Origin of the sequence: Streptomyces sp. NPDC020898 (assembly GCF_044333925.1) — a bacterium.
Classification (GTDB): Bacteria; Actinomycetota; Actinomycetes; order Streptomycetales; family Streptomycetaceae; genus Streptomyces.
The window spans coordinates 55,832-111,430 of sequence record NZ_JBIRRV010000008.1 but is presented as its reverse complement, the minus strand read 5'-3'; the positions used below and the strand labels follow the sequence as shown (position 1 = coordinate 111,430).

Annotated in this window: 55 protein-coding genes, 4 tRNA genes and 1 riboswitch (2 of these 60 only partly in view); of the genes, 20 read left to right on the top strand and 39 right to left on the bottom strand. The window is 69.6% G+C overall.

Annotated elements, in window-relative coordinates:
- The 7 genes from ACH4TV_RS25395 to ACH4TV_RS25365 all read right to left on the bottom strand — a co-directional run.
- A protein-coding gene (locus ACH4TV_RS25395) for a DUF1396 domain-containing protein (RefSeq protein ID WP_398401847.1) crosses the window boundary here: on the bottom strand, positions 1–559 show its 5' portion. Its footprint begins 278 nt before the window's first position; only the first 559 of its 837 coding nucleotides appear in the window; its start codon is at positions 557–559; the stop codon falls past the left edge of the window.
- Between the two features lie 65 nt (positions 560–624).
- Positions 625–1,515: a hypothetical protein gene (locus ACH4TV_RS25390; protein WP_398401845.1), complete on the bottom strand. Its 891-nt coding sequence runs from the start codon at positions 1,513–1,515 to the stop codon at positions 625–627.
- A 135-nt stretch (positions 1,516–1,650) separates the two neighbouring features.
- On the bottom strand, positions 1,651–2,376 hold the full coding sequence (gene rplA, locus ACH4TV_RS25385) for a 50S ribosomal protein L1 (RefSeq protein WP_398401843.1): 726 nt from the start codon (positions 2,374–2,376) through the stop codon (positions 1,651–1,653).
- A gap of 83 nt (positions 2,377–2,459) precedes the next feature.
- Positions 2,460–2,894 (bottom strand): 50S ribosomal protein L11, encoded by a 435-nt coding sequence (gene rplK / locus ACH4TV_RS25380; RefSeq protein ID WP_019072313.1) that lies wholly within the window; start codon positions 2,892–2,894, stop codon positions 2,460–2,462.
- Between the two features lie 159 nt (positions 2,895–3,053).
- On the bottom strand, positions 3,054–3,953 hold the full coding sequence (gene nusG, locus ACH4TV_RS25375; RefSeq protein WP_398401841.1) for a transcription termination/antitermination protein NusG: 900 nt from the start codon (positions 3,951–3,953) through the stop codon (positions 3,054–3,056).
- A 77-nt stretch (positions 3,954–4,030) separates the two neighbouring features.
- Positions 4,031–4,318, bottom strand: a complete 288-nt coding sequence (gene secE / locus ACH4TV_RS25370; RefSeq protein WP_398401839.1) for a preprotein translocase subunit SecE — start codon at positions 4,316–4,318, stop codon at positions 4,031–4,033.
- A gap of 109 nt (positions 4,319–4,427) precedes the next feature.
- A tRNA-Trp gene (locus ACH4TV_RS25365) sits at positions 4,428–4,500 on the bottom strand.
- Between the two features lie 307 nt (positions 4,501–4,807).
- On the opposite strand from ACH4TV_RS25365, the gene ACH4TV_RS25360 reads away from it, so the two are divergent.
- Positions 4,808–6,034: a pyridoxal phosphate-dependent aminotransferase gene (locus ACH4TV_RS25360; protein WP_398401837.1), complete on the top strand. Its 1,227-nt coding sequence runs from the start codon at positions 4,808–4,810 to the stop codon at positions 6,032–6,034.
- Between the two features lie 145 nt (positions 6,035–6,179).
- Positions 6,180–7,211 (top strand): adenosine deaminase, encoded by a 1,032-nt coding sequence (locus tag ACH4TV_RS25355; protein ID WP_398401835.1) that lies wholly within the window; start codon positions 6,180–6,182, stop codon positions 7,209–7,211.
- An 18-nt stretch (positions 7,212–7,229) separates the two neighbouring features.
- Here the strand turns inward: ACH4TV_RS25355 and ACH4TV_RS25350 are convergent, their stop codons facing one another.
- The 8 genes from ACH4TV_RS25350 to ACH4TV_RS25315 all read right to left on the bottom strand — a co-directional run bounded on the left by ACH4TV_RS25350 (position 7,230) and on the right by ACH4TV_RS25315 (position 12,139).
- The gene (locus ACH4TV_RS25350; RefSeq protein WP_398401833.1) at positions 7,230–8,285 is read right to left on the bottom strand and encodes a UDP-N-acetylmuramate dehydrogenase; all 1,056 of its coding nucleotides are present in this window, start codon (positions 8,283–8,285) and stop codon (positions 7,230–7,232) included.
- Between the two features lie 135 nt (positions 8,286–8,420).
- Positions 8,421–9,878, bottom strand: a complete 1,458-nt coding sequence (locus ACH4TV_RS25345; protein ID WP_398401831.1) for an MFS transporter — start codon at positions 9,876–9,878, stop codon at positions 8,421–8,423.
- A 113-nt stretch (positions 9,879–9,991) separates the two neighbouring features.
- Positions 9,992–10,552: a TetR/AcrR family transcriptional regulator gene (locus ACH4TV_RS25340; protein ID WP_398401829.1), complete on the bottom strand. Its 561-nt coding sequence runs from the start codon at positions 10,550–10,552 to the stop codon at positions 9,992–9,994.
- Positions 10,553–10,673: 121 nt separating this feature from the next.
- On the bottom strand, positions 10,674–11,102 hold the full coding sequence (locus ACH4TV_RS25335) for a MaoC family dehydratase (RefSeq protein WP_398401827.1): 429 nt from the start codon (positions 11,100–11,102) through the stop codon (positions 10,674–10,676).
- A 4-nt stretch (positions 11,103–11,106) separates the two neighbouring features.
- Entirely contained in the window at positions 11,107–11,559 is a 453-nt protein-coding gene (locus tag ACH4TV_RS25330) for a MaoC family dehydratase N-terminal domain-containing protein (RefSeq protein WP_398401825.1), read from the bottom strand.
- A gap of 135 nt (positions 11,560–11,694) precedes the next feature.
- Complete coding sequence (gene rpmG / locus ACH4TV_RS25325; RefSeq protein ID WP_018834916.1) at positions 11,695–11,859, bottom strand: 50S ribosomal protein L33; 165 nt, start codon at positions 11,857–11,859, stop codon at positions 11,695–11,697.
- Positions 11,860–11,947: 88 nt separating this feature from the next.
- Positions 11,948–12,020 (bottom strand) — tRNA-Met (locus ACH4TV_RS25320).
- A gap of 46 nt (positions 12,021–12,066) precedes the next feature.
- A tRNA-Thr gene (locus ACH4TV_RS25315) sits at positions 12,067–12,139 on the bottom strand.
- Between the two features lie 299 nt (positions 12,140–12,438).
- Here ACH4TV_RS25315 and ACH4TV_RS25310 point away from each other — a divergent pair.
- Both ACH4TV_RS25310 and ACH4TV_RS25305 read left to right on the top strand, forming a co-directional pair.
- Positions 12,439–13,686 (top strand): amidohydrolase family protein, encoded by a 1,248-nt coding sequence (locus tag ACH4TV_RS25310; protein WP_398401823.1) that lies wholly within the window; start codon positions 12,439–12,441, stop codon positions 13,684–13,686.
- A gap of 98 nt (positions 13,687–13,784) precedes the next feature.
- The gene (locus ACH4TV_RS25305) at positions 13,785–14,441 is read left to right on the top strand and encodes an SDR family oxidoreductase (RefSeq protein ID WP_398401821.1); all 657 of its coding nucleotides are present in this window, start codon (positions 13,785–13,787) and stop codon (positions 14,439–14,441) included.
- 25 nt (positions 14,442–14,466) lie between these two features.
- Here the strand turns inward: ACH4TV_RS25305 and ACH4TV_RS25300 are convergent, their stop codons facing one another.
- Entirely contained in the window at positions 14,467–14,709 is a 243-nt protein-coding gene (locus ACH4TV_RS25300; RefSeq protein ID WP_398401819.1) for a hypothetical protein, read from the bottom strand.
- Between the two features lie 142 nt (positions 14,710–14,851).
- Positions 14,852–14,933 (bottom strand) — tRNA-Tyr (locus tag ACH4TV_RS25295).
- Positions 14,934–15,168: 235 nt separating this feature from the next.
- Between ACH4TV_RS25295 and ACH4TV_RS25290 the strand changes: the two genes are divergently transcribed.
- A complete protein-coding gene (locus ACH4TV_RS25290) occupies positions 15,169–15,657 on the top strand; it encodes a YajQ family cyclic di-GMP-binding protein (RefSeq protein ID WP_398401817.1) in 489 nt (162 codons plus the stop codon).
- Between the two features lie 117 nt (positions 15,658–15,774).
- On the opposite strand, the gene ACH4TV_RS25285 is transcribed toward ACH4TV_RS25290, so the two are convergent.
- Positions 15,775–16,041, bottom strand: a complete 267-nt coding sequence (locus tag ACH4TV_RS25285; RefSeq protein WP_398401815.1) for a GlsB/YeaQ/YmgE family stress response membrane protein — start codon at positions 16,039–16,041, stop codon at positions 15,775–15,777.
- Between the two features lie 210 nt (positions 16,042–16,251).
- Here ACH4TV_RS25285 and ACH4TV_RS25280 point away from each other — a divergent pair, with 210 nt between their 5' ends.
- Positions 16,252–17,529, top strand: coding sequence for an APC family permease (locus tag ACH4TV_RS25280; protein ID WP_398401813.1), 1,278 nt, complete (start codon positions 16,252–16,254; stop codon positions 17,527–17,529).
- Positions 17,530–17,622: 93 nt separating this feature from the next.
- Here the strand turns inward: ACH4TV_RS25280 and ACH4TV_RS25275 are convergent, their stop codons facing one another.
- From ACH4TV_RS25275 to ACH4TV_RS25215, 13 genes are all read right to left on the bottom strand, one after another.
- On the bottom strand, positions 17,623–18,201 hold the full coding sequence (locus tag ACH4TV_RS25275) for an SMI1/KNR4 family protein (RefSeq protein WP_398401811.1): 579 nt from the start codon (positions 18,199–18,201) through the stop codon (positions 17,623–17,625).
- A 129-nt stretch (positions 18,202–18,330) separates the two neighbouring features.
- Positions 18,331–18,726: a YccF domain-containing protein gene (locus ACH4TV_RS25270; RefSeq protein ID WP_398401809.1), complete on the bottom strand. Its 396-nt coding sequence runs from the start codon at positions 18,724–18,726 to the stop codon at positions 18,331–18,333.
- On the bottom strand, positions 18,723–19,586 hold the full coding sequence (htpX, locus tag ACH4TV_RS25265; protein WP_398401807.1) for a zinc metalloprotease HtpX: 864 nt from the start codon (positions 19,584–19,586) through the stop codon (positions 18,723–18,725). The genes ACH4TV_RS25270 and htpX overlap by 4 nt, the downstream gene beginning before the upstream one ends.
- Positions 19,587–19,809: 223 nt before the next feature.
- Positions 19,810–21,333: an NADH-quinone oxidoreductase subunit N gene (locus ACH4TV_RS25260; protein WP_398401805.1), complete on the bottom strand. Its 1,524-nt coding sequence runs from the start codon at positions 21,331–21,333 to the stop codon at positions 19,810–19,812.
- Complete coding sequence (locus tag ACH4TV_RS25255; protein WP_398401803.1) at positions 21,330–22,907, bottom strand: NADH-quinone oxidoreductase subunit M; 1,578 nt, start codon at positions 22,905–22,907, stop codon at positions 21,330–21,332. Before ACH4TV_RS25255 ends, ACH4TV_RS25260 begins: the two co-directional genes overlap by 4 nt.
- Before the next feature lie 6 nt (positions 22,908–22,913).
- Positions 22,914–24,908: an NADH-quinone oxidoreductase subunit L gene (locus ACH4TV_RS25250; protein ID WP_398401802.1), complete on the bottom strand. Its 1,995-nt coding sequence runs from the start codon at positions 24,906–24,908 to the stop codon at positions 22,914–22,916.
- Complete coding sequence (nuoK, locus tag ACH4TV_RS25245; RefSeq protein WP_398401800.1) at positions 24,905–25,306, bottom strand: NADH-quinone oxidoreductase subunit NuoK; 402 nt, start codon at positions 25,304–25,306, stop codon at positions 24,905–24,907. Before nuoK ends, ACH4TV_RS25250 begins: the two co-directional genes overlap by 4 nt.
- Positions 25,306–25,986: an NADH-quinone oxidoreductase subunit J gene (locus tag ACH4TV_RS25240; RefSeq protein WP_398401798.1), complete on the bottom strand. Its 681-nt coding sequence runs from the start codon at positions 25,984–25,986 to the stop codon at positions 25,306–25,308. The genes nuoK and ACH4TV_RS25240 overlap by 1 nt, the downstream gene beginning before the upstream one ends.
- Entirely contained in the window at positions 25,983–26,669 is a 687-nt protein-coding gene (locus tag ACH4TV_RS25235; RefSeq protein WP_398401796.1) for a NuoI/complex I 23 kDa subunit family protein, read from the bottom strand. Before ACH4TV_RS25235 ends, ACH4TV_RS25240 begins: the two co-directional genes overlap by 4 nt.
- Before the next feature lie 2 nt (positions 26,670–26,671).
- The gene (locus tag ACH4TV_RS25230; RefSeq protein ID WP_398401794.1) at positions 26,672–27,640 is read right to left on the bottom strand and encodes an NADH-quinone oxidoreductase subunit H; all 969 of its coding nucleotides are present in this window, start codon (positions 27,638–27,640) and stop codon (positions 26,672–26,674) included.
- Complete coding sequence (locus ACH4TV_RS25225; RefSeq protein ID WP_398401792.1) at positions 27,637–28,935, bottom strand: NADH-quinone oxidoreductase subunit C; 1,299 nt, start codon at positions 28,933–28,935, stop codon at positions 27,637–27,639. Before ACH4TV_RS25225 ends, ACH4TV_RS25230 begins: the two co-directional genes overlap by 4 nt.
- A complete protein-coding gene (locus ACH4TV_RS25220) occupies positions 28,932–29,528 on the bottom strand; it encodes an NADH-quinone oxidoreductase subunit B (RefSeq protein ID WP_398401790.1) in 597 nt (198 codons plus the stop codon). Before ACH4TV_RS25220 ends, ACH4TV_RS25225 begins: the two co-directional genes overlap by 4 nt.
- Positions 29,519–29,950 carry an NADH-quinone oxidoreductase subunit A gene (locus ACH4TV_RS25215; RefSeq protein WP_398401787.1) on the bottom strand — a complete coding sequence of 144 codons (432 nt, stop codon included), beginning with the start codon at positions 29,948–29,950 and terminating at the stop codon, positions 29,519–29,521. The genes ACH4TV_RS25220 and ACH4TV_RS25215 overlap by 10 nt, the downstream gene beginning before the upstream one ends.
- Before the next feature lie 298 nt (positions 29,951–30,248).
- Between ACH4TV_RS25215 and ACH4TV_RS25210 the strand changes: the two genes are divergently transcribed.
- The 5 genes from ACH4TV_RS25210 (at position 30,249) to ACH4TV_RS25190 (ending at position 37,353) form a co-directional block, all read left to right on the top strand.
- Complete coding sequence (locus ACH4TV_RS25210; protein ID WP_398401785.1) at positions 30,249–31,460, top strand: sensor histidine kinase; 1,212 nt, start codon at positions 30,249–30,251, stop codon at positions 31,458–31,460.
- A gap of 236 nt (positions 31,461–31,696) precedes the next feature.
- Positions 31,697–33,088: a sensor histidine kinase gene (locus ACH4TV_RS25205; RefSeq protein ID WP_398402332.1), complete on the top strand. Its 1,392-nt coding sequence runs from the start codon at positions 31,697–31,699 to the stop codon at positions 33,086–33,088.
- 314 nt (positions 33,089–33,402) lie between these two features.
- Positions 33,403–34,062, top strand: coding sequence for a LuxR C-terminal-related transcriptional regulator (locus tag ACH4TV_RS25200; protein WP_398402330.1), 660 nt, complete (start codon positions 33,403–33,405; stop codon positions 34,060–34,062).
- Between the two features lie 227 nt (positions 34,063–34,289).
- Positions 34,290–36,275, top strand: coding sequence for a 2-oxoacid:acceptor oxidoreductase subunit alpha (locus tag ACH4TV_RS25195; protein WP_398401783.1), 1,986 nt, complete (start codon positions 34,290–34,292; stop codon positions 36,273–36,275).
- A complete protein-coding gene (locus ACH4TV_RS25190; RefSeq protein WP_398401781.1) occupies positions 36,268–37,353 on the top strand; it encodes a 2-oxoacid:ferredoxin oxidoreductase subunit beta in 1,086 nt (361 codons plus the stop codon). Before ACH4TV_RS25195 ends, ACH4TV_RS25190 begins: the two co-directional genes overlap by 8 nt.
- Before the next feature lie 29 nt (positions 37,354–37,382).
- Here ACH4TV_RS25190 and ACH4TV_RS25185 read toward each other — a convergent pair whose 3' ends face one another.
- Positions 37,383–37,736, bottom strand: a complete 354-nt coding sequence (locus tag ACH4TV_RS25185) for a winged helix-turn-helix transcriptional regulator (RefSeq protein ID WP_398402328.1) — start codon at positions 37,734–37,736, stop codon at positions 37,383–37,385.
- 173 nt (positions 37,737–37,909) lie between these two features.
- On the opposite strand from ACH4TV_RS25185, the gene ACH4TV_RS25180 reads away from it, so the two are divergent.
- The 7 genes from ACH4TV_RS25180 to ACH4TV_RS25150 all read left to right on the top strand — a co-directional run bounded on the left by ACH4TV_RS25180 (position 37,910) and on the right by ACH4TV_RS25150 (position 45,141).
- Positions 37,910–38,761: an NAD(P)H-binding protein gene (locus tag ACH4TV_RS25180; RefSeq protein ID WP_398401779.1), complete on the top strand. Its 852-nt coding sequence runs from the start codon at positions 37,910–37,912 to the stop codon at positions 38,759–38,761.
- A 161-nt stretch (positions 38,762–38,922) separates the two neighbouring features.
- Entirely contained in the window at positions 38,923–39,942 is a 1,020-nt protein-coding gene (gene rarD / locus ACH4TV_RS25175; RefSeq protein WP_398402326.1) for an EamA family transporter RarD, read from the top strand.
- A 41-nt stretch (positions 39,943–39,983) separates the two neighbouring features.
- The gene (locus tag ACH4TV_RS25170) at positions 39,984–40,460 is read left to right on the top strand and encodes a VOC family protein (protein ID WP_398401777.1); all 477 of its coding nucleotides are present in this window, start codon (positions 39,984–39,986) and stop codon (positions 40,458–40,460) included.
- 156 nt (positions 40,461–40,616) lie between these two features.
- Positions 40,617–41,600 carry a M28 family metallopeptidase gene (locus tag ACH4TV_RS25165; protein ID WP_398401775.1) on the top strand — a complete coding sequence of 328 codons (984 nt, stop codon included), beginning with the start codon at positions 40,617–40,619 and terminating at the stop codon, positions 41,598–41,600.
- Between the two features lie 124 nt (positions 41,601–41,724).
- Complete coding sequence (locus ACH4TV_RS25160) at positions 41,725–43,119, top strand: hypothetical protein (RefSeq protein WP_398401773.1); 1,395 nt, start codon at positions 41,725–41,727, stop codon at positions 43,117–43,119.
- Positions 43,120–43,127: 8 nt separating this feature from the next.
- Positions 43,128–44,408, top strand: coding sequence for an amidase (locus ACH4TV_RS25155; protein WP_398401771.1), 1,281 nt, complete (start codon positions 43,128–43,130; stop codon positions 44,406–44,408).
- Between the two features lie 148 nt (positions 44,409–44,556).
- The gene (locus ACH4TV_RS25150; RefSeq protein ID WP_398401769.1) at positions 44,557–45,141 is read left to right on the top strand and encodes a flavodoxin family protein; all 585 of its coding nucleotides are present in this window, start codon (positions 44,557–44,559) and stop codon (positions 45,139–45,141) included.
- Positions 45,142–45,159: 18 nt separating this feature from the next.
- Here the strand turns inward: ACH4TV_RS25150 and ACH4TV_RS25145 are convergent, their stop codons facing one another.
- The 4 genes from ACH4TV_RS25145 to ACH4TV_RS25130 form a co-directional block, all read right to left on the bottom strand.
- Positions 45,160–46,092, bottom strand: a complete 933-nt coding sequence (locus tag ACH4TV_RS25145; RefSeq protein ID WP_398401768.1) for an ABC transporter permease — start codon at positions 46,090–46,092, stop codon at positions 45,160–45,162.
- Positions 46,079–47,074: an ABC transporter ATP-binding protein gene (locus tag ACH4TV_RS25140; protein WP_398401766.1), complete on the bottom strand. Its 996-nt coding sequence runs from the start codon at positions 47,072–47,074 to the stop codon at positions 46,079–46,081. The genes ACH4TV_RS25145 and ACH4TV_RS25140 overlap by 14 nt, the downstream gene beginning before the upstream one ends.
- 46 nt (positions 47,075–47,120) lie before the next feature.
- Positions 47,121–48,449: an outer membrane lipoprotein carrier protein LolA gene (locus ACH4TV_RS25135; RefSeq protein WP_398401764.1), complete on the bottom strand. Its 1,329-nt coding sequence runs from the start codon at positions 48,447–48,449 to the stop codon at positions 47,121–47,123.
- A gap of 371 nt (positions 48,450–48,820) precedes the next feature.
- Positions 48,821–49,831 (bottom strand): polyprenyl synthetase family protein, encoded by a 1,011-nt coding sequence (locus ACH4TV_RS25130; RefSeq protein ID WP_398401762.1) that lies wholly within the window; start codon positions 49,829–49,831, stop codon positions 48,821–48,823.
- A gap of 619 nt (positions 49,832–50,450) precedes the next feature.
- A riboswitch (cyclic di-AMP (ydaO/yuaA leader) is annotated at positions 50,451–50,616 on the top strand.
- Positions 50,617–50,620: 4 nt separating this feature from the next.
- Here ACH4TV_RS25130 and ACH4TV_RS25125 point away from each other — a divergent pair.
- A complete protein-coding gene (locus ACH4TV_RS25125; protein WP_398401760.1) occupies positions 50,621–51,139 on the top strand; it encodes a transglycosylase SLT domain-containing protein in 519 nt (172 codons plus the stop codon).
- Positions 51,140–51,229: 90 nt separating this feature from the next.
- On the opposite strand, the gene ACH4TV_RS25120 is transcribed toward ACH4TV_RS25125, so the two are convergent.
- From ACH4TV_RS25120 to ACH4TV_RS25110, 3 genes are all read right to left on the bottom strand, one after another.
- On the bottom strand, positions 51,230–52,048 hold the full coding sequence (locus tag ACH4TV_RS25120) for an HAD family hydrolase (protein ID WP_398401758.1): 819 nt from the start codon (positions 52,046–52,048) through the stop codon (positions 51,230–51,232).
- A 223-nt stretch (positions 52,049–52,271) separates the two neighbouring features.
- A complete protein-coding gene (locus tag ACH4TV_RS25115; protein ID WP_398401756.1) occupies positions 52,272–53,531 on the bottom strand; it encodes an FAD-dependent oxidoreductase in 1,260 nt (419 codons plus the stop codon).
- A 90-nt stretch (positions 53,532–53,621) separates the two neighbouring features.
- A complete protein-coding gene (locus ACH4TV_RS25110) occupies positions 53,622–54,872 on the bottom strand; it encodes an ATP-grasp domain-containing protein (protein ID WP_398401753.1) in 1,251 nt (416 codons plus the stop codon).
- Between the two features lie 308 nt (positions 54,873–55,180).
- Between ACH4TV_RS25110 and fahA the strand changes: the two genes are divergently transcribed.
- Positions 55,181–55,599 carry the beginning of a fumarylacetoacetase gene (gene fahA, locus ACH4TV_RS25105; protein ID WP_398401751.1) on the top strand. 796 nt of this gene lie beyond the right edge of the window, so only the first 419 of its 1,215 coding nucleotides appear in the window; the start codon lies at positions 55,181–55,183; its stop codon lies beyond the right edge, outside the window.

Here is a 55,599-nt window from a genome sequence, read left to right as displayed (position 1 = left end):
GGAGCTCGTCGACGGTGACCGTGCCCTTGTAGTGAGTGGTCTCGACGCCGTCGATCTTCTCGGTGCCGACCTCCTTCACGTCCTTGGAGCCGGTGAGGAAGGTGGACTCCTGGGCGGGGTTCTTGTCGGCCTGCCCGGCAGCACCGAGGCCTCCGGCACCGGCACCTCCCGCGCCGCCCAGGGCGGCCAGGTCGAACTTGATCCAGCTCTTGCCGTCCATCTCCTTGGCCGCCGCCGCGCCCCCGCCTATGAACATGGCCTTGTCGACGAGACGGATCTCGGCGGTGCCGTCCGCGCCCTGGTCGAGGGCCGTCATCTTCATGCTCATGGCCACGTCGGGCTTGAGGCGCATCGTGGCCTCGGCCTTGACGCGGCCCTCCTCCGGCGTCCGGCCGGTCAGCCGGTAGCTGAGGGAGGTGATGTCCTCCACGTTCTTCGCCGCCTTGGCGACAGCCGCCGCCGGCGTCATCTTCGGCGACTCCGACGCCCCCTCGGAACAGCCGACAGCACCGGCGCCGAGAAGCAGCACGGCAAGCCCTACGCGCACAGAAGCACCCACGAGATTCCCCCCAAGGAACACGCACATCAGGAACACACGGTCGATTCACAGAAACGACCGCGAGCCTAACCCGAAGGGACGGACGAGGCTCCTGAATTCCCCATCAGGTCCTTGAAGTCCGCGGTGTCCCCGGCCGCCGGCGCCTCCACCGCCATCTTCACACCGTACGCGCTGTAGTACGCCGTCGACGACATCCGCCCGCTCGACAGCTCACCCTGCTCGACCTTCTTGACCAGAAGGTTCCGGTCGTTGACCCAGATGTCGACCGTCTCGGTGGTGACACCGGCCTGGACGAGCTGCTCCTTGAGGGCGGAGTCGGCAAGGGCCTCCACGTCCACCGTGCCCGAGTAGTGCGTCGTACGCTCCCCGCGCACCGTCTCCGTCCCGGCCCTGCGGGCGTCCCCTGAGGCCAGCAGGAGCTTGACCGGCTGGATCGGGGCGGTGCTGCGCAGCTGGTCCTTCAGATACGTCCCGGAGCCGCCCGGCAGGTCCGCCAGGTCGTCGTAGGCGTACTTGATCCAGTGCTTGCCGTGCATCTGGGCGGCGAACTTGTCGCCGACCTTGGCGTAGTAGGCGTCGGGCAGCAGCCTGGCCTCCATGGAGGAGCTGTTGAGCGCGCGCATGGATTCGGCCAGTTCTCCGCCGGTGTAAGTGAGGCTGAGCCTGCCGACCGGCTCGCCGGCCCAGCCGAGGGTGCCGGTCGTCCGCATGGAGAGCAGGTCGCCCATGACCGAGCTGGAGCTGACCCGGGCGGAACCCGCCCCGTCGGTGGCTTTCTCGACGGCGTGCAGCGCGGCGGTCGTACGGGCGTCGGGACGGCCTGTGGCGCCGGTCTGCGCGGCGCCCCCGTCATCGGGTTCCCCGGAGAAGGTGCACGCCGACACCGCCACGCTCACAGCGGCCAGCGCGACGCCCACCGTGGCCGGCCGTATCCCCCGTACACCGATGTTTTTCATCCGTACCCCTACCCCCTCGTACACCCCGTGATCTTCACGCTAACCCGTCCCTACGACAACGGGCCCCGCACCTCGAAAGGTTGCGGGGCCCGTCGTACGAACGCGTACGCGCGGCTACCGGGGTGAGCGGGAGGCTCAGACGGAGGCCGGGTCCTCTTCGACGAGGAGGTTGCGGGTGCGGTTGGGGTCGACCGGAACGCCGGGGCCGATCGTGGTGCTGAGGGCGGCCTTCTTGATGTAGCGGCCCTTCGCGGCGGACGGCTTCAGACGGAGGATCTCCTCCAGCGCGGCGCCGTAGTTCTCCACCAGCTTGGTGTCGTCGAACGACGTCTTGCCGATGATGAAGTGCAGGTTCGAGTGCTTGTCGACGCGGAACTCGATCTTGCCGCCCTTGATCTCGGTCACGGCCTTGGCCACGTCCGGGGTCACGGTGCCCGTCTTCGGGTTCGGCATCAGACCACGCGGGCCGAGGACACGGCCCAGGCGGCCGACCTTGCCCATGAGGTCCGGGGTGGCGACGACGGCGTCGAAGTCCAGACGGCCCTTCGCCACCTCGTCGATGAGCTCGTCGGAGCCGACGATGTCGGCGCCCGCGGCGGTCGCGGCCTCGGCACGGTCACCGGTCGCGAAGACCAGGACCCGGGCGGTCTTACCGGTGCCGTGCGGGAGGTTCACGGTGCCACGGACCATCTGGTCGGCCTTGCGCGGGTCGACACCCAGGCGGAAGGCGACCTCGACGGTGCCGTCGAACTTGCTCGTGGAGGTCTCCTTGGCGAGACGGACGGCCTCGAGCGGGGCGTAGAGCTTGTCCCGGTCGATCTTGGCGTCCGCAGCGCGGAGAGACTTGCTGCGCTTGCTCACTACTGCTCCTGATGTTGTTCTGAGGAGTCGTGGTACGGACCGAGCAGGTCCTGCCACGCACTACAAGGCGTACGAGGTGGGGCTCAGCCCTCGACCGTGATGCCCATGGAACGGGCGGTGCCGGCGATGATCTTCGACGCGGCGTCCAGGTCGTTGGCGTTCAGGTCGGGAAGCTTGGTCGTGGCGATCTCGCGGACCTGCGCCTGCGTGATCTTGGCGACCTTGGTCTTGTGCGGCTCGCCCGAGCCCTTCTCGACACCCGCGGCCTTGAGGATCATCTTCGCGGCCGGCGGCGTCTTGGTGACGAAGGTGAAGGAGCGGTCTTCGTAGACCGTGATCTCCACCGGGATCACCCAGCCACGCTGCGACTCGGTCGCGGCGTTGTAGGCCTTGCAGAACTCCATGATGTTGACGCCGTGCTGGCCGAGCGCGGGGCCGACCGGCGGAGCGGGGTTAGCCGCACCGGCGTTGATCTGGAGCTTGATGAGCCCCGTGACCTTCTTCTTCTTGGGAGGCATTCCGGGTCCTCTATCTTCGTTTTCTTCGGTCTTCGCTGTGCCCGACAGAAGCCGGGCAACCGCACCACGATAAACGACACCGTGGCAAGGCGTGAAACCGAGCAGGTCAGGCTGGCTCCAAGAGAGCCGACCTGACCTGGACGGAAGCTGTGTGGCGTACTAGTTCTTCTGAATCTGATCGAACGACAGCTCGACCGGAGTCTCGCGGCCGAAGATCTCGACGAGGCCCTTGACCTTCTTCGAGTCGGCGTTGATCTCGTTGATCGTCGCCTGCAGCGTCGCGAACGGGCCGTCGGTGACGGTGACCGAGTCGCCGACCTCGAAGTCCAGCACCTGGACCTCGAGCTTGCGGGCCGGAGCCGGCCTGCCCTCGGCCTCGGCGAGCTCCCGGGCGGCCTTCTCCTCGGCCTCCGGAGCAAGCATCTTGACGATCTCGTCCAGCGTCAGCGGGTACGGGTCGTACGCATTGCCCACGAAGCCGGTGACACCGGGGGTGTTGCGGACGACGCCCCAGGACTCGTTCGTCAGGTCCATGCGGACGAGAACGTATCCGGGAAGCTTGTTCTGGCGGACCGTCTTGCGCTCGCCGTTCTTGATCTGGGCGACTTCTTCCTGCGGCACCTCGGCCTGGAAGATGAAGTCCTCGACGTTGAGCGAGACGGCACGCTGTTCGAGGTTGGTCTTCACGCGGTTCTCGTAACCGGCGTACGTGTGGATGACGTACCACTCGCCGGGGAGCGTGCGCAGCTCCTCGCGGAGGGCCTCGACGGGGTCGACGGGCTCGGCCTCTTCTTCAGGCTCTGCTTCGGCTTCGGCCTCGTCGTCCTCAGCCTCGTCCTCGACGAGCTCTTCGTCCTCGTCGACGTCGGCGTCAGCCTCGGCGACGTCGCTGTCCTCATCGTCCTCGATGTGGACTGCGGCTTCCTCGGCGGGCTCCCCCACGGCGGTGTCGGCAGCGTCGACCTCGTCCTGGACCTCGTCAGCGCCCTCGACGATGTCGAGCTCGTCATCCACGGACTCGTCCGGCACGATGGCGTCGTTCAGGTTCGGGTCAGACACGGTGGCTGCTTCTTCCTGGATACATGTGGGTGGAACATGCGAAAGGGGCGCCGCACCCGGCGCCCTTCGCTCTTGGCTCAGCCGAAGACGTACTTGGCGGCTTTGTCGAGGCCAAAGTCAATCACAGTCACCAGGCCGATCATGATGACCACAAAGACGATCACCACGGTCGTGTACGTCGTCAGCTGGTTGCGCGTCGGCCAGACGACCTTGCGGAGTTCCGCGACGATCTGACGGTAGAAGACCGCGAGGCGCCTCAGCGGGCCCTTCTTGGCACGCTTGCCGCCCTTGCGAGTCTTCTTGTCCGACTCGGGCGCCTCGTCCTGGGCATCAGGCATGTCGATGGAGCCCACGGCGTCCGCCATTCATCCTCACCTGTTCCCGGGTCGTGGCCGTGCCGCGCCCGGTCTGAGCCGCACGGCGGTGCAATGCAGTACGTACATGCGCACACATCCTGGTGACAGGCGTGTGTAGCAGGGCCGGAGGGACTTGAACCCCCAACCGCTGGTTTTGGAGACCAGTGCTCTACCAATTGAGCTACGACCCTTTGTGGTTACTCCAACGTACCGTACTCGTCCGGATGCTCAATGTGCACCGGATAAGCGCGGACCGGTGAAGGCCAACGAGGTGAGAGTGTACGTGCTCAAGCGTCGATCGTCGAACAGAAAGCGCCCACTGGGGCGTTGCCGACGGAAGATCGCCCAGCCCAGGCCCCGGATCCGGACGCTTGTTCAGCCGTCCGCCCGGCACTGTGCCTCTCTGCCGTCCCGTCGGTGACCCGGTCCGGGGTCCAGTCTGACCAGTCCGTGAAACCAGTGTGCCGGGGAGGTTTCCGGTCTGAAACGATGGGCACCATGAGCGCTGCAACCCCTCCCACCGCGCGCCGGGTCTCCGCCCGAGTCGGCGCGATCTCCGAGTCCGCCACCCTCGCCGTGGATGCCAAGGCCAAGGCCCTGAAGGCCGCCGGGCGCCCGGTGATCGGCTTCGGCGCCGGTGAACCGGACTTCCCGACGCCGGACTACATCGTCCAGGCCGCCATCGAGGCCTGCTCGAACCCGAAGTACCACCGCTACACGCCGGCCGGCGGTCTGCCGGAGCTGAAGGCCGCGATCGTCGCCAAGACGCTGCGCGACTCCAACTACGAGGTGGACGCCTCCCAGGTCCTGGTGACCAACGGCGGCAAGCAGGCCATCTACGAGGGCTTCGCCGCGATCCTCGACCCGGGCGACGAGGTCATCGTCCCGGCCCCGTACTGGACGACGTACCCCGAGTCGATCCGTCTCGCCGGCGGTGTCCCGGTCGAGGTCGTCGCGGACGAGACCACCGGCTACCGGGTCAGCGTGGAGCAGCTGGAGGCGGCCCGCACGGAGAAGACGAAGGTCGTCCTCTTCGTCTCCCCCTCCAACCCGACCGGCGCGGTCTACAGCGTCGAGGAGACCGAGGCGATCGGCCGCTGGGCCGTGGAGCACGGCTTGTGGGTGATGACGGACGAGATCTACGAGCACCTCGTCTACGGCGACGCGACGTTCACCTCGCTGCCCGCGATCCTCCCCGAGCTGCGCGACAAGTGCATCGTGGTCAACGGTGTCGCCAAGACGTACGCCATGACGGGCTGGCGGGTCGGGTGGATCATCGGCCCGAAGGATGTCGTCAAGGCGGCGACGAACCTCCAGTCGCACGCCACGTCCAACGTGTCGAACGTGGCCCAGATCGCCGCCCTCGCCGCTGTCTCCGGGAACCTGGACGCCGTCGCGGAGATGCGTGTGGCCTTCGACCGTCGCCGCCACACCATCGTGCGCATGCTCAACGAGATCGACGGCGTGGTCTGCCCCGAGCCCGAGGGCGCCTTCTACGTCTACCCGTCGGTGAAGGCCCTGCTGGGCAAGGAGATCCGCGGCAAGCGTCCGCAGGACTCGGTCGAGCTGGCGGCGCTGATCCTGGACGAGGTCGAGGTCGCGGTCGTACCCGGCGAGGCCTTCGGTACACCGGGCTACCTGCGCCTGTCGTACGCCCTGGGTGACGAGGACCTCGTCGAGGGCATCAGCCGCGTGCAGAAGCTGCTGGCGGAGGCGACGGACTGAACGTCCTGACGTGATCTGACGCAAGTGGGCCGCTTCCCAAAGGGAAGCGGCCTTCTTTCGTCTCTCAGTCGTCTCTCAGTGCGAGCAAGACCACGTTCAGGGAAAGCGCTACCGATTCGACCGGGACGTACGGCAGGATCCGAGAATGGAGCACGTACGTGATGTCTCTGAACTGCCGAAAGCCCATCTGCACCTGCACTTCACCGGGTCGATGCGGTCCGCGACCCTGCTGGAACTGGCCGACAAGTACGGTGTGCGGCTGCCCGAGGCGCTGACCGACGCCCTCACCAGCGGCGAGCCACCGAAACTCCGGGCGACCGACGAGCGGGGCTGGTTCCGTTTCCAGCGGCTGTACGACGCGGCCCGGTCCTGTCTGCGCGAGCCCGAGGACATCCAGCGGCTGGTCCGCGAGGCCGCCGAGGAGGACGTGAAGGACGGCTCGGGCTGGCTGGAGATCCAGGTCGACCCGACGTCGTACGCCCCTCGCCTGGGCGGTCTCATCCCGGCGCTGGAGATCATCCTGGACGCCGTGGAGGCGGCCGGGCGGGAGACCGGGATCGGGATGCGGGTCCTGGTGGCCGCGAACCGTATGAAGCACCCCTTGGACGCGCGCACGCTGGCCCGGCTGGCCGTGCGGTACGCGGACCGGGGTGTCGTGGGCTTCGGGCTCTCGAACGACGAACGGCGGGGCATGGCCCGGGACTTCGACCGGGCCTTCGCCATCGCGCGTGAAGGGGGCCTGCTGTCGGCCCCGCACGGCGGCGAGCTGACGGGCCCGTCGTCGGTCCGCGACTGCCTGGACGACCTGCACGCGACCCGGCTCGGCCACGGAGTGCGGGCGGCGGAGGACCCGCGGCTGCTGAAGCGCCTCGCGGACCGCCAGATCACCTGCGAGGTGTGCCCCGCATCGAACGTCGCCCTGGGGGTCTACGAGAAGCCCGAGGACGTACCCCTGAGGAAACTGTTCGAAGCGGGTGTCCCGATGGCGCTGGGCGCCGACGACCCGCTCCTCTTCGGTTCCCGGCTGGCGGCCCAGTACGAGATCGCACGCCAGTACCACGCGTTCACGGACGCGGAACTGGCCGAACTGGCCCGGCAGTCGGTACGGGGTTCGGCGGCGCCGGAGGACGTACGGGCGAAGCTGCTGGCGGGGATCGACGAGTGGCTGGCCGACTGAGCGATGTCGCCGGGGGTCTCAGAGGCTGACGCCGACCGTCACCGGTTCGTTGACGAGGGTGACCCCGAAGGCGTCCCGGACGCCGGCGACGACCTCGCGGGCGAGCGCGAGCAGGTCCTCCGTGGTGGCCTTGCCGCGGTTGGTGAGGGCCAGGGTGTGCTTGGTGGAGATGCGGGCGGGACCGGTGCCGTACCCCTTGGTGAAGCCGGCCTTGTCGATCAGCCAGGCCGCCGAGGTCTTGGTACGGCCCTCCCCCGCCGGGTAGGCGGGCGGTACGGCGTCGGTGCCGAGCCGCTCCGACACGCGCGCGTGGAAGGCGGCGAACTCCGCGTCGGTGAGGATCGGGTTGGTGAAGAAGGACCCGGCGGACCAGGTGTCGTGGTCCTCGGGGTCCAGGACCATGCCCTTGCCGGCACGCAGCTTCAGCACGGTCTCGCGGGCCGCGTCCAGCGGCACCCGGTCGCCGGGCTCGACGCCGAGGGCGCGGGCCGTCTCGGCGTACTTCAGGGGCGCCGACAGCCCGTCCGCGTCCTCCAGGGCGAAGCGGACGCGCAGGACGACATGGCGCTCGGGGGCGGCCTTGAAACGGCTGTGTCGGTACGAGAAGCCGCAGTCGGCGCCGGCGAGGGTGACCGTCTCGCGGGTGGCCCGGTCGTAGGCGACAACCTCGGTGATGGTCGAGGACACCTCCTGCCCGTACGCACCCACGTTCTGGATGGGCGTCGCGCCCGCGGAACCGGGAATCCCGGCGAGGCACTCGATCCCGGCGAGCCCGGCCCCGACCGTACGCGCGACGGCCTCGGTCCACACCTCGCCGGCGGCCAGTTCGAGCCCCGTACCGTCGAGGTCGAAGCCGGTCGTGGCGATCCGCAGGGCTGTCCCGGCGAACCCCTTGTCGCCGATGACCAGGTTCGAGCCGCCGCCGATGACCAGCAGCGGGGTCCCGGAGTCGTCGGCCGCACGGACGGCGGCGATCACCTCGGCGTCGGTCGTCGCCGTGATCAGCCGGTCCGCGGGACCGCCGAGCCGGAAGGTGGTCAGCGGGGCGAGAGGAGCGTCGTGGATTTCCTGCACGCGCCCAAGACTACGAGACCCCACTGACAGCCCAGGACGCCAATCCGACAGCAGGCTGTACGCGCGCGTACGGCCCACCGGTGAGGATCGGGGCCGTACGCGCGCGTGCAGCGGTCGTCGCTCGTCGTACAGGGTTCAGTGGGCGGCCGTCTCCAGGACCGGGGCCGGTTCTTCCTGGCCCGTCGCCGGGGCGTGGCGGCGGGCGGCCGGGATCAGCAGGGCCGCGATGCCGGCGAGTGCCACCATCGCCGAGCCGACCACCAGGGCGGGCCGCAGGCCGTCGACGAACGTCTGGCCGGTCTCGTAACCGCCCTGGGCCGCGAAGATCGACGCCATGACGGCGATACCGAGGGCGCCGCCGACCTCGCGCAGGGCGTTGTTGGCACCGGAGGCGATGCCCTGTTCGCTCGGGCGGACGCTGGACATCACCAGATTGGCGGCCGGGGCGAAGAACAGGGCCATGCCGATGCCGCTGATGATCAGGCCGGGCAGCTGGATGGCGTAGGAGGCGTCCGCGGTGACCACGGAGGCCATGTAGCCGAGGCCGGCAGCCTGGAGGAAGAGGCCGGTGGCGACGACCGGCCGGCCGCCGATGCGGTCGGAGAGGATGCCGGCGATCGGCGCGACGAGCATCGGCATACCGGTCCAGGGCAGCATCCGCAGGCCCGCCTCGGTGGGCGAGTAGCCGAGCACGCCCTGCATGTACTGGCTGAGCAGGAAGATCGACCCGAACATCCCGAGGAACATCAGCAGGGAAGCCGCGTTGATCCCGGCGAAGGCGCGGGAGCGGAAGAGCCGCATGGGCAGCATCGGGTTCTTCGCACGGATGCCGTGGACGACGAAGGCGACGAGGAGCGCGCCACCCGCGAGCAGTCCGGTCAGGACGTAGGAGCTGGTCCAGCCGTCGGCCGGCCCGCGCACGAACCCGTAGACGATGCCGAACAGGCCGCCGCTGGCCAGCAGGGTGCCGATGATGTCGAGCGGTGCGCCGGTGCCGTACGACTCGGCGAGGCGCAGCCGGGCCAGCGGCAGCAGGGCGAGGCCCAGCGGGACGTTCAGCCAGAAGATCCAGTGCCAGGAGATGTGCTCGGTGAGGCTGCCACCGATAAGCGGCCCGGAGGCCACGGCGAGCCCGTTCACGGCACCCCAGATGCCGTACGCCATCCCGCGTTTGGCGACCGGGACGGCGGCCGTGAGCAGGGTCAGCGTCAGCGGCATCATGATGGCCGCGCCGACGCCCTGGACCGCGCGGGCCGCGATCAGCGAGTCGATGCCGGGCGCCATGGCCGCGGCGGCGGAGGAGGCGGTGAAGACGGTGAGCCCGGCGAGGAAGAGCCGGCGCCGTCCGAAGCGGTCACCGAGCGCGGCGCCGAACATCAGCAGCACGGCGAAGGTGAGCGTGTAGGCGCTCACGGTCCATTCCAGGTCGTCCAGGCCGCCCCCGAGATCCTTGCGGATGGAGGGCAGCGCGGTGGTGACGACGAGGTTGTCGAGGGCCGCCATGAAACCGGCGACGCTGGTGATGACGAGGGCCCAGACGGCTCGGCCCCGTGGTCCGTCGGTCCTGCCCTGCTTGCTCTCCTGTAGCGACATCGCTCCCCCTGGGGATGCTCGCTATCGGCGGTTTCGGTGAGGTGGTTCAAATTTAGTTATTGATCACTAACTTTTCAGGGCAGACGAAGGCCACGGACACGTGCCCGCACCCCTCAGGCTTCGGGATTCCCCTTGATCTGCGCCGACGGGTACATCCCCTGCCAGACCCGATGACCAGGCGGAAACCCCATGGCCGCAAGGGTGTTGACGAGCATTCCGTACGCCATGAAGGTCGTCGTCTCCTCCCCGATGGGCACCTGCACGGTCTCCCAGAGGTTCATCCAGCCGGCCCGTACGGCCTCGCCGAACTCATGGTCACCCTCGGCCTCGGCGGCGGCGACGGTGACGTACGCCTGCATCTGCATCTGCAGCCGCTCGGGGTGATCGATGATCAACTGCGTGTACGCGTTCGCCATGGAGTGCAGGGCCTCGTCGCCCTCCAGCCCCTCGGACGCCTCCGCGAAGACCCGGCACACATCGCCGATGCACCGCCGGGAGGCGGCGGCGAAAATGGCCTTCTTGTCCGGGAAGAGTCGGAAGAGGTACGGCTGCGAGACGCCCACCCGTTTGGCGATCACTTCGGTGGACGTGCCGTAGAAGCCCTTCTGAGCGAACTCGGCGATCGCTGCGCGGATGACGCTCTCGCGTCGCTCCTCTGCGCTCATCCTGACCATGCATCGAAGTGAGTGCTCAATCACTAACCAAGTCAGGAGGGGGCACGGGTAAGGGGCGCCCGCCAATGGCGAACGCCCCTTACCCGAACTTCCGTACCCAGCTCGGTAGTCAGTTCCGTACTTAGCTCAGCCGGACAACAGCCCGGGACATGCCCAGCACCTTCTGGCCGGCGCACATGGCGATGAGATCGACGCGGACCGTGTTGTCGTCGAGCTTGGCCCCGACCTTGCCGCTGACCTCGACGGTGGCGCCCTGGTCGTCGTTCGGGACGACGACCGGCTTGGTGAAGCGGACGCCGTACTCGACGACCGCTCCCGGGTCGCCCACCCAGTCGGTGACGACACGGATCGCCTCGGCCATGGTGAACATGCCGTGCGCGATGACGTCGGGCAGACCGACCTCGACCGCGAACTTCTCGTTCCAGTGGATGGGGTTGAAGTCCCCGGATGCGCCCGCGTACTGGACGAGCGTGGCACGGGTCACAGGAAAGGTCTGGGCGGGCAGCTCCGTGCCGACCTCGACATCCGCGTATGTGATCTTGGTGGTCATCTGCTCACGCCTCCTCGGCCTTGCGGGCGACGAGCTTGGTCCAGGCAGTCACGACATGCTCGCCCGCCTCGTCGTGGACCTCGCCGCGGATGTCGATGATCTCGTTGCCCGCCATGGACTTGATCGCCTCGATGGTCGAGGTGACGGTGAGCCGGTCACCCGCGCGGACCGGACGGACGTAGGAGAACTTCTGGTCGCCGTGCACCACACGGCTGTAGTCCAGGCCGAGCCCCGGGTCTGCCACGACCTCTCCCGCCGCCTTGAAAGTGATCGCGAACACAAACGTGGGCGGGGCGATCACATCGGGGTGGCCGAGGGCCTTGGCGGCCTCGGGATCCGTGTACGCGGGGTTGGCGTCCCCCACCGCCTCCGCGAACTCGCGGATCTTCTCCCGGCCGACCTCATAGGGGTCGGTGGGCGGATAGGACCGCCCCACGAAGGACTGGTCGAGCGCCATGATCCCGGTACCTCCTGATTCGCACGCTGGTACTCACTGGTACTCGCTGGTTCGCACTGGCTTCCGAGCTCGCACAACGACGCGAGGCCGCCCCCCGACAAGCGGGGGACGGCCTCGTGTACGAGCCTGATCTAACTATCGCGTTTCGCGATGCGCGGTGTGCGCATTGCAACGCGGGCAGTGCTTCTTCATCTCCATTCGATCCGGGTTGTTACGCCGGTTCTTCTTGGTGATGTAGTTCCGCTCCTTGCACTCCACGCAGGCCAGCGTGATCTTCGGGCGGACGTCGGTGGCAGCCACAGGAGTGCTCCTTGACGAACGGATGGGACGATGAACGCATAAAAGAGTAGCCGATCGAAGGACCGACCCCGCAATCGGCTACTGTCAGTAGCGGTGACCGGACTTGAACCGGTGACACAGCGATTATGAGCCGCTTGCTCTACCGACTGAGCTACACCGCTGTGATGCGATCAGCTCCCGCCTTGCGACGGGAACCTCTCACACCAGAGCCCCAATACGGAATCGAACCGTAGACCTTCTCCTTACCATGGAGACGCTCTACCGACTGAGCTATTGGGGCGAGCGATGAAGACATTACACGCTCGGCCACCGTTCACCCAAATCCGTTTCGCGGCACCCGCCCCGGCCTGTTCCGGCAGCCGTTCGGCGCCCCGAAAACCCCTCTCCCAACGGCCCCGGAGCCCCCTCCCGCAACCGCTCCCACACGCCCTCGCCTGCGACCTTTCTCATACGGCGGACCACACCGGTACGACTATTGCGCTCCTCCGCAACACGGGCGGACGGCCGCCCTAGGCTCGACTCACTCTGCGTGATCCTGTGTCCCCCTTGCGCGCAGCCGCCCCCGAGCACAGGAGCGCGATGCCCGACAGCCAGCCGCAGCCGCCCCACTCCTCGTCCTCGTCCGCCGCCTCCTCGGAAGACCCGGCCGCTCTCCTCCTGTGCGGGGCGCGCCTCACCGACGGCCGGACCGTGGACGTACGGCTGGGTGGCGGGCGTATCGAGGCGGTCGGCACGGTCGGCAGCCTCAGCGCGTACGCGACGCGGGTGGACCTCAGCGGCTACCTCCTCCTGCCGGCCCCCGCCGAACCGCACGCCCACGGCGACACGGCTCTGTCGGCCGACGCCGACGGCCCGGTCTCGTACGATCCGCAGGATGTCCAGCGCCGGGCCACCGAGGCGGCGCTGCTGCAACTCGGTCACGGGGCCACGGCGTTGCGTTCGCACATCCGCATCGGCGACGTACCGGGGCTGGGCGCGCTGGGCGCCGTGCTCCAGGCGCGGCGGGCGCTGCGCGGGCTGACCGAGCTGACGACGGTGGCGATGCCCCGGGTGCTGACCGGCGTCGCCGGAGCGGACGGTCTGGCGATGCTGCGGGACGCGGTGAAGATGGGCGCGTCCGTGGTGGGCGGCTGCCCGGACCGCGACCCCGATCCGACCGGCTACGTGGAGGCGGTCCTGGAGGTCGCCTCCGAGCACGGCTGCCCCGTCGACCTGCACACGGACGGCGACGACCCGGCCCGCCTCGCCCGTCTCGCGGCGATGGCGGGCGGTCTGCGCCCCGGTGTGACCCTCGGCCCCTGCGGCGGCCTCGGCCGTCTGCCCGCCGAGGCGGCCTCCCGGGCCGCGGACCAGCTCGCGGCGGCCGGCGTGACGGTGGTGTGCCTCCCACAGGGCGGCTGCGGGGGCGCTGAGCGCCGCGCCACTGCTCCGGTACGACTGCTGCGGGCGGCCGGAGTCCGGGTCGCAGCGGGCAGCGGCGCGCTGCGGGACGTGTCGAACCCGGTGGGCCGCGGGGACCCCCTGGAGGCCGCGTATCTGCTCGCCTCCCGCCACGGCCTGCGCCCCGAGGAGGCGTACGACGCCGTGAGCGCGTCCGCGCGATCGGTGCTCGGCCTGCCGGAGGTACGGGTGGAGGCCGGTTTCCCGGCGGAACTGCTTGCCGTGCGGGGCGACCGTCTGGCAGGCGCGCTGTCCCTCGCCTACAGCCGAATCGTGGTGCACAGGGGGCGCGTTGTAGCGCGGACGAGCGCGGTACGGGAGTACTGCAACTCGGCGGCCGCGGCGGCCCTGGACCTGCCAAGGCAGGGACGTACGGAACTGTCGTGAGGTGAGTGGCGGATGGGGCGGGCGGGGCCGTACCGGAAGCGACGGACGTCGTAGGGGCTGTGCGGCGAACGGGTCCGTCCGGGCGTACGGTCAAAGGCATGCGCATAGTCATCGCTGGAGGTCATGGTCAGATCGCGCTGCGGCTGGAGCGTCTGCTCGCCGCACGCGGTGACGAGGTCGCGGGCATCGTCCGCCGCCCCGAACAGGGCGACGATCTGCGGTCGGCCGGCGCGGAACCGGTCGTGTGCGACCTGGAGTCGGCGTCGGTGGAGGAGGTGGCGGAACTGCTGCGGGGCGCGGACGCGGCGGTCTTCGCGGCGGGCGCGGGCCCGGGCAGCGGGACGTCCCGCAAGGAGACCGTGGACCGGGGAGCAGCGGTGCTGTTCGCGGACGCGGCGGTTCGGGCGGGGGTACGCCGGCACGTGGTCGTGTCGTCGATGGGCGCGGACCCGGCCCACCCGGGCGACGACGTGTTCGACGTCTACCTGCGGGCGAAGGGCGAAGCGGACGCGTACGTCAGCGGTCTGGACGCCCTCGACTGGACGGTCCTGCGCCCCGGCGCGCTGACGAACGACGCCGGCACGGGCCGCGTACGCCTGGAGGCCGACACGGGGCGCGGCGCGGTCCCCCGCGACGATGTGGCCGCCGTACTCACGGAGTTGCTGGACACGCCGGCGACAGCGGGCCTCACGCTGGAGCTGGTGGGCGGATCGACGCCGGTCTCGGTGGCGGTGAAGTCGGTCGCGGGGAACTGAGGAGCCGACCGACAGGGGTCGGAAACTAGAAGAGGGGCAACTGGCCGGGGAATCCGGGTTGGACGTACCCGTCCAACGAGGGCTGGGCCGCCCCGAGTTCCGCCTGCCGCCGTGAACCCGGACATGAAACGAGTTCGCCACTCCGGTGGGCCCCCGGCGGATCGTGGCGCGCGAACCGCCCTGCGACGACAGCGATCTCACGACGGCACTCGGGACAGTTCCGGCGACGGGCCGACGACGCGAACGACGCTCGTGAGGGCGATGGCATGGGATCAGTGTGCCCTGGACACCCCCACGTGAGACTCCTCACCTGACTCCGTCCGCGTCTCGTCCACGCCCGAGTCTCACCCGGAAACAAAAGAGATCCTCTCCGGTCTGCGTAATCGCAGATCAGAGAGGATCTCTCACTGTGGCGGCGCCAGGGTTCGAACCTGGGTAGGCTGAGCCGGCAGATTTACAGTCTGCTCCCTTTGGCCGCTCGGGCACACCGCCAAGGTTTGCTGCCCTTCGAACCGTATTTCGACGGTGCTCTTTGGCAACGACGTAAACGATACCCGATGGACAGGGGTGCTTCGCCACTCGATTGAGCGGCGCCCGGAGGGGAGGGGGTGGCTAGGCTTATGCGGATGCGGCCCGGGACGTACGCCGGGCTCGGCTGCTGCCCTGACGCATGCCGATACACACCCCACAGAACCCGACAAGCACCCCATACAAGGAGCCACAGGACATGGCCGACTCCAGTTTCGACATCGTCTCGAAGGTCGAGCGGCAGGAGGTCGACAACGCCCTCAACCAGACCGCCAAGGAGATCTCCCAGCGCTACGACTTCAAGGGCGTGGGTGCCTCGATCGCGTGGTCCGGCGAGAAGATCCTCATGGAGGCGAACTCCGAGGAGCGGGTCAAGGCGGTCCTCGATGTGTTCGAGACCAAGCTGATCAAGCGCGGCATCTCGCTGAAGGCCCTGGACGCGGGTGAGCCTCAGCTCTCCGGCAAGGAGTACAAGATCTTCGCCTCGATCGAGGAGGGCATCTCCCAGGACAACGCGAAGAAGGTCGCGAAGATCATTCGCGATGAGGGCCCGAAGGGCGTGAAGGCTCAGGTCCAGGGCGAGGAGCTGCGCGTCAGTTCGAAGAGCCGTGACGACCTGCAGGCTGTGCAGGCACTGCTCAAGGGCAAGGACTTCGACTTCGCACTTCAGTTCGTGAACTACCGGTAGTCAACGAGTGGTTCAGGCGTGGCTCACCGCGGTTCGGCAGTCGGCTGAGCCGGAAGAGGGGCGGGCACCCCGCGGTGCCCGCCCCTCCCTTCTGCCGGCTGCGGATCAGGTGCGCGCTCAGTCGCGCGAGTTGCCGAACAGGATGCGGTACGCGACCAGCAGCACCAGCGAGCCGCCGACCGCCGCCGCCCACGTGGTGCCGTCGTAGAACTGTTTGCTGATGGGGTGGTCGAGGAAGCGCGCCGAGATCCAGCCGCCGATGAACGCGCCGGCGACGCCGATGACCGTCGTGCCGATGAAGCCGCCCGGGTCGCGTCCCGGCAGCAGGAACTTGGCGATGGCCCCGGCCAACAGCCCCAGGATGATCCAGCCGATGATGCTCATGCCCTGAACCTGCCCCTCTGTACTGTGCTCGAACTGTCCCGGCACTGTGACTTGGTCGGCCCTTTGGTGGCGTGATGCCGAGATCTACCGCCGGCCGGCCTGGTCGCGTTGGTGTCGGTGCGTTCGTGTTCGCGCGTTGTTGGTGCCGTGTTGCTGTACACGACGTCAACGCGATGCCTGGCGGTTGCACCGGTCAGTAGGGTGCGGCGCATGACACAGTCCGATGCCGAATCGCCCGCCGAGCTGCGACGCACCCTGGGCGTCGGGGACGCCGTGGTCATCGGGCTCGGCTCGATGGTCGGGGCCGGCGTCTTCGCGGCCCTGGGGCCCGCCGCACGCGCGGCCGGATCCGGGCTGCTGCTGGGGCTCGCCACAGCGGCAGTGGTCGCCTACTGCAATGCCATGTCGTCCGCCCGGCTGGCCGCCCTCTATCCCGCTTCCGGCGGCACCTACGTGTACGGGCGCGAACGGCTCGGCGACTTCTGGGGCTATCTCGCCGGCTGGGCGTTCGTCGTCGGGAAAACGGCCTCCTGTGCGGCGATGGCGCTCACCGTGGGGGCGTACGTCTGGCCGGGGCAGGCGCACGCGGTGGCGGTCGCGGCCGTGGTGGCGCTGACCGCGGTGAACTACGGCGGCATCCAGAAGTCCGCCTGGCTGACGCGGGCGATCGTGGCAGTGGTCCTCGCTGTCCTCGCTTCCGTGGTGGTCGTGTGCCTGGGCTCCGAGGTCGCCGATGCCGGCCGTCTGGACGCCGGGGCCTCCGGCGGGGTGGATGGAGTGCTTCAGGCGGCCGGACTGCTGTTCTTCGCGTTCGCCGGGTACGCCCGCATCGCGACCCTCGGCGAGGAGGTACGGGATCCCGCGCGCACCATCCCCCGCGCGATCCCGACGGCTCTGGGCATCACCCTGGTGGTGTACGTGGCGGTGGCGGTGGCTGTCCTTTCCGTGCTGGGGTCGGGTGGGCTCGGGCACGCGACCGCTCCACTGGCCGACGCGGTACGGGCGGCGGGCATGCCCGGGCTGGTGCCGGTGGTGCGGGCCGGTGCCGCCGTGGCCGCCCTCGGCTCGCTGCTCGCCCTGATCCTGGGCGTCTCACGGACGACGCTGGCCATGGCCCGTGACCGTCACCTGCCCGGTGCCCTGGCCGCCGTGCATCCTCGGTTCCAGGTGCCGCACCGGGCCGAGTTGGCGGTGGGCGCGGTGGTCGCGGTGCTGGCCGCGACCGTGGACGTACGGGGCGCTATCGGCTTCTCCTCCTTCGGGGTGCTGGCGTACTACGCGGTGGCCAACGCCTCCGCCTGGACGCTGAGTTCGGCTCCGGCGTCACGAGTGGTGCCGGTGGTGGGGCTCCTCGGCTGCGTGACGCTGGCGTTCGCGCTTCCGGGGGTGTCGGTGGTCGCGGGCGCAGGGGTGCTGGGCTTGGGGGCGGCCGCATACGGCGTACGGCGATGGCTGGCTTCGCGGTCGCCGGGGCGCACAGGGCGCTGATCTTCCGCCTGGGCGGCTTGGGAGGGTGGTGGCTGCCTGGGAGCCGGGGCGGGTGGAGACTGCGACGGCCGCCGTTGACGGACTCCAGGTCGGTTACGAGGCCTGTGCTTCTGCCGTCGTCGTCGCCGTACGTATGCGGAAGTCGGGCCAGGGCTTCAGGTCCGTATCGTCGTTGGACTCCTCGTACCAGCCCTTGCCGTCGAGCCACGTGTGCAGCCACTCCGCGAGGCTGGGGGCGTCGGCGTACCACGCGTGGTCGGCGTCGTGGGCGTTCGGCTCGAAGAGCAGGACGGTGCCCTCCGGTGTGCGGCAGTCCACGCACGCGTACATCCCGCAGCCCCAGTGGGATATCGGCAGGATGCCCTCGGGCCAGGGCCAGTCCAGGTCCTTGCGGCCCTCCTCGCGGTTGGCGAGGTACTGAGCAACGACGGGCGGCTCACCGGCGGGCGGGCTGTCGAGCAGAGGCAACAGGCCGTACTCCGGGCCGAATCCGCCGTCTCCTATCTGGAGGTAGAGGGCGGCGAGGAGCGGCGGCAGGGGGAAACCGAGGGCGGTCTCGGCCCGGTCGAGCGTGGCCGCGTCCACGGGGTCGGGGAGTGAAGGCCAGCCCCACGGACGGGTGTTGCGCGCCTCGGCTGCCACCCGTGTCAGCAACTGCTCGATCTCGGTCATGGATTCATCATGCAGGCCGCCACCGACAATCGGGCGGGCCTGTGGATAACCAGCCGATGACGGTGCAATCCCACCAGCAGGCTGTGGAAAACAGTCGGGCGAGGCGGCCGGCGGCCTTCCCCGGCCTTGCTACCAGCGCGAACTGAACGGCTGGTCGGTGGGCACGATTTCGCGGCCCAACGGCAGCAGTGAGACCGGAATGAGCTTGAAGTTGGCGATGCCGAACGGGATGCCGATGATCGTGATGCAGAGGAGGACGCCGGTGACGACGTGGGTCAGTGCGAGCCACCAGCCCGCGAGGACCAGCCACAGGACGTTGCCGACGCAGGAGGGGGCGCCCGCGTCCCGGCGCTCGACCGTCGTGCGGCCGAAGGGCCACAGGGCGTACGCGCCGATACGGAAGGCGGCGATGCCGAACGGGATGCCGATGATCGTGATGCAGAGCAGCACGCCCGCCAGCAGATAGGCGAGGAACAGCCAGAAGCCGCTCAGGACGAGCCAAATGACGTTGAGGATTGTCTTCACTGGTGGCGACCTGCCATCTTTTCGAGCCGGGCGATGCGCTCCGCCATCGGCGGATGCGTAGAGAACATCTTGGAGAGTCCCTGGCCTGGACGGAAGGGGTTGACGATCATCATGTGGCTCGCGGTCTCGATCCGCGGCTCGGGGGGCAGGGGAAGCTGCTTCGTGCCCGCCTCGAGCTTGCGCAGAGCGCTCGCGAGGGCCAGTGGGTCGCCGGTGAGCTGGGCACCGGACGCGTCCGCCTCGTACTCTCTGGAGCGGCTGATGGCGAGCTGGATGAGGGTGGCCGCGAGCGGGCCCAGAATCATGATCATCAGCATGCCGAGGATGCCGGGGCCGTCGTCGTCGTTGGACCGGCCGATCGGGATCAGCCAGGCGAAGTTGACCAGGAACATGATCACGGAGGCCAGGGCGCCGGCGACGGACGAGATGAGGATGTCGCGGTTGTAGACGTGGCTGAGCTCATGGCCGATGACCCCGCGCAGCTCGCGCTCGTCCAGGATGCGCAGGATGCCTTCGGTGCAGCACACGGCCGCGTTGCGCGGATTGCGGCCCGTCGCGAACGCGTTCGGCGCCTCGGTCGGCGAGATGTACAGGCGCGGCATGGGCTGGCGGGCCTGGGTGGAAAGGTCACGGACCATGCGATACAGGGCCGGGGCCTCGAATTCGCTCACCGGGCGGGCGCGCATCGCGCGTAGAGCCAGCTTGTCGCTGTTCCAGTACGCGTAGGCGTTCGTGCCGATCGCGATGAAGAGTGCGATCACAAGGCCCGTACGGCCGAAGAAGCTGCCGATGACGATGATGAGTGCGGACAGTCCGCCGAGGAGTACGGCGGTCCTGAGCCCGTTGTGCCGGCGGTGCACGGTACGCCCTCCAAGTGGTGCGGCAGGGGAACCCTTTGCGTGGTCGATCTCTGCTTGCTGATCTCTGGTCGCTGGTCTGCTGTCACTGGTCCGTGGTGTCAGGTCCAGTGGACTCTTCCGTACTGGTCAACGCCAGGCGGGGGTCCGCAGTTCCCTTGCCCGTACGGCGACGCGCGTGGGCCGTCCGGGTGAGGGTCCACGCGCGCGTGCGGGCGCCGAGGGCTCAGAAGAGTCCGGTGTCGGCGAAGCGCAGGATCAGCTGGGGTGCGCCTGAGAGGGCGATGCCCAGTACGGCGGTCAGTGCGATCGCGGCCGTGAGGGGGGCCGGGGCGCGGTGGCGTTCCTCGGCTCCCTCGGGGGCGCGGAAGAGCAGGGCGGTCCACTGGAGGTAGTAGAAGAGGGCGATCACCACGTTGACGGCCATGATCACGGCCAGCCAGCCGAGTCCGGCGTCGACGGCCGCGGAGAACACCGTGACCTTCGCGAAGAGGCCGATGATGCCCGGCGGCAGTCCGGCGAGGCACAGCAGGAAGAAGCCCAGGACGAGCGCTGCCAGGGGGCGGGTGGCGTACAGGCCTCGATAGTCGCTGACGCGGTTCAGGGGCTTCGTACGGGCCACCAGGGCCGCCACCGCGAAGGCGCCGAGGTTCACGGCGGCGTACATGAGGGCGTACGCGACGGTGGAGCCGATCGACTTCTGGGCGTCGTCGGAGTACGCGGCGGCGGCGATCGGTACGAGGAGGTAGCCGGCCTGGCCGACGGAGGACCAGGCGAGGAGGCGTACCGCGCTGTACGCGCGCGTGGACTGCTGGCGCAGGGCACCGACGTTGCCGACGGTCATGGTGAGCGCGGCCAGGGCGGCCAGGGCCGGGCCCCAGACGTCGGCGTACGACGGGAAGGCGACGACGGTGACGAGGATGAGGCCGGAGAAGCCGACGGCTTTGCCGACGACCGACAGATAGGCGGCGATCGGCAGGGGCGCCCCCACATAGGTGTCGGGTACCCAGAAGTGGAAGGGGACGGCGGCTGTCTTGAAGGCGAAGCCGATGAGGGTGAGGACGACGCCCGCCTGGGCGAGGGTGTGGAGCTGTGGGTCGACGTCCTGGATACGGTCGGCGATCTCTGTCAGGTAGAGGGTGCCCGTGGACGCGTACACGAAGCTGATGCCCATGAGGCTGACCGCGGTCGCCGTCACCGAGGACAGGAAGAACTTCAGGGCTGCTTCGGAGGACTTCCGGTCGCCGTGCCGGATGCCGACGAGGGCGAAGGCGGGCAGGGAGGCGACTTCCAGGGCGACGATCAGGGTCGCGAGGTCGCGGGAGGCGGGCAGGAGGGCTGCTCCGGCGGCGGAGGACAGCAGCAGGAACCAGTACTCCCCTTCGGGGAGTCCTCGGTCGGCGTCCTTGAGGGCGGTGACCGAGAGGAGGGCGGCCAGGAGCGCGCCACCGAGGACCAGGAACTGGATGGCGAGGGTGAAGCGGTCGGCCGTGTAGCTGCACACGTCCGTGCTGCCGGTCAGGCAGAAGGTGGAGCGGTCGCCGTCCAGGAGGGGCAGCAGGAGGAGTGCGGAGGCGGCCAGGCCTGCGACCGAGATCCAGCCGAGCAGTGCCTTCTTGGTGTCGCCGATGAACAGGTCGGCGACAAGAACCGCGAGTCCTACGAGGGCGGCGACGGTGGGTGGCGCGATGGCGAGCCAGTCGACGGACTGGACGACGGATTGAGCTGCGGATTGGGCCAGGGCGCTCATCGAGGGCCTCCTGAGAGGAGCTGCTGCACAGCCGGGTCGGTCAGGCCGAGGAGAGCCTTCGGCCACAGGCCGGCGACGACGGTGAGGGCGACGAGCGGGGTCCAGGCCGCGAATTCGTATGTCTGTACGTCGGCGAGCTGGGGGGCGTCCGGCTCGAGGGCGGCACCCATGCAGACGCGGCGTACGACGACGAGCATGTACGCGGCGGTGAGCAGGGTGCCGAACGCGGCGATCGCCGTGAAGGTGAGGAAGGCGGGGCGGCTCAGACCGTCGGCGGGGTCGAACGCGCCGAACAGGGCCAGCATCTCGCCCCAGAACCCGGCGAGGCCGGGAAGTCCGAGCGAGGCGACGGCGGCGAAGGCGACGAGGCCGCCGAGGCGCGGGGCCCTGCCGTAGAGGGCGGCGCCGGTCTTGTCGGCGAGGGTGTCGAGGTCGCTGGTGCCCGTGCGGTCCTTCAGCGCGCCGACCAGGAAGAAGAGGAGGCCGGTGATGAGGCCGTGGGCGATGTTGGCGAAGAGCGCGCCGTTCACGCCGGTCGGAGTCATGGTCGAGATGCCGAGGAGCACGAAGCCCATGTGGCCGACGGAGGAGTAGGCGATGAGCCGCTTGAGGTCGCCCTTCGCACCCCGCCGGGCGAGCGCGAGGCAGGCCAGGGAGCCGTAGATGATCCCGACGACGGCGAAGGCGGCGAGGTAGGGCGCGAAGGTCCGGAATCCGTCGGGTGTGATCGGCAGCAGGATGCGCACGAACCCGTACGTGCCCATCTTGAGCAGGACGCCGGCCAGCAGGACCGAGCCGACGGTCGGGGCGGCGGTGTGGGCGTCCGGCAGCCAGCTGTGCAGCGGCCACATCGGCGTCTTGACGGCGAGCCCGATTCCGATCGCCAAAGCGGCGATGACCTGCACGGATGTGGTCAGTCCAGGGCCGTTGTCAGTGGCGAGTGCCATGATGTCGAACGTGCCCGCCTTGATCCCGATCAGGAGCAGGCCCAGCAGCATGACGACGGATCCGAGCAGGGTGTAGAGGATGAACTTCCAGGCCGCCCGGGTCCGTTGCTCACCGCCCCAGCGGGCGATGAGGAAGTACATCGGGATGAGCACCATCTCGAAGGCGAGGAAGAACAGCAGCAGGTCGAGGACGGCGAAGGTCGCGAGGGTGCCGGACTCCAGGACGAGGAGAAGTGCGACGAAGGCCTTCGGGGACGGCCCCGCAGGCATCTTGAAGTAGGAGTAGAGCGCGCAGAGGAAGGTCAGGAGCGCGGTCAGGACCAGAAGGGGGAGGGAAATGCCGTCGACGCCGAGGTGGATCCGCACGTCGAGTGCCGGGATCCAGCTGATGTCGGTCGTGGCCTGCATCTTTGACGGATGGTCATGGTCGAAGCCGAGTGCCAGGGCGATCGCGGTGATGAGCACCGCGCCGGTGACGGTCACGCCGTGCCGCAGCACGGCCTGGTCCGGCGACTTCCCCTTCAGCCCGGGCGGGGGCGGGAGGAGAGCCGCGACGGCACCGATCAGCGGGCCCACGACGAGAAACGCCAGAAGGAACTGCATCACTGACTCGTTGATATCGATCACGCGTGCTCACGCTCCCGTGGCGACGAGGAGAACGGCGACCACCAGGACGACGGTGCCGGCGAGCAACGCGCTCATATAGGTCTGGACGTTGCCTGTCTGGGCGCGCCGTACGGCACCGCCGAGCAGACGGGGCACGGCGCCCGCGCCGCGTACGTAGGTGTCGACGACCTCACGGTCGAGGAACCGGACGAGGGTGGCACCGGCCTGGACCGGGCGGACGAAGAGCGCCGTGTACAGAGCGTCGAGGTGGAAGCCGACGGCCGCGTGGCGGTGCAGCGGGCCGAGCAGGAGGCGGCCGGGGTCTGCCGGGTCGGGTGCGGTGGCCGCGTCTCCGTAGGCGGGGGTGTGGGTGGTGATCGCCTCCGCCTCGACCAGTCCGGCGTCGCCCTCCGGGTGGGCCGCGACCGCGCCCAGGGGGACGTGGGCCGCCAGGGCAGTGGTCTGACGCCAGGCTCCGTAGGTGACGATGCCGCCGACCAGGGCCACTCCCGTGCCAAGGACGGAGGTGGTCAGGGTCGGGGTCAGGTCGTGGCCGTCGAACCAGTCGGGCAGCCTGCCGTAGGCGAATCCGCCGAGGGCGAGGGACGGGACCGCGAGGACCCAGAGCACCGAGGTCATCGCGATCGGCTGCCTGCCGTGGTCCGGGGCTTCGGCGCCTCGGCCGCGGAAGGCGAGCAGCCACAGGCGGGTCGCGTAGGCGGCGGTGAGCAGGGCCGAGACCAGGCCGGCGACGAGGACGATCCAGCCGGCGGCGCCCGGGACGTCCTCGGCGTGGCCGGTGATGACGTGTTCGGCGGCGCCCAGGACGGACTCCTTGGAGAAGAAGCCGCTGAACGGCGGGATCGCGGCGAGGGCGAGAAGCGCCACGGTCATCGTCCAGTAGGCGTCGGGGACGCGGTCGCGCAGGTTGCCCATGCGGGACATGGCGGCCAGCGAGTTGGTGCCGGCGGCGTGGATGATCACGCCCGCCGCGAGGAACAGCAGCGCCTTGAAGGCGCCGTGCGTGAGGAGGTGGAAGACGGCGGCACCGCGGTCGCCGACGGCGAGGGCACCGGTCATGTAGCCGAGCTGGCCGATCGTCGAGTAGGCGAGGACGCGCTTGATGTCGTCCTGGGCGAGGGCGGCGAGGGCGGAGCCGGCCATCGTGACGGCGGCCATGACGGCGAGGACGACCAGTGCGGCCGAGGAGGCCGCGAAGACCGGGAGGAGCCGGGCGATGAAGTAGACACCGGCGGCGACCATCGTCGCGGCGTGGATCAGCGCCGAGACGGGGGTGGGGCCCGCCATCGCGTCGGGGAGCCAGGTGTGCAACGGGAACTGCGCCGACTTGCCCGCCACGCCGGCCAGGAGGAGCAGGGCGACCAGCGTCGGGTGGTCGAGTCCGCCGCTCGCGACGGTGCCGAGGATCTTCGTGATCCGGAAGGACCCGGCGTCGGAGGCGAGCGCGAACAGGCCGATCAGGAAGGGGACATCGCCGAGTTTGGTGACGAGGAATGCCTTGAGGGAGGCGGCGCGTGCTTCCGGGGTCTCCCAGTAGTGGCCGACCAGGAAGTACGAGCAGATGCCCATGATCTCCCAGCCGACCAGCAGCACCATCAGGTCGCCGGAGTAGACGACGAGCAGCATCGCGGAGGTGAAGAGGGAGACGAGAGCGGCGTACGAGGGGTAGCGCGGGTCGTCGCGCAGATAGCCCGTCGAGTAGATCTGCACGCAGGTCGCGACCAGGGCGACCAGGACGGCGACGAGGGCGGCGAAACCGTCGATGTGCAGGGCGAGTTCGACCGGGACCGAGCCGGTGGGCGTGAGCTCGGTGGCGGCGTCGACGGGCCGCTCGCCGCCCTGGCGTACGGCGACGAGTACGGCGAGGACGAGCGCCGTGAGGGGCGGCAGTACGGCGAGGGGGCGTACGAAGCCGGGGGCCGTGCGGCCCAGGAGGAGGCCGGCCGCGGCGCCCAGAAACGGGAGGAGGGGGACGAGGACGGCGAGGGTGGTCGTGGTCACGCGGTGGCCTCAGCCTTCTCGGCGGTCGACCCGGCCGCGGGAGCGTCGCTGTCAGTGCCGTCTGTGCCGTCGGTTTCGTGACCCTCGGCGGTGTCGCGGAGCTTGTCGATGTCCGCGGTGCCGCGGTTGCGGTGGACGGCGAGGACGATCGCCAGGCCGATGCCGATCTCGGCGGCGGCGATGGCGATGGTGAACAGGGTGAGGGCCTGGCCGGAGTGCAGGGTGTCCCGGGCCGTCTTGCTGAGCCAGACGTCGAAGGCGACGAGGTTGAGGTTGACGGCGTTGAGCATCAGCTCGACGGACATCAGGACCAGGATCGCGTTGCGGCGGGCCAGGACACCGTAGAGGCCGGTGCAGAAGAGGAGGGCGGAGAGTACGGCGGGATAGGCGAGGTGCATCAGTGGGCACCTTCCTGCTCGGCCGGGTTGCTTCGCTCGATCGGGTGATTCCGGGAATCTGGGACGGATGGGGAACTACCGGTCGCAGCCTGGGAGTTCACAGGGGGAGAGCTCGACTCCGCCTTCGCCTTGCGGGACAGGACGATCGCGCCGACCAGGGCAGCCAGGAGGAGGACGGAGAGGGCCTCGAAGGGGAGGACCCAGTTCTGGAAGAGGCTGGCGCCGGTGACCGCGGTGGAGCCGGCGGCGGCACCGTCCAGATCGATCCAGGTCGTGCGGAAGGCGTCGACGACGACCCAGACCAGGGCGGCGGCCGAGGCAAGGGCCACGGCGAGGGCCGCCCACCGGTTACCGGAATCGGCGTCCGGGGAGCGGCCGATGGGGGCCCTGGTGAGCATCAGACCGAACAGGAGGAGGACGACGACGGAACCGACGTAGATGAGGACCTGGACCCAGGCGATGAACTCGGCCGTGAGCAGGAGGTATTCGACAGCGAGACCGCCGAGGGTCACCACCAGCCACAGGGCGGCGTGCACCAGCTGCCGAGTGGTGACGGTGACGAGCGCGGCGCCGAAGGTGACCAGGCCGACGAGGAGGAAGGCGATCTCGACGCCGGTCGGGGAGAGGAAGCCGTGCGGCTCGGTGGCGGCGGCTGTCGCCGCGGCGGAGGCGAGGGTCACGACTCTCCTCCCTCCTGTCCCTGGGGATCGGTTCGCTGTCCCTGCAGGTCGGTTCGCTCGACCGGGGCGGCGGGCTCGGCAGGCGGTGCCGGGGAGTTGGGGGCCGTTGGGTCGGTGGGGGCCGTCGGGGTGGGCTTGGTTGCTGCCAGTTTTTCGGCGGTTTTGCGGGCGGTGGCGATTTCCTTCGGCTCCTCGGCGGCGGGGTCGAGGGCGGGCGGGGCCGGGACCGTCCACATCCACTCGCGGAGTTTGTCGCGTTCGTGGGTGAGTTCGTGGATGTCGGTCTCGGCGTACTCGAACTCCGGGGACCAGAAAAGGGCGTCGAAAGGACACACCTCGATGCAGATACCGCAGTACATGCAGAGGGAGAAGTCGATGGCGAAGCGGTCGAGGACGTTGCGGCTGCGCTCGCGGCCTCCGGGGGCGGCGGCCGGGACCGTCTCCTTGTGGGAGTCGATGTAGATGCACCAGTCCGGGCACTCTCGGGCGCACAGCATGCAGACCGTGCAGTTCTCCTCGAAGAGGCCGATGACTCCACGGGTGCGGGGCGGGAGGTCGGGCTGGGTGTCCGGGTACTGCGCGGTGACGGTCCTCTTCGTCATCGTGCGGAGGGTGACGGCCAGGCCCTTGGCCAGGCCGATGCCTGGGATGCGGGGCCGGGCGGGCGGGAGAGGCTCAGCCATGGTTACGAGATCACCACCTTCACGATGCCGGTAAGGGCGATCTGGGCGAGAGAGAGGGGGACGAGGAGGGTCCAGGCGAGTTTCTGCAGCTGGTCCTCGCGCAGGCGGGGGTAGGTCACGCGCAGCCAGATGACGACGAACGCGAGGACGGCCGTCTTCAGGAGGGTCCAGACCCAGCCGAGGCCGTCGGCGCCCCACGGGCCGTGCCAGCCGCCCAGGAAGAGGACGGTGGTCAGGCCGCACAGAACGACGATTCCGGCGTACTCGGCGAGGAGGAAAAGAGCGAAGCGGAGGCCGGTGTACTCGGTGTAGGCGCCGAAGATGATCTCAGAGTCGGCTACCGGCATGTCAAAGGGGGGCCGTTGGAGTTCGGCGAGGCCTGCGACGAAGAAGACGATCGCGCCGACGATCTGCCAGGGCAGCCACCACCACTCGAAGGCGTCGACGATGCCCGGCAGGGAGACCGTGCCCGCCGCCATCGCGACCGAGGCGGCGGTGAGCAGCATCGGGAGCTCGTAGGCGAGGAGCTGTGCGGCCGTGCGGAGGCCGCCGAGGAGGGAGAACTTGTTGGCCGACGCCCAGCCGGCCATGAGGGAGCCGAGAACGCCGACGCCCATGACGGCGAGTACGAAGAAGATGCCCGCGTCGACGACCTCGCCGACGGCGCCCTCGCCCGGGCCGATCGGGATGGCGAGGAGGACGAGGAGGTACGGAAGGAGGGCCACAGCAGGGGCGAGCTGGAAGATACGGCGGTCGGCTCCGGCCGGGACGATGTCTTCCTTCTGGGCGAACTTGACGCCGTCCGCGACGAGTTGGGCCCAGCCGTGGAAGCCGCCGGCGTACATCGGGCCGAGACGGCCCTGCATGTGGGCCATCACCTTGTGCTCGGCCTGACCGACGATCAGGGGGAAGGTGAGGAAGACGACGAAGACGACCAGGAGTCGCAGGGCGACGTCGAGCGCGTCGTTCACTGCGAGCCTCCTGCGGGGTTTTCGGGGGTGGGGTTGTCCGGCATGGGGTCTTCGGGGGTGCGCTCGGAGGGGGCCTCGCTGTCGGACGACGGTGACTCCGTGGGCGCGGCATCCCTGGTCTCCGGCGCCGGCGCCGGGGTCGGGGTCGGGGTCGCGCTCGGGGTCGACTCGGCGTCCTTCGGATCGGGTTCGTCGAAGGCGGGGCGGGCGTGGTGCCAGGGGGCGTCCGCGCTGCGGGGCTTTGCGGGCGGTGAGTGGGGTGGCTTGGGCGGCTCGGGAGCGGTGTCGGCGGCCGCGGCCTCTGGCGCTTCTGGGGCCTCCGACACTTCCGGGGCCTCCGTCGCCTCTCTCGTCCCTGTTGCCTCTGTGGCGTCCGTCGTCCCTGGGCCTGTCGCCTCGGGTGGTGGTGACGGTGGGCGCTGCGAGGCGGAGCCCTGGCTCGCGCTGCGGGCCCGGCGGGGTGCGGCCGGCGGGGTCTCCGTGGGAGCGCCCTCCGGCGCCGACGGGGTGTGGCCTGCCGCGTCCGCCGCCGCTGCTGCTGGGGTCTGGCTTGCCGAGCCCTCCGATGCTGTGCGGGCGCGGCGTACCGGGCGGTCGCCGGCGGCGCGGGCTCCTGCGGCGCGGGCCGGGCGGGTGGGGGCCGGAGGGAGCTGGCCCTTCAGGGGGCCCCATTCGTTGGGGTCGGGGACGCCCGGGGGGAGCATCTGGCGGCGCTTCGGGCCGCCGTGTTCCGACTCCCCCGGTTCCTTCGCACCGGGCCAGGCTTTGGCGACGCGGGCTGCCAGGACGAAGTCCTTGCGGAGGGGGTGGCCCTCGAAGCCCTCCGGGAGAAGGAGGTGGTCCAGGCCGGGGTGGCCCTCGAACCGTACGCCGAACATCTCGTGCGTCTCGCGTTCGTGCCAGGCGGCGCCCGCGTAGATGTCCACGGCCGAGGGGAGTACGGGGGTGGCGTGCGGGACTGTCGTCCGTACGAGGAGACGGCGTACTGGGGAGAGGGCGACCACGTGGGCCGCCACGCGGAAGCCCGCTTCCGGTCCCGCCCCGGGGTCCGGCGCCGTGCTCGGTTCGTCGACCGCGCTCAGCCAGTCGAAGTACGTGCAGGTGAGGGTGGAACGTGCGGTGCGGAGGGCGGCGAGCCATGCGGTCGGGGGGACGTCGACGGTCAGGAGGTCGTACGACGCCTCGGCTCTGGCGTCCGGGCCGAACAACTCCTCCGCCGGGGCCGGCAGCCAGCCGACGCCCGCGTCGCTCCCGTCGCTCCCGATGCCCGCGTCTCCCGTACCTGATTCCGTCATCGGGGGTCTCCCGGCGCCGGCGGGCGGACCAGGTCGCTCTGGAGGGCGGCCGGGGTGGGGCGGGTCGTGCCGTAGCGCTCGCTCAGGGACTCCCGGGCGATCTTCTCCTGGAGCTTGAGGATGCCCTGGAGCAGCGCCTCGGGGCGGGGCGGGCAGCCGGGGACGTACACGTCGACCGGGATGATCTGGTCGACGCCCTTCGTCACCGAGTAGGAGTCCCAGTAAGGGCCGCCGCAGTTGCTGCAGGCGCCGAAGGAGATGACGTACTTGGGCTCGGGCATCTGTTCGTACAGGCGCCGTACCGCCGGGGCCATCTTGTCCGTGACCGTGCCCGAGACGACCATCAGGTCGGCCTGGCGCGGTCCGGGGGCGAAGGGGATCACGCCGAGGCGGATGAAGTCGTGGCGGGCCATGGACGCGGCGATGAACTCGATCGCGCAGCAGGCGAGGCCGAAGTTGAAGACCCAGAGCGAATAGCGGCGGCCCCAGTTCAGGACCACCTTCATCGGCTCGGGGGCCAGGCGTGCGAGGGCGCCCAGCCGTTTCGGCTCCGGCAGCAGCACGGGCTCGGGGGCGGGTGGCGTCACGTCCATGTCAGGACGCCCTTCTTGTATGCGTAGAGCAGGCCGACGGTCAGGAAGCCGAGGAAGATGAACATCTCGACGAGGGTGGTCGCGCCGTAGCCGGGGGCCGCGAAGACCGTCGCCCAGGGGAACAGGAAGATCGAGTCGACGGCGAAGATGACGTACAGGAAGGCGTAGACGTAGTAGCGCACCTGGGTGTGCGCCCAGCCCTCGCCGACGGGGTCGACACCGCACTCGTACGTCAGGAGCTTCTCGGGGGTCGGGACCACGGGGCGCAGCAGGCGGCCCGCCCCGAAGGCGACCGCGACGAAGAGCACGCCGACGACGGCGAGCAGTCCGACGACGGAGTAGGACTGGAAGTACTCCGACGCCGCGATGTGGTGCGACGCTTCGATGTGCTCCGTCGTGGCTACGGCGGTCGGTACCGGCACGTCCGTCCCTCGCTCCCCTGTCGTCGTTCGGCGATCTGTACGGAGATCTGTACGGACGGGAGTCTAGGGCCTGCTAAAGAGACCGTAAGCAGCCCGTCACGCATGGCCATGTCCAAGGTCGGGTTCGAGTCACGTGCGGGGTGGTGGCCGAGGTTGTGTTCGGGGTCCTGTTCCGGGTCGTGTTCGGAGTTATGTCCAGGGATGGGTCCGGGGTGGGGGCCGGGGTGGGGTTTTCCCCCGTCCGTCCGGGCGGTCCGCCTCATGGCGCGGGGGCGCGGTGCCGGGCAGGCTGGCGGTCATGAGCGCACGTATCACCGCCACCAGCGCGGAACCCGAGGACGACCGTCTGCCTCCTGCCCGTTTCGCCCTCGACCGGCAGACCTGGAAGGAGATCTTCCATCTCCTGCTCAATCTGCCGATGGCGTTGTTCGGTTTTGTGTACGTGGTGACCGTGGTGTCTGTGGGGTCGTTCATGACCCTCACCGTGATCGGCCTGCCGCTGCTCGGCGCCGGGCTGATGGGCGCACGCCAGTTGGGCCGGATCGAACGGGCACGGGCGAGGGCACTGCTCGGGGTCCGCGTGGACGAGCCGAGTCCGCTGCCGCTGGGCAGCAGACGGGGCACCCGTGGCCAGGAACTCGGGTTCTTCGGGCAGTTGTGGCTGGCGGTGAAGGACCCGGTCGGCTGGCGCACCATCCTGTACGACTTCGTACGGCTGCCCTGGGCCGTCCTCACGTTCTCCGTCGTGCTCGTCTCGCTCTTCGTGCTGTGGCCGGTGCTGCCGTTCCTGGCCCGGGGGCTCACGAACGTGGACCGGGCGATGGTGCGCGGGCTGCTGTCGCCCTCCGACGAGCTGGAACGCCGTATCGCCGAACTGGAGTCCGACCGGGGGGTCGTCGTGGACACCGCCGCGGCCGATCTGCGGCGTATCGAGCGGGATCTGCACGACGGGGCGCAGGCCCGGCTGGTGAATCTGGCCATGGGGCTCGGGCTGGCCAAGGAGAAGCTCCTGGAGGGGCAGGCCGACGAACACGTGGCGGCGATGGTCGAGGAGGCGCACGGCGAGGTGAAGCTCGCCTTGCAGGAGCTGCGCGATCTGGCACGCGGGATCCATCCGGCCGTGCTGACCGACCGGGGGCTGGACGCGGCGCTGTCCTCGGTGGCCTCGCGGTGCACCGTGCCGGTGCAGGTGACCGCCGATCTGCCGGCCAGGCCGGCCGCCGCCATCGAGGGCATCGCCTACTTCACGGTCTCCGAGCTGCTCCAGAACATCAGCAAGCACAGCGGGGCGCGGAACGCCTCCGTCGACGTCTGGCGTACGGATGAACGGCTGCTGATCCAGGTGTGGGACAACGGGCGCGGCGGTGCGCGGCTCGACGGCGGTACGGGCATGGCAGGGCTGGCGGACCGGCTGGGCGCGGTGGACGGGCTGTTCGTCATCGACTCGCCCGAGGGCGGGCCCACGACGGTCACGGCCGAGTTGCCCTGGCGGGAACGGGCGGACTCGTAAGCAGCTGACGTGCGGCTGGCGGGCTCCTGGGCATCGGGCTCCTCGGCGGCGAGTCGTCGGCATGGGCGTAGGTAGGGAAAACCCCCGGGGGAAGACGCCTACGTGCTCCATGGTCCGTGGGGGTCGGGGCGAGCAGGCTGAAGGCAGGCGGGGCTGAGGGCAAGCGGACAAGCGGGCAGGGCTGCGGCTTACGAGCCGATGAGCAGATGAGCCGACTAGAAGAACGGACTACGGCGATGGCCACGGAGTACGGACAGGGGTACGGGCGGCAGGGCGGGCCCGGGGCCGGATTCCACGCAACGGTGGACGGGGACACCGGGGAGTGGCGGCCGGGGCGGCGTCGGCATCGGCTGCCGGCCGCGTTGCGGGCGCCCGTCGAGGCACGCAGTTGGCGTGAGTTCGCGTATGTGCTGCTGAGCCTGCCGATCAGCGTGCTGGCGTTCTCGTACGCCGTCACCTTGGCCTCCACCGGTTCGGCGCTGCTGATCACCTTCCTCGGGATCCCGGTGCTGGCCGCGGGTCTGGCGGGGTGCCGGGGGTTCGGGGTGCTGGAGCGGAAGATGGCGCGCGGGCTGCTCGGGGCCGACGTGGCCGAACCGGAGCCGGTGCGGGCGCGGAAGCCGGGGGCGTCGACGTCGTGGATGGGGGCCGTGCTCAAGAGCGGTACGTCATGGCGGCACCTGCTGTACTCGGTGCTGCATCTGCCGTGGGCGGTGTTCTCGTTCGTGGTCGCGGTGTCCTTCTGGATCTACGGGTGGGCGCTGCTCACGTACCCGCTGTGGTTCTGGGCCTCCCCCATCAACGCCGGGTCGGACGGTCTCCAGGTGGTGCACAGCGGCGAGGCCAACTCGATCCGCCTCGACAACCCGTTCGAGGTCGGTGTGACCGCGCTGGTCGGGCTGTTGTTCACCATGGCCACGCCCTGGATCGTGCGGGCGCTGACCATGGTGGACCGGCTGATGGTGCAGGGGCTGCTGGGGCCGTCGCGGCTGGCGACCCGGCTGGTCGAGCTGGAGTCCGACCGGGGGGTTGTCGTGGACACCGCGGCGGCTGATCTGCGGCGTATCGAGCGGGATCTGCATGACGGGGCGCAGGCTCGGCTGGTTGCGCTGGCCATGGATCTGGGGCTCGCGAAGGAGAAGCTGACGGAGGACCCGCAGGCGGCGGCGCGGATGGTGGGTGAGGCGCACGGTGAGGTGAAGACGGCGTTGCAGGAGCTGCGGGATCTGGCGCGCGGGATCCATCCGGCGGTGCTGACGGACCGGGGGCTGGATGCGGCGCTGTCCTCGGTGGCGTCGCGGTGTGTGGTGCCGGTGCAGGTGGAGGTGGACCTGGTGGAGCGGCCGGCCGCGGCGATCGAGGGGATCGCGTACTTCACGGTGTCCGAGCTGCTGCAGAACATCAGTAAGCATGCGAGGGCGACGTGGGCGTCGGTGGATGTGTGGCGGGTGGAGAACCGGCTGATGCTGCAGGTGGTGGATGACGGGGTGGGGGGCGCGGATGCGGGTGGGGGGTCCGGGTTGGCGGGGTTGGCGGGGCGGCTCGATGCGGTGGACGGGATTCTGGTGGTGGATTCCCCGGTGGGGGGGCCTACGCGGGTGACTGCGGAGTTGCCCTGGCGGGGGTAGGTGTTTCGCCTCCGCCGCCCTTACCCGTCCCATCCCTGGGGCTGCGCCCCCAGACCCCCCTTTACGGCCCTGAAGGGGCCTTGTCCTCAAACGCCGGACGGGCTGAGATGCCTGAGCCTGGGGTGAAGACACGGCGGGGGCGGGTGGGTGGGAGAGAAGCTGGGGCGGGACGGGCCTTGTCCTCAACGCGGGACGGGCTGGATGGAAAACGGTTGCATCAACCCGCCGACAACCCCCCGCCCCGGTCCGAATACTGGGATGCTGGAGTCTCGTGTTCGGACGGGCTGGGGGGGCCGGGAATCGTGGAGGACAGGGTGCGGGTGGTCATCGCCGAGGATTCAGTGCTGCTGAGGGAGGGCCTGACCCGGTTGTTGACCGACCGTGGGCATGACGTCGTCGCCGGTGTGGGTGACGGGGTCGCGCTGATCAAGACCATTACCGAGCTTGCCGCGCAGGACGAGCTGCCGGACGTCGTCGTCGCGGATGTGCGGATGCCGCCCACCCATACCGACGAAGGGGTCCGGGCCGCCGTACAGCTGCGGAAAGCGCACCCGGGACTCGGTGTGCTCGTGCTGTCGCAGTACGTGGAGGAGCGGTATGCGACCGAACTGCTCGCCGGGTCCAGTCGTGGCGTCGGATATCTGCTGAAGGACCGGGTCGCCGAGGTGCGCGAGTTCGTCGACGCCGTCGTACGGGTGGCCCAGGGGGGCACCGCGCTCGATCCGGAGGTCGTGGCTCAGCTGCTCGGCCGCAGTCGTAAACAGGACGTACTCGCCGGGCTCACTCCCCGGGAGCGCGAGGTGCTGGGGCTCATGGCCGAGGGGCGGACGAATTCGGCCATCGCGCGGCAGCTCGTCGTGAGTGACGGTGCCGTCGAGAAGCACGTCAGCAACATCTTCCTGAAGTTGGGACTCTCCCCCAGCGACGGCGACCACCGGCGTGTTCTCGCCGTCCTCACCTACCTCAACACCTGATCTCCTGACACTGTGTCAGCAACCGAACCGAAGCGTCGGCCGGGAGCGTCTACAGAGGCAGTACAGGGGCGAGAAATCGTGACAAGTCCGGGCGTCGAACCGTCTCAAAATGGCGTCCATCATGCGATCGGTCCAGAGAAGGCGACCCTTACCGACGTACTGTTGATCCTGGGAGGGTCCGCGGGAGGACCGCTCCCAGGCCGCCGCCTCGAAGGAGGTCCAGTTCAGTGACCAGCCAGGTCAGCAGTCCAGCGGACAGTTCAGCAGGCAGCTCAGCGAACGGTTCAACGGAGAAGGCCGGCTCAGACGTCGGAGCCGTCGGATCCGTCGTGGGAGAACAGCGCAATCCGACAGGTGTGAAGGACGTACGCCGCCTCGATCGGGTGATTATTCGGTTCGCGGGGGACTCCGGGGACGGTATGCAGCTCACGGGCGACCGGTTCACGTCGGAGACGGCGTCCTTCGGGAACGATCTGTCCACTCTTCCGAACTTCCCCGCCGAGATCCGAGCGCCCGCAGGCACCCTGCCGGGCGTTTCCTCGTTCCAGCTGCATTTCGCCGACCACGACATCCTCACGCCCGGCGATGCGCCCAACGTGCTGGTCGCCATGAATCCGGCCGCCCTGAAGGCGAACATCGGTGATGTGCCGCGCGGTGCGGAGATCATCGTCAACACGGACGAATTCACTAAGCGGGCCATGCAGAAGGTGGGGTACCCGGTCAGTCCGCTGGAGGACGGTTCCCTCGACGGGTACAGCCTGCACCCGGTGCCCCTGACCACGCTCACCGTCGAGGCGCTCAAGGACTTCGCCCTTTCCCGCAAGGAGGCAGAGCGCAGCAAGAACATGTTCGCGCTGGGGCTGTTGAGCTGGATGTACCACCGGCCCACCGAGGGCACCGAGAAGTTCCTGAACACCAAGTTCGCCAGGAAGCCCGAGATCGCCGCCGCCAACATCGCCGCGTTCAGGGCGGGTTGGAACTTCGGTGAGACGACCGAGGACTTCGCCGTCAGTTACGAGGTGGCGCCGGCCTCCACCGCGTTCCCCACCGGTACCTATCGCAACATCTCGGGGAACCTGGCCCTGTCGTACGGACTGATCGCGGCCGGTCAACAGGCCGATCTGCCGCTGTACTTGGGCTCCTACCCGATCACGCCGGCCTCCGACATCCTCCACGAGCTCAGCAAGCACAAGAACTTCGGTGTCCGGACCTTCCAGGCTGAGGACGAAATCGCCGGTATCGGGGCCGCGTTGGGCGCCGCGTTCGGCGGGGCCCTCGGCGTCACGACCACCTCCGGTCCGGGCGTGGCCCTGAAGTCGGAGTCGATCGGGCTGGCCGTTTCGATGGAACTGCCGCTGCTGGTCATCGACATCCAGCGGGGCGGGCCCTCCACCGGGCTGCCGACCAAGACCGAGCAGGCCGATCTGCTCCAGGCCATGTTCGGGCGCAACGGCGAGGCCCCCGTCCCGATCGTGGCCCCGTGCACGCCCGCCGACTGCTTCGACGCCGCCCTCGAAGCCGCCCGCATCGCGCTCACCTACCGGACCCCGGTGTTCCTGCTGAGCGACGGCTACCTCGCCAACGGCTCCGAGCCCTGGCGCATCCCCGAGGTCGACGAACTCCCCGACCTGCGCGTGCAGTTCGCCCAGGGACCCAACCACACCCTCGACGACGGCACCGAGGTCTTCTGGCCCTACAAGCGGGACCCGCAGACCCTGGCCCGCCCGTGGGCCATCCCCGGCACCCCCGGGCTCGAACACCGCATCGGCGGCATCGAGAAACAGGACGGCACCGGCAACATCTCCTACGATCCCGCCAACCACGACCTGATGGTCCGTACCCGCCAGGCCAAGATCGACGGCATCGACGTACCGGACCTGGAGGTCGACGACCTGTCCGGCACGGCGAACACCCTGGTGCTGGGCTGGGGTTCGACGTACGGACCGATCACCGCGGCGGTACGGCGGCTGCGGGCGGCCGGGGAGTCGATCGCGCAGGCCCATCTGCGCCACCTCAACCCCTTCCCGCGGAATCTCGGCGAGGTGCTGAAGCGGTACGACACGGTCGTGATCCCTGAGATGAACCTCGGCCAGCTCGCCACGCTGATCCGGGCGAAGTACCTGGTGGACGCCCACTCGTACAACCAGGTCAACGGTATGCCGTTCAAGGCCGAACAGCTCGCCACGGCTCTCAAGGAGGCCATCGATGGCTGAGACGTCCACGGAAGGCTCCGGTACCGGCGCGATCGAGGCACTGACTCTGGTGCCCAAGGCCGTGGCCAGGCAGTCCATGAAGGACTTCAAGTCCGATCAGGAAGTGCGCTGGTGCCCCGGCTGCGGGGACTACGCGGTCCTCGCCGCCGTCCAGGGGTTCATGCCCGAACTGGGGCTGGCGAAGGAGAACATCGTCTTCGTGTCCGGGATCGGGTGCTCCTCCCGCTTCCCGTACTACATGAACACGTACGGGATGCACTCCATCCACGGCCGCGCCCCCGCCATCGCCACCGGACTCGCCTCCAGCCGCCGCGACCTGTCCGTCTGGGTCGTCACCGGTGACGGCGACGCCCTCTCCATCGGCGGCAACCACCTCATCCACGCCCTGCGGCGCAACATCAACCTGAAGATCCTGCTCTTCAACAACCGGATCTACGGGCTGACGAAGGGGCAGTACTCGCCCACCAGCGAGGTCGGGAAGATCACCAAGTCGACCCCGATGGGCTCGCTCGACGCGCCCTTCAACCCGGTCTCCCTGGCCATCGGTGCCGAGGCGTCGTTCGTCGCCCGGACCGTCGACTCCGACCGCAAGCACCTCACGAGCGTGCTGCGCGAGGCCGCCGCCCACCCCGGCACCGCGCTGGTCGAGATCTACCAGAACTGCAACATCTTCAACGACGGCGCCTTCGAGGTCCTCAAGGACCGGCAGCAGGCCGAGGAGGCGGTGATCCGCCTGGAACACGGGCAGCCGATCCGCTTCGGGGCCGACGGCGCCAAAGGTGTCGTACGGGACCGGGCCACCGGCGATCTGAAGGTGGTGGCCGTGACCGCCGACAACGAGGGCGACGTGCTCGTGCACGACGCGCACTCCGCGTCCCCGACCACCGCCTTCGCGCTCTCCCGGCTCGCCGACCCGGACACCCTGCACCACACGCCGATCGGGGTCTTCCGGTCCGTCGACCGGCCCGTCTACGACACCCAGATGGCCGACCAGCTCGACACCGCCATCGTCCAGAACGGCAAGGGCGACCTGGGCGCACTCCTCGCCGGCGGCGACACCTGGACGGTCGTCGGCTGAGTCCTACGGCCTAACGGCATACGGAGCGGTTACGAGGCCCGGGCCCTTTCGGCTCGGGCCTCGTCGTACGCCCGGCGGGCCCGCTCCACGTCCGGCATGCGCTCCCCCGTCCAGGCCGCCAGGGCCTTGACCTGGACGCCGGCCTCGCGGCCGAGGTCGGTGAGCGAGTAGTCGACGCGGGGCGGGATGACCGCCTTCGCGTCCCGGTGGACCAGGCCGTCGCGCTCCAGCGTCTGGAGGGTCTGCGTCAGCATCTTCTCGCTGACTCCGCCGATGGCCCGGCGCAGCTCACTGAAGCGGTACGGGCGCTCCAGCAGCTCCATGAGGACGAGCACACCCCAGCGGCTGGTGACGTGCTCCAGGACCAGCCGGTGCGGACACATGCCCTCGGCTTCGATCTCGGGGCTCTTCTTGTCTACCGGCTTGCTTACCGGCTTGCTTACCGGCGTGGCACTTACTTCCATGTAAGTACCCTACTTCAAAGTGGGTACTTTCGCGGAGTTAGCGCAACCCCTACAGTTAGTGCCAGCCCGCACCCCACAAGGAGATACACACCATGAGCATCGTCGTCACCGGAGCAACCGGCCAGCTGGGTCGTCACGTGGTCGAGCAGCTGCTGGAGAAGGTTCCGGCCGACCAGATCACCGCCGTCGTGCGCGACGCGGAGAAGGCCTCCGGCTTCGCCGCCCGCGGTGTGAAGATCGCGGTCGCCGACTACAACCAGCCCGAGACGTTCGACGGTGTCATAGCCGCCGGTGACAAGGTGCTGCTGATCTCGGGCAACGAGTTCGACAAGGGCCGCGTCGGCCAGCACAAGGTCGTCCTCGACGCCGCCAAGGCCGCGGGCGCCGCGCTGCTCGCGTACACCAGCGCCCCGGGCACCCTGACGGCCGCGCTGGCCGACGACCACAAGGGCACCGAGGCGGCGATCCTCGAGTCCGGCGTCACGTACTCCCTGCTGCGCAACGGCTGGTACAACGAGAACTACACCGAGCAGCTCGCCGTCGCCCTTGAGCACGGCGTCACCCAGGCCGCGGGCGACGGCAAGGTCGCCTCGGCCGCGCGCGCCGACTACGCCGCCGCCGCTGTCGCGGTGCTGACCGGCGAGGGCCACGAGAACTCGACGTACGAGCTGAGCGGCGACACCGCGTGGGGCTTCGCCGAGTACGCCGCCGAGGTGGCGAAGCAGTCCGGCAAGGACGTCGCCTACAACGCCGTCCCCGCCGACGTCCTCACCGGCATCCTGGTCGGCGTCGGCCTGCCCGAGGGCCTCGCCGCGATCCTCGCGGGCGTGGACGTGGCCATCGAGCAGGGCCAGCTGGCCGGCACCCCGGGCGACCTGTCCCGCCTGACCGGCCGCCCGACCACGCCGATCGCCGAGTCGATCGCCGCCGCGCTCAAGGGCTGACCCCCGACCGCTCAAGGGCGTGCACTCCCCCGTCACGCCCTTGAGCACACCCACCCCCGCCTGTCATGACCGTATGCCGATACGGGCATGACAGGCGGGGGCGCTCGGCGTTACCGTCGTGGGCACATGCCCCTATGGTCATGCGGCAGTACGAGACACCCATGCGGTGGTACGAGGGGGAGGCACCGGTGGCCCGGAAGCCGATGGGCGAGCAGCGCACAGGTCTGCTGAACGGCTTCGCGGCATACGGGATGTGGGGCCTCGTCCCGCTCTTCTGGCCGCTGCTCCAGCCGTCCGGAGCGGTCGAGATCCTGGCCCACCGGATGGTGTGGTCCCTCGTCGCCGTCGGCGTCGCGCTGCTGGTGCTGCGCCGCTGGGCGTGGGCGGGCGAGCTGCTGCGGCAGCCGCGCCGCCTGCTGCTGGTCACGGCCGCGGCGGGGTTCATCACGGTCAACTGGGGTGTCTACATCTGGGCCGTGAACACCGGGCACGTGGTCGAGGCCTCCCTCGGGTACTTCATCAACCCGCTCGTCACCATCGCCATGGGCGTCATCCTGCTGAAGGAACGGCTGCGGCCGGTGCAGTGGACGGCGGTCGGTGTCTGTCTGGCCGCGGTACTCGTCCTGACGGTCGGATACGGCCGCCCGCCCTGGATCTCCCTCTGCCTCGCCTTCTCCTTCGCCACCTACGGCCTGGTCAAGAAGAAGGTCAACCTCGGCGGCGTGGAGTCACTGGCCGCCGAGACCGCGGTCCAGTTCCTGCCCGCGCTGGCGTATCTGCTGTGGCTGGGCGGACAGGGCGAGTCGACCTTCGGCACCGAGGGCGCCGGACACGCGGCGCTGCTCGCGGCGACCGGCGTGGTCACCGCGCTCCCGCTGGTCTGCTTCGGCGCGGCGGCGATCCGGGTGCCGTTGTCGACGCTGGGGCTGTTGCAGTACCTGGCCCCCGTCATCCAGTTCCTCCTCGGCGTCCTGTACTTCCACGAGGCGATGCCGCCGGAGCGCTGGGCCGGGTTCGCGCTGGTCTGGCTGGCCCTCGTCCTGCTGACCTGGGACGCGCTGCGGGCGGCCCGGCGGGGCGCGCAGGCACGGGCGCTCGCGGGCGACGGGGCCGTCGACGCGATGCCCGCGCCGCTGACGGCGACACCGGCCGCGGGCGCCACGGAGGACGTCCGCCGCTGAAAGCGGGCCACTGTCAGTGGGGCGCGTTATAAGTGGTTTCCATGACACTGACACCTTCGACCGCCCCCACGCCGGTGCACTGGAAACTGGTCATCGACTGTGCGGATCCGCACGCACAGGCCGATTTCTGGGCCGCCGCCCTCGCGTACACGGTCGAGGACCACAGCGCGCTGATCGAGCGCCTGCTGGGCCTCGGTGCCGTACCGGCCGAGCTGACCGTCGAGTCGCACGGCCACCGTGCCTGGCGGGACCTGGCCGCCGTACGGCATCCGGACGACCCGTACGAGGAGGAGAACGGGACCGGGCTCGGCCGGCGGCTGCTCTTCCAGCGCGTACCGGAGCCGAAGTCGGGCAAGAACCGGCTGCACCTCGATCTGCACCCGGGCCCGGACCTGCGCACGGCCGAGGTCGAGCGGCTGAGCGGGCTGGGGGCGAGTGTGCTGCGGGAGGTGCGGGAGATGGGCGGGGAGTGGGTGGTGATGACCGACCCGGAGGGAAACGAGTTCTGCGTGCACTGAACAGGCCTTGCCGGACTAGTCATGCCCATGTTCATCCGGTATGCGAACTCCCTGTCCGGATAGCACTCTTGACGAACCGTTAGCCAGAGCTTCACCATCCAGGCACCCATTCGCTGTGGAATCCCTGTGATTCCCAAGGAATTCGGAGCCCCCCACATGAAGCTCTCGGTTCCCGGACGCACCACAGCCACCGCTGTGGCCGTCACCGTGCTCGCCACCACCGCGCTCCTCACCACGAGCACCGCGGCGGGCGCGGCCCCCGCCCCCGACTCCGCGACCTCCGCACGGTCCGTCAAACTCGCCGCCGCGCCCGATCTGCCCCTGGCCAACGTCAAGGCGCATCTGACCCAGTTGCAGTCCATAGCCACCGCCAACGGCGGCAACCGGGCGCACGGCAGAACCGGTTACCGTGCCTCGCTCGACTATGTGAAGGCCAAGCTGGACGCGGCCGGATTCACCACGACCATCCAGCAGTTCACGGCGTCCAGCCGTACCGGCTACAACCTGATCGCCGACTGGCCCGGCGGTGACACCAACCAGGTGATCATGGCGGGCTCGCACCTCGACAGCGTCTCCTCCGGCGCCGGTATCAACGACAACGGCAGCGGCTCGGCCGCCGTCCTGGAGATCGCGCTCGCCGTCTCCCGTGCCCAGTACCAGCCCACAAAGCATCTGCGTTTCGCCTGGTGGGGAGCGGAGGAGCTGGGCCTGGTCGGATCCCGCTACCACGTCAACAACCTCTCCGCCGCGAACCGTGCGCGCATCAGCGGCTATCTGAACTTCGACATGATCGGCTCGCCGAATCCCGGCTACTTCGTCTACGACGACGACCCGACCATCGAGCAGACCTTCAAGGACTACTACGCGGGTCTCGGCGTCCCGACCGAGATCGAGACCGAGGGCGACGGCCGCTCCGACCACGCCCCCTTCAAGAACGTGGGCGTGCCCGTCGGCGGTCTGTTCACCGGCGCCAGCAACACCAAGTCGGCGGCGCAGGCGGCCAAGTGGGGCGGTACGTCGGGCCAGGCGTTCGACCGCTGCTACCACTCGTCCTGCGACACCACGGCCAACATCAACGACACCGCCCTCGACCGCAACAGCGACGCGGCCGCGTACGCCGTGTGGGAACTGTCGGAGTAACACCCGCACTTCATGACTCCGTGGCCCAACTCCCCCGTACCGCACTCGCGATGCCATCGCACGGATGCCAAGATCGGTATGCAGGCAGGCAGTCAGTCGGTTCGGTACGGGGGAAGGCACATCCATGCGCAGTGCGGGTACGAGAGTGATGGCGGCCGTCGTGGCAGGGCTGGTCCTCGCCGGATGCGGCGGGTCGGCGCAGCCGGAGAAGGCCGCCGATGCCGGCGATCCCAAGGCGGACGGTCAACCGGCCGTTACGCTAGCCGAGTTGACCGTCCCCGCCGCTTATGACGCCACCCGCGGCTGGGACCAGGAACTGCCCTGGGTCCGCGAGGGCTCCGAGACCGCGCCCGTCGCCGTCGCACCCGCCTCCGGCACCGTCGCGTATGTGATCGCCGACCAGTCCGAGATGTACGTCCAGGTGCGCAGGGCCACGACGGGCAAGGTCCTGTGGACGAGCGCCCCCTGGACCCCGCCGGGGTCACTGGACGACTCCGCGGGCTACGACCCCGCCGCCACGGCGCCCGCCTCGGTGACCGCCGTGAGCGCGGGCGGGCGCGAGTACTTCGTCGCGTGGGCGCACGGGCTGTCCGGCAAGGACGAGCTGCACGACGGCAAGGAGATCGTCCAGGCCGAGGTGTACGCGGCCGACGCCTCCGGGAACGCGGTCGCGCCGCTGCGCAGTGTCGACGTTCCCGTGGACGCCGACCGGGGCACCGCCCAGGGCGACGCCGTGGTCCGTGACGGCGGCGCCGGCCAGGCCCTCGTCAGCTGGTCCGACGGCTCGGCGGCGGTCGACGTCACCAGCGGCAAGGTCACCACGTACGACGAGGAAAGCACCGTCGTCGGGTTGGGCGAGCGAGGGCCCGTGACGAACTCCTCCGGCGGCGGATTCGGCGTGCCCGGCGGCTGGTCGAGCACGGACGTGGCCCCCGAGGGCGCCGCCGCCGAAACCGGCGGCTTCGGTGTCGACCTGGTCAACGGCACCGCCCAGACGGTCGCCGACGGCAAGGTCGTCGCCTCCTGGGAGCCCGCCCAGGAGGCCAACGAGGACGGTTCCGAGGAGATCGTGCGGACCGTGCACGACGCCGCGACCGGCGAGGTGCTGGTGCGCGCCGAGTGCCGCGACCGCACGCTCACGGAGACGTTCGACAGCGACGACACCGTCCTCGGTGACAGCGTCCTGACCTCCGTCTCCCCCAACGGCCGCTATCTCTCGTACGGTTGGATGCTCTTCGACCTCCAGAAGGGCACCGTGGTCTGTCTCGCCAAGGGCGCGGGCGGGGACGAGGGCCGCAAGGACATGATGATCGACTCCGTGCGCGACGACGGCACGGCGTACGGCACCGTCCCGGGCTCGGATCCGCGCGTCGCCGTCGAGATCCCGGCCGCGACGGGCACGCCGGAGGCTCTGCCGACCGGCACGGAGGTGCCCGCGTACACGCCGGCCGGCGCAGGCGTCTTCCTCACCTGGATCGAGGGCGGCGGGATCCTGCTCTCGGGGCGCGTGGAGAACTGAGCCCGGATATGCGGGAGTTCACGAATCACAGGGACCTCACGGATCTCACCGACCTCACGGTCGCGGAGATCGCCGCCGCCGTACGCGCGCGGGACGTGACCGCCGTCGACGTCGTCACGGCCGCCCTCGCGCGGATCACCGTCGTGGAGCCGGAGTTGTGCGCGTTCGCCGAGGTGCGGGGCGAGGCGGCGGTACGGCGGGCGCGCGAGGTCGACGCAAGAGTGGCCGCGGGTGAGCGGCTGCCGCTCGCGGGCGTTCCGATCGCGGTCAAGGGGCGGTACGCGGAGCGGGCGTCGGACGCGGTACGGCTGATCGCCGCCGGGTGTGTGCCGGTGGGCGCCACCTCCGTACCGGGGCCCGGAACTCACTGGCAGACGTGGGGACTTGGGGCCGGTGGACCGACCCTCAACCCGTGGCGGGCGGACCGTGTGCCTGGCGGTTCGTCGGCGGGGGCAGCGGCGGCGGTGGCAGCGGGCCTGGTCCCCCTCGCGACCGGCGCCGACGGGGCGGGGTCGGTACGCATCCCGGCCGCGTGGTGCGGGGTGTTCGGCCTCAAGTCGACGAACGGACGCCTGCCGCATCCCGACCGGACGGGGCTCAGCACGGTCGGGGCGGTCGCTCGACGGGCGGCGGACCTGCGGGCGTACTGGCGGTGCGTGACGGGTGCGGTGGACGTGGTGGGTGCGGCGGGCACACCGGGTGCGGCGAGCACGCCGGGTGCCACCGGCGGTACGGGTGGCGGCGGCCGGGAGTCCGAAGGGCGCCCACGCCCGCTCACCGCCCTGTGGTCCGACTCCCTCGGTTTCGCCCGCACCGATGCCGGGCCCGCCCTTGTCGCGCACGGCGCCGCACTGCGGCTAGGCGGTGCGGGGATCGTACGGCTGCTGCCGCCGGGCGATACTCCCGTGTGCCTCGACGACCCGGCGCCGGCCTGGCTGGCACTGCGTACGCCGGGCGCGGACGGCGACACGGCGGCGGTGAGCCGGTTGCGGGCGGCGAACGACCGGCGGCTGGCGGAGCTGTTCAGCCGGGCCGACCTGCTCCTGACCCCGACGACCCCGAACCCGCCGCACGGTCACGAGGGCCCCGGCGACCGGTACTCGACCGCGCTCACCTGGGCGTTCAACCTCAGCGGGCACCCGGCGGCGAGCATCCCCGCGGGGTTCGGCCCGGACGGCTGCCCGGTCGGACTCCAGGTGGTCGCCCGGCACGGCGAGGAGGAAGTGCTGCTGCGGGTCATGGCGGAGGCGGAGGAACGGGCGGGACTGCGGGCACCCAGGGCGCGATAGCACCACCTGAGGGTCGGGTTCAGGACGTCTGGGACTGAGGGCCGCGCCGGGGCTGGCCCTTCATCAATGCATGTGCATAAACTGCGTACGCATGCAGTCACCGTACGCGCACCCACCCGCCGTACACCAACCACACCGGGGGCCGACCATGGACCGCAACTTCCTCTTCCTGCTGGGCAGCAGCCGCAGCGACGGCAACACCGAGTTCCTCGCCCGCAGCGCCGCCGAACAGCTGCCCGCCGGTGTCGGGCAGCGCTGGCTGAGTCTCGCCGAGCTCGCGCTGCCCGACTTCGAGGATCTGCGCCACGACGCGGACCACGTCCGGCCCACCGGAGACAACGCAGCCCTGCTCCTCGACGCCACGCTCGCGGCGACGGACATCGTCATCGCCTCGCCTCTGTACTGGTACTCGGTGTCCACCTCCGTCAAGCGCTACCTCGACCACTGGGCGGGCTGGCTGCGCACCCCCGACCTGGACTTCAAGGCCACCCTCGCCAGACGCACCCTGTGGGGCGTCACCGTCCTCGCCGACCCGGAACCGACGGTCGCCGACCCGCTGATCGGCACGCTCAACAACTCGGCCGCGTACCTGGGGATGCGGTTCGGCGGGGTGCTGCTCGGCAACGGGAGCAAGCCCGGTGACGTACGGAACGACACCGAGGCACTCACCCGGGCGAAGACGTTCTTCGACCGGGACGCACCGCTCGCCCGCTACCTGCACCAGGCTTCGTAAGACCGGGACCGCTACGCCCTACGCGGAGATGTCCTTCGTCGTGAACCGTGCCCAGGCGGCCGAACCGAACACCGCCGCGTACAGGCCCTGGATGCCGAGGTTCTTCAACAGGTCGTCCCAGTAGACCGGTTCGCGCATGAGGTCGGCGAAGGACAGCCAGTAGTGGGAGAAGAAGTACGGCTGGAGCGCGTGCAGTTGGGGGATCTGGTCGAGGATCTGGACCGTGATGAGCAGCCCGACGGTCGTCGCCATCGCCGCGATACCGCTGCTCGTCACCGTGGAGACGAACAGGCCGAGGGCCGCCACGCCGATCAGTGACGCGGCGACGGCCAGGGCGATGAGCAACGCCCGCCCGAGACCCTCCGCGAAGCTGATGGTCGTACCCGAGATGGTCATCAGGTCGCCGAGCGGGAAGAGGAACGCGCCGACGGTGAGCGCCGATATCGCCACCACCAGCGTCGCCACCAGGCAGAACGTCAGGATGGTCGCGTACTTGGTGAGGAGCAGGCGGGTGCGGCCGGCCGGGGCGACCAGCAGATAGCGGAGCGTGCCCGCGTTCGCCTCGCCGGCGATCGCGTCGCCCGCGATGACGCCGATGGCCATCGGGAGGAAGAAGGGGAGGGTCGCGGCCAGCGCCGTGAACACCAGGAACAGGCCGTTGTTGCTGATCTGCGAGATGAACGCGGGGCCGCCCCCGCCCGGGCCGGCCGAGGAACCGTCGCCGGTCTCGATCTTGACCGCTATGCCGACGAGGACCGGTACTGCCGCCAGGACGCCCAGGAGGGCGATGGTGCGCCAGCGCCGGAAGGTGGTGACGAGTTCGCTGCGGAAGAGGCCAAGGGTCCAGAGGGGACTGGGCTTACGAAGGGTTGCGACGAGCCCGGTTCCTGAACCGGAGGTTTCGGTGAGGGACGGTCCCGGTTCCGTACGGGCGGTTTCAGCCTGCGACATCGAAGCCCTCCCCCGTCAGCGCCACGAACGCGTCCTCCAGGGAGGCCCGTTCGACGCCGAAGCCACGGACACGCACACCCGCCCTCACCAACTCGGCGTTGAGGTCGGCAAGTTCACGATCCGGAGGCTCGGCGGTCACCCGGTCCTCGGTGATGACGACATCCGAGGCCCCCTGCTCCTTCAGCACCCGAGCCGCATCCGTCGCGTCGGGCGTCGTCACGACCAGCCGGCCGCGCGCCCCGGCGGCCAGTTCGGACACCGCGCCCTGGGTGATGAGCCGCCCCTGCGCCATCACGGCCGCATGCGTACAGACCTGCTCGATCTCGTCGAGGAGGTGGGAGGAGAGGAAGACGGTAGTGCCGTCGGACGCCAACTCCCTCACCAGGGAACGGATTTCACGCATGCCCTGCGGATCGAGCCCGTTGGTCGGCTCGTCGAGGACCAGCAGCCGGCGCGGCTGGAGCAACGCCGCCGCGAGCCCGAGCCGCTGCTTCATGCCCAGCGAGTACGCCTTCGCCTTCTTGCCGGCGGCCGCCGTCAGGCCCACCCGGTCCAGCGCGTGCGCGACGCGCGTACGCCGGGTGCGCGGATCGGCCGTCGGGTCGGCGGCGTCGTACCGGACGAGGTTGTCGCGGCCGGAGAGGAAGCCGTACAGCGCGGGCCCCTCGATGAGCGCGCCGACATGCGGCAGCACGGCGCGGGTGGCACGGGGCATCGGCCGCCCCAGCACCCGCGCCGTACCCGACGTCGGCTCGATCAATCCCATCAGCATGCGGATGGTGGTCGTCTTGCCGGAGCCGTTCGGCCCGAGGAAACCGAAGACGCTGCCCGCCGGGACGGTGAGGTCGAGAGCGTCGACGGCGAGTTGTCCGCCACGGAAGCGCTTGGTGAGGGCACGGGTGACGATGACCGCGTCGTCGTCACCCCGGTTCACCTCTTCCGGCTCCGTCTCTTCCCGCTCCGCGGCGGACGGCTCCTCCATGGGCTCCCTCAATCGTCATGCGTGTACGACGGTTCCCGTACGGGAGTTACTGGGCTGCGTTCGCCGCCTTGACCAGGGCGTCCTTCGTGACGGCGCCGACATAGAGCTTGCCGTCGTCCGTCATCAGGGCGTTGATCAGGCGGGTCTTGAAGACCGTGCCGGAGCCGAAGTCGCCGGACACCTCGTCGCCGAAGGAGTCGAGGAAGCCGCCGAACGCACCGGCGTCGGGCGAGCTGCCGGCCGACGGCATACCGCCCTCGGTGCCCGAGTCGAACGTGGCGATGGAGTTCCAGCCCTCGCCGATGACCTTGAAGCCATCACCTTCGAACCCGTCCGCCCTCTCCTCGGGGCCCTCAAGTCCGCTGACGTCGATCTTGAGATCGCCCTTGAGGTCCTCGTCGAACTCCTTGCCGAAGTCCCTGCCGGAGTTCTTCTCGGCCGCGGCTTCGCCCGCGCCCTCCTCGGTGACCTTCGTGCCCTTGGGCGGGGTGAAGTCGAAGGTCGAGGCGGCGGGCTTGGCGAAGTCGACGTCGACGAAGCCGGCGTCCACGACAGCGGCACCGCCGCTCGCCGGGGTGAGCGTGAACTTCAGCGGCGTCCCGGTCTTCGAGTCGACGGCGATACTGATCGCCCCGACCGTGGACCCGGACGCCTTCGGCTTGATGACCAGCTTGTACGCGTCCCGGCCGGCGACCTGGGCGGTGCCGTCGACGGTCACGGAGGTCGTGTCGTCGACCGCTTTCAGGGCCTCGTCGGCGAACTCCTTGGGCGTGGAGGGCACGTCGTCAGGCAGGGCCTGGTCCTTGCCCTTCTCGCCCTTGCTGCCGTCGCCGCTCTCGAATTCGGGGTCGGTCGCGTGGTACGCCTCGTTCGAGGCGCTGTCGTACGCCCACACCTCGTCGCCGTTGTGGATCACGCTGTACTCGGCTGCTTTCTCCAGCAGCGACAGCTTCTGCTTGTCGGGGCCGTCGACGGCGACACGGACCGTGTGCGTGCCGGAGGCCAGTTCGAGGAGCTTGGCGCTCGGATCGGCGGCCGACCCCGAGTCGTCGGAACCGCCGCCGAGGCTCCCGCCCGACAGAAGACTGCTCTCGAGACCGCCCAGGTCGGGCAGCCCCAGATCCGTACTGATCTTCACCGTGCCGGACAACTGCTGTACGTCCGACGCGGCGATCTTCTCGATGAGTTCCTGCGCGCTGATCTTCGGGAGATCGGGGTCACCGGAGCCGGCGAACGCCGGTACCAGCCCGATCGTCGCCACCGTCAGACCGATCACCACGGCCGGCGCGGCGTACCGCGCGACCTTGCGGCGCCGGGACGGCACGTCCTCAGCTTCGTTCTGGTTCCCGACCTGGGCCTCTTCGTACGGTGCCATGTGTGCCTTACCTCCGTCGTCGGCGGCGGCTGTCAGTCCCACACCTGTCCACCCTGAGCCGCCATTCTCACCCGAACCGGTGAGGAGTGGTGTTAACCATCTGACCAAATCCCCGATGAGGAATCGTCAGACCGTGGGCTCAACTCCGCGTACTGCCACGGGATGACACGAGGAGGAAAACCCTCCCCTGACCCGTAGGGGTCACGTGGTGCGACAGCGGTACCCCTTGAGCGCCGCGGCCGGCACCATCCAGCCCGTTGGGGGTCCCCCCTCTGGGGGAGTTTGAGGACGAGCGCGTTCAGCGCGAAAGGGGGGTCTGGGGGCGCAGCCCCCAGGAAGGGATGGGACGGGTAAGGGCGGCGGGGGCGAACCTACCCGGCCCGATGCACCACCGCATCGCACAACTCCGCCAACGCAGCCTTCGCATCACACTCAGCCAACGGCACCAACGCAGCCCGCGCCTCCTGCGCATACCGCACCGTGTCCCGCCGAGCCTGCTCCAACGCCGGATGCTCCCGCAGCCGAGCCAACGCCTCCGCATGCCGAGCGTCGTCACTCAGGTCAGAATCCAGCAACTCGCACAACGCGACATCCTCGGCCAGCCCCAGCCGAGCCACCCGCTCCCGCAACCGCAGCACGGGCATCGTGGGAATGCCTTCCCGCAGATCCGTCCCCGGCGTCTTGCCCGACTCGTGGGAGTCGGACGCGATGTCCAGCACATCGTCCGCGAGCTGGAAAGCGACGCCGAGCCGCTCCCCGTACTGAGTGAGCACATCCACGACACTGTCGTCGGCCCCGGACATCATCGCCCCGAACCGGCAGGCCACAGCCACCAGCGACCCGGTCTTCCCGCCCAGCACATCCAGATAGTGCTCGACCGGATCCCGCCCGTCCGACGGCCCCGCCGTCTCCAGGATCTGCCCGGTCACCAGCCGCTCGAACGCCTCCGCCTGCACCCGGACCGCCTCCGGCCCGAGGTCGGCGAGAATGTGCGAGGCGCGCGCGAACAGAAAGTCCCCGGTCAGCACCGCGACGGAATTCCCCCAGCGTGTGTTGGCGCTGGGCACCCCGCGCCGCACCTCGGCCTCGTCCATGACGTCGTCGTGGTAGAGCGTCGCCAGATGGGTCAGCTCGACCACCACGGCGGACGGCACGATCCCCGGCGCGTGCCGGTCCCCGAACTGCGCCGCGAGCATCACGAGCAACGGCCGGAACCGCTTCCCGCCCGCCCGCACGAGATGCTGCGCGGCCTCCGTGATGAAGGGGACCTCGCTCTTGGTGGCTTCGAGCAGGCCTTCCTCGACAGCCGTCAATCCGGCCTGGACATCGGCTTCGAGAGCCTGGTCCCGCACGCTCAGCCCGAACGGCCCGACGACGGTCACGAGGGATCTCCTGTCTGCTGGTGTCTACTGGCGGTCACACGGTTTGTCGAAGGTCGCTGCCATCACTCAAGTCAGCGTATCCGGTCACGTTTCGATCACCACGAGCGCCCGCCCGTCCAGGCCAGGCGGTATCGGATCACGACCGGAATGTTTTTGATCAGCACATAAGCATGGACATTTATAGGCACCGCTTGCCCCGCCCATGAGCGCGCACTCCCCAGTCGGCGGACACCCATGCCCACGACCACACCAGCAGCCGACACACACTCACACCCACATGCCCACTATCGAAACAAAAGCGGTAAATAACTCAAACGCACCTCAACATCCCAACCGCACCACTACCCCCACCCACACCTCCACCCCTACCCCCACTCCGTGATTCAAGTCACTCCAGCAATCACCCCCGAGCGCCCCTCTCCACAAACTCCCCGTTCGCAAAAGACAAGTTGCCCTCCACTCACCCCCCAGGCGCGCCCGCTTTGTCCCATGAGAGCGCCCTAAATGGGCAAGTCATGCAAATCCGCCCCTTGTTCCACCCGTGTGCTCTCGCATACGTTCGCGCCACGCCGGGCGGACCGCCGAATCCTGCCACCGCCCGTAGAGCACACATCCCACCCACCCACACGTGACTCACGCAGGCAGGAGCGGGGGACCCAGGTAAGCCGCCGGTCCGGATGCGACGCCGGAGCGGCTAGGGGTGAAGCCGTGCGCCGACAACGCGCACGACCGGGCATCTCCCGCCCGAACCCGACAGCTCACCTCGCAGGCGCCGGAGAGGAACGCACCATGCCCGCACGAGGTCAGCACCGCCGCGCGAGAACCCCCCGCCGCCCGATCACACGTACGCGCACACTCGCCATCACCGGAACGAGCGCCGCAGCCCTGGCCCTCCCCTTCCTCACCGCGACAACCGCATCGGCCGCACCGTCGTACACATCCTCGACGTCACTGTCTTCCTCGACGTCCTCGACGACGACGTACTACGCGAACAACCTCGACGGCTGGATCCGCGAATCGCTCGACATCATGGCGCAGAACGGAATCCCCGGAACGTACGACGGCATCTACCGCAACATCATCCGCGAGTCGTCGGGCAACCCGTACGCCATCAACAACTGGGACTCCAACGCAGCGGCCGGCACCCCGTCCAAGGGCCTCCTCCAGGTCATCGACCCGACCTTCGCGGCGTACCACGTCGCCGGCACCGCGTACGACCCCTACGACCCGATCGCGAACATCACCGCGGCCTGCAACTACGCGGCGGCACGCTACGGATCGATCGACAACGTGTACGGGGCTTACTAGCCCGCGTAGGTACCAGCCCCGGAGACACCGGCCCGGGGCGGTACTGACCCTGGTAGGTACTGACCCTGGTAGGTACCAGCCGGAGAGGTACTAGCCCCGCCCGTCCCGGAACAACCGCTCCAGCACCACCGCGATCCCGTCGTCCTCGTTCGAGAGGGTGACCTCGTCCGCCACGGCCTTGAGCTCGGGGTGGGCGTTGGCCATCGCGACGCCGTGGGCCGCCCAGTCGAACATCGGGATGTCGTTGGGCATGTCGCCGAAGGCGATGGTGGCGGACGAGGTCAGCCCGAGGTACTCGGCGGCGAGCGCGAGCCCCGTCGCCTTGGTGATGCCGCATGGCTGGAGTTCGACGGTGCCCGGCCCCGACATGGTGACGGTCGCGAGGGAACCGACCGCTCCGCGCGCCGCCGACGCCAACTCGTCGTCGGACAGGGACGGGTGGCGCAGCAGCACCTTGCTGATGGGCGCGGCCCACAGGTCGTCCCGGTGTGGCACGCGTACGGCGGGCAGCGTCGGGTGCGGCATCAGGTACCCGGGTTCGATGAGCGTCAGCCCGTCGACACCGTCCTGGTCGACGGCGGCGTACACCTGCCCGACCTCGGCCTCGATCTTGCCGAGCGCGGTCTCCGCCAGCTCCCGGTCCAGGGTCACTGACCAGAGCAGACGGTCCGCGCCGGCGTCGTACAACTGCGCGCCCTGCCCGCACACCGCGAGCCCCCCGGCACCGAGGTCGTCCAGCAGAGGCCTGACTCTCGGCGCCGGCCGGCCCGTCACCACCAGATGCCGGGCACCGGCGGCCGTGGCGCGCGCCAGCGCGGCCCGCGACCGGTCGGAGAGCGTGTCGTCGGCACGCAGGAGCGTTCCGTCCAGGTCCGTGGCGATAAGTGCATATGCGGTGGGAGCGGCCATGATCCAGAGAATACGGATCGTTCGGCTCATCGGTCTCCGTCCGAACCGGACGACGTTCGGCATCCCGACAGCAACGGCCCTCGCGCGTACGGCGACTCCCCCGGCATCACCACCACCCAGGCACCACAGCAACGGCGTTGGGCGAGCCGCTGGTTCACAAGATCGAGCGAGAGACGCACCGAGCGGACACGCCCACGCATACGCTCAACTCCCGTGCCCTGCCCTACCCGTGCGCCGCCGCCAGATGTCCCACCAGCCGCGGTGACGCGAACTCCGTACCGCACACGAACCGCATCACCGGCCCGTACGAGGCAGCCGCCGGCAACCCCGTGAAGTACAGCCCGGGCACCGACGACACATACCCGGCACCGAGCCTCGGTGTCCCCCGGCTCACCGCCAACTCCGTGCGCAGCTCGTGCCCGAGGAAGTCCATCGCGGCGATGGCGACCCGGTACCCGGTCGCGGCTATGACATGGTCGGCCGCCAACTCCCGTGTACGGCCGCCGAGATCCTGGACGGTCAGCACCGGCCGCCTGCCTATCGCCTCGGCAAGCCCCGTCGCCTCCGCCCGGACGATCCCCGCGACCTCGCTCACCTGCACCTTCCCCTCGAACCGGTCGCGCAGCCACCACGCCCCGAGCGGTCCGAGGACCCTGCGGACCAGGTAGTGGCGAGCCTGGGCCGGAAGGTAGCGGTAGGGGTGCGGGTAGTAGCTGAGGGCCCAGAGCGACCAGGCGTTGCCGAACGGCGACTCGGGCCGCAGCCTGGGCTGCTGCCACGGGGGCGAACCGAAGCCGACCCGACCGCGCCCCCGCGACACCACCCGCACCTGCGCCCCGGCCTCCGCCGCCAGCGCCGCCGTCTCCAGCGCGGACTGGCCCGCACCGACGACGATCAGCTCCTTGCCGGCGAACCGGCTCAGGTCATGCTGCTGGGAACTGTGGGACAGCGGGCCCGTGGGCGAGGGCCCGTCCGGCGCGGCGCCGGCCAGCTCCGGGGGCAGATGCGCGAGCCCCGACAGCCCCGTCGCCACCACGACCGCCCGCGCGGTGAACAACTCGCCCGAGTCCAGCTTGAGTTCGAAGCCGCCGCGGCCGTTACCGCGGCTGTTACCGGTGCCGTCGACCGCGTCCTTGTGCCGGTCCACGGACACCACCCGCACCCGTTCCAACTCGGGCACGAGCCGCTGCTGGAACCACTCGCCGTACGCGACGAAGGTCTCCACCGGGATGATGTCCTCGTCCGTGACCAGCCGCGACCTGCCCACCGCGTCGCAGTAGTCGGCGAGGGTGTGGCCGCGCTGCGGGGCGTCGATGGTGGAGGCCGCCGGCGTCGACTTGAGCAGCATCCCGGCGGGCATGTGGTCCCGCCAGCTCACCATGGGTTCACCGAACACCCGCACCGGAATGCCGCGCGCCCGCAGATGCGCGGCGGTGGACAGGCCGAACGGCCCCGCGCCAATGACTGCTACCGGATGATTCACGAAGTCCCCTCCCCAGGACGCCACTTCGCCGACTACTACTTCGTTTTCGCCAACCACTACGTCGTTTCTGTACGCGTACGGATGCTGCCGCTACCGTCCGCCGCCGCCGCCGCCGCCGTCACGACGGCTGGTCCGCCACAGTTGATACAGGTGCTTCGCGCCTGGCCGCACGAAGCGGGCGAGCATCGTGAAGAACGGCAGCGGGTCGTCACCCGCGAGCCAGGCCAGTTCCGTTCCGCTCGCCCGGGCCGGCGCGTGCGGCGTCGTATAGCCGCTGCGCCGGTAGGCGAGGAGGGCGGGCAGGTCGATGTTCTCCACGACGTACCGGTACCCGGCGCGCTGTTCCCCCTTGGGAACGGTGCGCCCGGTCAGATCGAGATGCATGGCCCGGACGACGTCCACCCCCGACTCGCTTTCGAAGAGCCGGAACTGGGCGCCCATCCGTGGATTGAAGTCGAGGAGCTTGTACTGTCCGTCGCGCCGGTCGAAGCGCAGGTCGAGGTCGATGATTCCGGCGAAGCCGATCTGTTTGATGAAACGTGCGGCGAGGTCCGCGAGTTCCGGATTGTCGACGACGTACGCATTTGCCGTCATTCCCGCGTGCGGCGGCCAGGAGCGGACCTTCACCCCCGTGAACAGCGCGCGCGGAGCCGAGTCGGCGTCGAAGTAGGCGTGCACGATCCAGTCCTCGGCCTCCTCCCGCGGCAGGTACTCCTGAAGGATCACGCCGGGCCGCTCACCCCAGTCGCGGGCCAGAGCCAGCAGCGCCCCCCGACTCGCAATGCGCGTGGTGCCGTGGACTGCGGGCCGCGCGCGCCGCACGAACGCCTCCCGGTTCTTGGCCACCAGCGGGAACCGGGCCGTCTGCGCGAACCGCTCGATGTCGTCGTACGACCGCGGAAAGGCGGCGGCCGGAGTCGGTATGCCGTGCTCCACGCACAACTCGTGCAACCCCTGCTTGCTGGCGAGCCGACGCGGCAGGCCCGCCTCCACGCGCGGGAAGAGAAACGCGTCCCCGAGTTCCTCCTGCCACTCGGCGATCAGCACGGCCGCCTCCTCGTCAGTAGGAACGAGGAGAGCGGGACGCCCGATCCGCCGTCCGATCCGCAGCAACCCATCGACGAGCCGCGCAGGTTCCTCGGTTCCCGTGGTCGGCCAGACGAACGCGCGCCGCAGATAACGGGACGAGGCCGCCGGCGTGCAACGGTCCTCGGTGATCGCATACATCGGAACGCCCAGCCGTCCCAGACTGCGGATGGCCCCGACACCTCCGTGGTGCAGCGGATAGTCACCGAACTTCACGATCAGCGCCGGCACGGCACGGTCGGCCGAAAACGGCACACTGCTGCTCCTGGCCACGGGTCCCCCCACGTGTCCCCCCTATGGACCCGGACCCACCCCGTCCGCGCCCCCCAGAGGACGCTAAGCCGGAATGACGGAGTCCGGACAAGACCTATCCGGACATTACGAACTCTTTAGACACTGGGGACACTGCCCTGAGCCCGCAACTCACCCGTAACCTGTGGCGCGACCACATGGCCCCACGGCGCAGCCCGGCACGCCACACCGGACCGACACACGCCACACCCGGCACACAGACCGTCCACGCCAACAGGCGTCGACGACACACGAGAGCGAGGCAGCACCCGATGCCCCCCTTCGACGTCCCCGAGGGCGACCCCTTCGGCCCGCACAACCTCCCGTACGGCGTGTTCTCCCCGGCCGGTTCCACGGACCGCCGGGTCGGTGTCCGACTCGGCGACCACGTCCTGGACGCGGGCGCCGCAGCCGCCGCCCTCGGCTCCCCCTACGTCTCCGTACTGGCCCGCCCGACTCTCAACCCCCTTCTCGCCGCAGGCCGTACGACCTGGTCCGACGTCCGCCGCGCCCTCACGGCCTGGGTCACCGTCCCGTCCCACCAGGAGACCATCGCCCCGCTTCTCCACCCCCTCTCCTCGGTGAGCCTGCACCTCCCCTTCGAGGTCGCGGACTACGTCGACTTCTACGCCTCCGAGAACCACGCCCGGAACGTCGGCCAGATCTTCCGCCCCGACGCCGCGGATTCCCT

Coding starts and splice junctions, on each gene's coding strand:
- ACH4TV_RS25390 (WP_398401845.1), bottom strand. CDS start 1,515: ATGAAAAACATCGGTGTACGGGGGATACGGCCGGCCACGGTGGGCGTC.
- rplK (WP_019072313.1), bottom strand. CDS start 2,894: ATGCCTCCCAAGAAGAAGAAGGTCACGGGGCTCATCAAGCTCCAGATC.
- secE (WP_398401839.1), bottom strand. CDS start 4,318: ATGGCGGACGCCGTGGGCTCCATCGACATGCCTGATGCCCAGGACGAG.
- ACH4TV_RS25360 (WP_398401837.1), top strand. CDS start 4,808: ATGAGCGCTGCAACCCCTCCCACCGCGCGCCGGGTCTCCGCCCGAGTC.
- ACH4TV_RS25355 (WP_398401835.1), top strand. CDS start 6,180: ATGGAGCACGTACGTGATGTCTCTGAACTGCCGAAAGCCCATCTGCAC.
- ACH4TV_RS25345 (WP_398401831.1), bottom strand. CDS start 9,878: ATGTCGCTACAGGAGAGCAAGCAGGGCAGGACCGACGGACCACGGGGC.
- ACH4TV_RS25340 (WP_398401829.1), bottom strand. CDS start 10,552: ATGGTCAGGATGAGCGCAGAGGAGCGACGCGAGAGCGTCATCCGCGCA.
- ACH4TV_RS25335 (WP_398401827.1), bottom strand. CDS start 11,102: ATGACCACCAAGATCACATACGCGGATGTCGAGGTCGGCACGGAGCTG.
- ACH4TV_RS25330 (WP_398401825.1), bottom strand. CDS start 11,559: ATGGCGCTCGACCAGTCCTTCGTGGGGCGGTCCTATCCGCCCACCGAC.
- ACH4TV_RS25310 (WP_398401823.1), top strand. CDS start 12,439: ATGCCCGACAGCCAGCCGCAGCCGCCCCACTCCTCGTCCTCGTCCGCC.
- ACH4TV_RS25305 (WP_398401821.1), top strand. CDS start 13,785: ATGCGCATAGTCATCGCTGGAGGTCATGGTCAGATCGCGCTGCGGCTG.
- ACH4TV_RS25300 (WP_398401819.1), bottom strand. CDS start 14,709: ATGCCATCGCCCTCACGAGCGTCGTTCGCGTCGTCGGCCCGTCGCCGG.
- ACH4TV_RS25290 (WP_398401817.1), top strand. CDS start 15,169: ATGGCCGACTCCAGTTTCGACATCGTCTCGAAGGTCGAGCGGCAGGAG.
- ACH4TV_RS25285 (WP_398401815.1), bottom strand. CDS start 16,041: ATGAGCATCATCGGCTGGATCATCCTGGGGCTGTTGGCCGGGGCCATC.
- ACH4TV_RS25280 (WP_398401813.1), top strand. CDS start 16,252: ATGACACAGTCCGATGCCGAATCGCCCGCCGAGCTGCGACGCACCCTG.
- ACH4TV_RS25275 (WP_398401811.1), bottom strand. CDS start 18,201: ATGACCGAGATCGAGCAGTTGCTGACACGGGTGGCAGCCGAGGCGCGC.
- ACH4TV_RS25260 (WP_398401805.1), bottom strand. CDS start 21,333: ATGAGCGCCCTGGCCCAATCCGCAGCTCAATCCGTCGTCCAGTCCGTC.
- nuoK (WP_398401800.1), bottom strand. CDS start 25,306: ATGCACCTCGCCTATCCCGCCGTACTCTCCGCCCTCCTCTTCTGCACC.
- ACH4TV_RS25235 (WP_398401796.1), bottom strand. CDS start 26,669: ATGGCTGAGCCTCTCCCGCCCGCCCGGCCCCGCATCCCAGGCATCGGC.
- ACH4TV_RS25225 (WP_398401792.1), bottom strand. CDS start 28,935: ATGACGGAATCAGGTACGGGAGACGCGGGCATCGGGAGCGACGGGAGC.
- ACH4TV_RS25220 (WP_398401790.1), bottom strand. CDS start 29,528: ATGGACGTGACGCCACCCGCCCCCGAGCCCGTGCTGCTGCCGGAGCCG.
- ACH4TV_RS25210 (WP_398401785.1), top strand. CDS start 30,249: ATGAGCGCACGTATCACCGCCACCAGCGCGGAACCCGAGGACGACCGT.
- ACH4TV_RS25205 (WP_398402332.1), top strand. CDS start 31,697: ATGGCCACGGAGTACGGACAGGGGTACGGGCGGCAGGGCGGGCCCGGG.
- ACH4TV_RS25190 (WP_398401781.1), top strand. CDS start 36,268: ATGGCTGAGACGTCCACGGAAGGCTCCGGTACCGGCGCGATCGAGGCA.
- ACH4TV_RS25185 (WP_398402328.1), bottom strand. CDS start 37,736: ATGTGTCCGCACCGGCTGGTCCTGGAGCACGTCACCAGCCGCTGGGGT.
- ACH4TV_RS25180 (WP_398401779.1), top strand. CDS start 37,910: ATGAGCATCGTCGTCACCGGAGCAACCGGCCAGCTGGGTCGTCACGTG.
- rarD (WP_398402326.1), top strand. CDS start 38,923: ATGCGGTGGTACGAGGGGGAGGCACCGGTGGCCCGGAAGCCGATGGGC.
- ACH4TV_RS25170 (WP_398401777.1), top strand. CDS start 39,984: ATGACACTGACACCTTCGACCGCCCCCACGCCGGTGCACTGGAAACTG.
- ACH4TV_RS25165 (WP_398401775.1), top strand. CDS start 40,617: ATGAAGCTCTCGGTTCCCGGACGCACCACAGCCACCGCTGTGGCCGTC.
- ACH4TV_RS25160 (WP_398401773.1), top strand. CDS start 41,725: ATGCGCAGTGCGGGTACGAGAGTGATGGCGGCCGTCGTGGCAGGGCTG.
- ACH4TV_RS25155 (WP_398401771.1), top strand. CDS start 43,128: ATGCGGGAGTTCACGAATCACAGGGACCTCACGGATCTCACCGACCTC.
- ACH4TV_RS25150 (WP_398401769.1), top strand. CDS start 44,557: ATGGACCGCAACTTCCTCTTCCTGCTGGGCAGCAGCCGCAGCGACGGC.
- ACH4TV_RS25145 (WP_398401768.1), bottom strand. CDS start 46,092: ATGTCGCAGGCTGAAACCGCCCGTACGGAACCGGGACCGTCCCTCACC.
- ACH4TV_RS25140 (WP_398401766.1), bottom strand. CDS start 47,074: ATGGAGGAGCCGTCCGCCGCGGAGCGGGAAGAGACGGAGCCGGAAGAG.
- ACH4TV_RS25135 (WP_398401764.1), bottom strand. CDS start 48,449: ATGGCACCGTACGAAGAGGCCCAGGTCGGGAACCAGAACGAAGCTGAG.
- ACH4TV_RS25125 (WP_398401760.1), top strand. CDS start 50,621: ATGCCCGCACGAGGTCAGCACCGCCGCGCGAGAACCCCCCGCCGCCCG.
- ACH4TV_RS25120 (WP_398401758.1), bottom strand. CDS start 52,048: ATGGCCGCTCCCACCGCATATGCACTTATCGCCACGGACCTGGACGGA.